The 57671-nt window shown below is 44.4% G+C and carries 52 protein-coding genes and 1 pseudogene; 34 read left to right on the top strand and 19 right to left on the bottom strand.

Annotation, left to right across the window (positions count from 1 at the left end):
- Nucleotides 1-139: 139 nt before the first annotated feature.
- A complete protein-coding gene (locus tag H539_RS0125460) occupies nt 140-1048 on the bottom strand; it encodes a nuclease-related domain-containing protein (RefSeq protein WP_026695864.1) in 909 nt (302 codons plus the stop codon).
- Between the two features lie 123 nt (nt 1049-1171).
- Here H539_RS0125460 and H539_RS0125465 point away from each other — a divergent pair, with 123 nt between their 5' ends.
- Nucleotides 1172-1600 carry an RDD family protein gene (locus H539_RS0125465; protein ID WP_155890272.1) on the top strand — a complete coding sequence of 143 codons (429 nt, stop codon included), beginning with the start codon at nt 1172-1174 and terminating at the stop codon, nt 1598-1600.
- A gap of 245 nt (nt 1601-1845) precedes the next feature.
- Here H539_RS0125465 and H539_RS0125470 read toward each other — a convergent pair whose 3' ends face one another.
- Complete coding sequence (locus tag H539_RS0125470; RefSeq protein ID WP_026695866.1) at nt 1846-3492, bottom strand: multicopper oxidase family protein; 1647 nt, start codon at nt 3490-3492, stop codon at nt 1846-1848.
- A 196-nt stretch (nt 3493-3688) separates the two neighbouring features.
- On the opposite strand from H539_RS0125470, the gene H539_RS0125475 reads away from it, so the two are divergent.
- The 4 genes from H539_RS0125475 (at nt 3689) to hxlB (ending at nt 6451) form a co-directional block, all read left to right on the top strand.
- Nucleotides 3689-4741 (top strand): LLM class flavin-dependent oxidoreductase, encoded by a 1053-nt coding sequence (locus tag H539_RS0125475; RefSeq protein ID WP_026695867.1) that lies wholly within the window; start codon nt 3689-3691, stop codon nt 4739-4741.
- 105 nt (nt 4742-4846) lie between these two features.
- Complete coding sequence (locus H539_RS0125480) at nt 4847-5197, top strand: substrate-binding domain-containing protein (protein ID WP_281171482.1); 351 nt, start codon at nt 4847-4849, stop codon at nt 5195-5197.
- A 66-nt stretch (nt 5198-5263) separates the two neighbouring features.
- Complete coding sequence (gene hxlA, locus H539_RS0125485) at nt 5264-5899, top strand: 3-hexulose-6-phosphate synthase (protein WP_026695869.1); 636 nt, start codon at nt 5264-5266, stop codon at nt 5897-5899.
- A gap of 3 nt (nt 5900-5902) precedes the next feature.
- Nucleotides 5903-6451 (top strand): 6-phospho-3-hexuloisomerase, encoded by a 549-nt coding sequence (gene hxlB, locus H539_RS0125490; protein WP_026695870.1) that lies wholly within the window; start codon nt 5903-5905, stop codon nt 6449-6451.
- A 713-nt stretch (nt 6452-7164) separates the two neighbouring features.
- Here hxlB and H539_RS0125495 read toward each other — a convergent pair.
- Complete coding sequence (locus H539_RS0125495; RefSeq protein ID WP_026695871.1) at nt 7165-8070, bottom strand: nuclease-related domain-containing protein; 906 nt, start codon at nt 8068-8070, stop codon at nt 7165-7167.
- 79 nt (nt 8071-8149) lie between these two features.
- Between H539_RS0125495 and H539_RS0125500 the strand changes: the two genes are divergently transcribed.
- From H539_RS0125500 to H539_RS0125510, 3 genes are all read left to right on the top strand, one after another.
- Nucleotides 8150-9226: a sugar diacid recognition domain-containing protein gene (locus tag H539_RS0125500; RefSeq protein WP_026695872.1), complete on the top strand. Its 1077-nt coding sequence runs from the start codon at nt 8150-8152 to the stop codon at nt 9224-9226.
- 122 nt (nt 9227-9348) lie between these two features.
- Nucleotides 9349-10617 (top strand): GntP family permease, encoded by a 1269-nt coding sequence (locus tag H539_RS0125505; protein WP_026695873.1) that lies wholly within the window; start codon nt 9349-9351, stop codon nt 10615-10617.
- Nucleotides 10618-10636: 19 nt separating this feature from the next.
- Entirely contained in the window at nt 10637-11770 is a 1134-nt protein-coding gene (locus H539_RS0125510; RefSeq protein ID WP_026695874.1) for a glycerate kinase, read from the top strand.
- 46 nt (nt 11771-11816) lie between these two features.
- Here the strand turns inward: H539_RS0125510 and ahpF are convergent, their stop codons facing one another.
- Both ahpF and ahpC read right to left on the bottom strand, forming a co-directional pair.
- Nucleotides 11817-13346, bottom strand: a complete 1530-nt coding sequence (gene ahpF, locus H539_RS0125515; protein ID WP_026695875.1) for an alkyl hydroperoxide reductase subunit F — start codon at nt 13344-13346, stop codon at nt 11817-11819.
- Nucleotides 13347-13360: 14 nt separating this feature from the next.
- Nucleotides 13361-13924 carry an alkyl hydroperoxide reductase subunit C gene (gene ahpC / locus H539_RS0125520; RefSeq protein WP_026695876.1) on the bottom strand — a complete coding sequence of 188 codons (564 nt, stop codon included), beginning with the start codon at nt 13922-13924 and terminating at the stop codon, nt 13361-13363.
- A gap of 479 nt (nt 13925-14403) precedes the next feature.
- Between ahpC and H539_RS0125525 the strand changes: the two genes are divergently transcribed.
- From H539_RS0125525 to H539_RS0125535, 3 genes are all read left to right on the top strand, one after another.
- Nucleotides 14404-15306 (top strand): LysR family transcriptional regulator, encoded by a 903-nt coding sequence (locus H539_RS0125525; protein WP_026695877.1) that lies wholly within the window; start codon nt 14404-14406, stop codon nt 15304-15306.
- A 145-nt stretch (nt 15307-15451) separates the two neighbouring features.
- A complete protein-coding gene (locus tag H539_RS0125530; protein WP_026695878.1) occupies nt 15452-15970 on the top strand; it encodes an acyl-CoA thioesterase in 519 nt (172 codons plus the stop codon).
- Nucleotides 15971-15987: 17 nt separating this feature from the next.
- Nucleotides 15988-16359, top strand: coding sequence for a hypothetical protein (locus tag H539_RS0125535; protein WP_026695879.1), 372 nt, complete (start codon nt 15988-15990; stop codon nt 16357-16359).
- Nucleotides 16360-16423: 64 nt separating this feature from the next.
- Here the strand turns inward: H539_RS0125535 and H539_RS0125540 are convergent, their stop codons facing one another.
- Complete coding sequence (locus tag H539_RS0125540) at nt 16424-17266, bottom strand: aldo/keto reductase (protein WP_026695880.1); 843 nt, start codon at nt 17264-17266, stop codon at nt 16424-16426.
- A gap of 369 nt (nt 17267-17635) precedes the next feature.
- Here H539_RS0125540 and H539_RS0125545 point away from each other — a divergent pair, with 369 nt between their 5' ends.
- On the top strand, nt 17636-18271 hold the full coding sequence (locus H539_RS0125545; protein WP_026695881.1) for a nitroreductase family protein: 636 nt from the start codon (nt 17636-17638) through the stop codon (nt 18269-18271).
- 444 nt (nt 18272-18715) lie between these two features.
- Here the strand turns inward: H539_RS0125545 and H539_RS0125555 are convergent, their stop codons facing one another.
- Entirely contained in the window at nt 18716-19633 is a 918-nt protein-coding gene (locus H539_RS0125555; protein ID WP_026695882.1) for an aldo/keto reductase, read from the bottom strand.
- Nucleotides 19634-19825: 192 nt separating this feature from the next.
- On the opposite strand from H539_RS0125555, the gene H539_RS0125560 reads away from it, so the two are divergent.
- From H539_RS0125560 to H539_RS0125575, 4 genes are all read left to right on the top strand, one after another.
- A complete protein-coding gene (locus tag H539_RS0125560) occupies nt 19826-20470 on the top strand; it encodes a LytTR family DNA-binding domain-containing protein (protein ID WP_026695883.1) in 645 nt (214 codons plus the stop codon).
- Nucleotides 20471-20601: 131 nt separating this feature from the next.
- Nucleotides 20602-22116: a succinyl-CoA:acetate CoA-transferase ScpC gene (scpC, locus tag H539_RS0125565; RefSeq protein ID WP_026695884.1), complete on the top strand. Its 1515-nt coding sequence runs from the start codon at nt 20602-20604 to the stop codon at nt 22114-22116.
- A gap of 286 nt (nt 22117-22402) precedes the next feature.
- Nucleotides 22403-22792 carry a CidA/LrgA family protein gene (locus H539_RS0125570; RefSeq protein WP_026696033.1) on the top strand — a complete coding sequence of 130 codons (390 nt, stop codon included), beginning with the start codon at nt 22403-22405 and terminating at the stop codon, nt 22790-22792.
- Nucleotides 22767-23468, top strand: coding sequence for an LrgB family protein (locus H539_RS0125575; RefSeq protein WP_026695885.1), 702 nt, complete (start codon nt 22767-22769; stop codon nt 23466-23468). Before H539_RS0125570 ends, H539_RS0125575 begins: the two co-directional genes overlap by 26 nt.
- 38 nt (nt 23469-23506) lie before the next feature.
- Here the strand turns inward: H539_RS0125575 and H539_RS29785 are convergent, their stop codons facing one another.
- Nucleotides 23507-24400, bottom strand: a complete 894-nt coding sequence (locus tag H539_RS29785) for a MerR family transcriptional regulator (RefSeq protein ID WP_051348811.1) — start codon at nt 24398-24400, stop codon at nt 23507-23509.
- A gap of 168 nt (nt 24401-24568) precedes the next feature.
- Between H539_RS29785 and H539_RS0125590 the strand changes: the two genes are divergently transcribed.
- The 3 genes from H539_RS0125590 (at nt 24569) to H539_RS0125600 (ending at nt 27790) form a co-directional block, all read left to right on the top strand.
- A complete protein-coding gene (locus H539_RS0125590) occupies nt 24569-24763 on the top strand; it encodes a DUF378 domain-containing protein (RefSeq protein ID WP_026695887.1) in 195 nt (64 codons plus the stop codon).
- 109 nt (nt 24764-24872) lie between these two features.
- The gene (locus H539_RS30425; protein WP_155890276.1) at nt 24873-26390 is read left to right on the top strand and encodes a methyl-accepting chemotaxis protein; all 1518 of its coding nucleotides are present in this window, start codon (nt 24873-24875) and stop codon (nt 26388-26390) included.
- Nucleotides 26391-26527: 137 nt separating this feature from the next.
- Nucleotides 26528-27790, top strand: a complete 1263-nt coding sequence (locus H539_RS0125600; RefSeq protein WP_026695888.1) for an MFS transporter — start codon at nt 26528-26530, stop codon at nt 27788-27790.
- A gap of 193 nt (nt 27791-27983) precedes the next feature.
- Here H539_RS0125600 and H539_RS0125605 read toward each other — a convergent pair whose 3' ends face one another.
- The 6 genes from H539_RS0125605 to H539_RS0125635 form a co-directional block, all read right to left on the bottom strand.
- A complete protein-coding gene (locus H539_RS0125605; RefSeq protein ID WP_026695889.1) occupies nt 27984-28181 on the bottom strand; it encodes a hypothetical protein in 198 nt (65 codons plus the stop codon).
- Between the two features lie 98 nt (nt 28182-28279).
- Nucleotides 28280-29656 (bottom strand): NAD-dependent malic enzyme, encoded by a 1377-nt coding sequence (locus H539_RS0125610; RefSeq protein ID WP_425414771.1) that lies wholly within the window; start codon nt 29654-29656, stop codon nt 28280-28282.
- 85 nt (nt 29657-29741) lie between these two features.
- Nucleotides 29742-31352, bottom strand: coding sequence for a DcuS/MalK family sensor histidine kinase (gene dcuS, locus H539_RS0125615; RefSeq protein WP_026695891.1), 1611 nt, complete (start codon nt 31350-31352; stop codon nt 29742-29744).
- Between the two features lie 25 nt (nt 31353-31377).
- Nucleotides 31378-32052, bottom strand: a complete 675-nt coding sequence (locus H539_RS0125620; protein WP_026695892.1) for a response regulator — start codon at nt 32050-32052, stop codon at nt 31378-31380.
- 85 nt (nt 32053-32137) lie between these two features.
- On the bottom strand, nt 32138-33412 hold the full coding sequence (gene dctA / locus H539_RS0125625; RefSeq protein WP_026695893.1) for a C4-dicarboxylate transporter DctA: 1275 nt from the start codon (nt 33410-33412) through the stop codon (nt 32138-32140).
- A 313-nt stretch (nt 33413-33725) separates the two neighbouring features.
- Nucleotides 33726-34121 carry a hypothetical protein gene (locus H539_RS0125635; RefSeq protein ID WP_026695895.1) on the bottom strand — a complete coding sequence of 132 codons (396 nt, stop codon included), beginning with the start codon at nt 34119-34121 and terminating at the stop codon, nt 33726-33728.
- A gap of 366 nt (nt 34122-34487) precedes the next feature.
- Here H539_RS0125635 and H539_RS0125645 point away from each other — a divergent pair, with 366 nt between their 5' ends.
- The 4 genes from H539_RS0125645 (at nt 34488) to H539_RS0125660 (ending at nt 37758) form a co-directional block, all read left to right on the top strand.
- Nucleotides 34488-35477 carry a DUF3231 family protein gene (locus H539_RS0125645; protein WP_026695896.1) on the top strand — a complete coding sequence of 330 codons (990 nt, stop codon included), beginning with the start codon at nt 34488-34490 and terminating at the stop codon, nt 35475-35477.
- A 333-nt stretch (nt 35478-35810) separates the two neighbouring features.
- Nucleotides 35811-36371, top strand: a complete 561-nt coding sequence (locus H539_RS0125650; RefSeq protein ID WP_026695897.1) for a bifunctional transcriptional activator/DNA repair enzyme AdaA — start codon at nt 35811-35813, stop codon at nt 36369-36371.
- Complete coding sequence (locus H539_RS0125655; RefSeq protein ID WP_026695898.1) at nt 36368-37273, top strand: DNA-3-methyladenine glycosylase family protein; 906 nt, start codon at nt 36368-36370, stop codon at nt 37271-37273. The genes H539_RS0125650 and H539_RS0125655 overlap by 4 nt, the downstream gene beginning before the upstream one ends.
- Complete coding sequence (locus H539_RS0125660; protein ID WP_026695899.1) at nt 37270-37758, top strand: methylated-DNA--[protein]-cysteine S-methyltransferase; 489 nt, start codon at nt 37270-37272, stop codon at nt 37756-37758. Before H539_RS0125655 ends, H539_RS0125660 begins: the two co-directional genes overlap by 4 nt.
- Nucleotides 37759-37787: 29 nt before the next feature.
- Here the strand turns inward: H539_RS0125660 and H539_RS33320 are convergent.
- Nucleotides 37788-38150, bottom strand: a pseudogene (locus tag H539_RS33320) (bacitracin ABC transporter permease); the annotation flags it as partial.
- Nucleotides 38151-38354: 204 nt separating this feature from the next.
- Here H539_RS33320 and htpG point away from each other — a divergent pair.
- From htpG to H539_RS29795, 4 genes are all read left to right on the top strand, one after another.
- A complete protein-coding gene (htpG, locus tag H539_RS0125670) occupies nt 38355-40229 on the top strand; it encodes a molecular chaperone HtpG (protein WP_026695901.1) in 1875 nt (624 codons plus the stop codon).
- A 189-nt stretch (nt 40230-40418) separates the two neighbouring features.
- Entirely contained in the window at nt 40419-41267 is an 849-nt protein-coding gene (ypfJ, locus tag H539_RS0125680) for a KPN_02809 family neutral zinc metallopeptidase (protein WP_026695902.1), read from the top strand.
- Nucleotides 41268-41524: 257 nt separating this feature from the next.
- Complete coding sequence (locus H539_RS0125685; RefSeq protein WP_155890278.1) at nt 41525-41761, top strand: hypothetical protein; 237 nt, start codon at nt 41525-41527, stop codon at nt 41759-41761.
- 4 nt (nt 41762-41765) lie between these two features.
- The gene (locus H539_RS29795; RefSeq protein WP_051348813.1) at nt 41766-42680 is read left to right on the top strand and encodes an aminoglycoside phosphotransferase family protein; all 915 of its coding nucleotides are present in this window, start codon (nt 41766-41768) and stop codon (nt 42678-42680) included.
- Between the two features lie 50 nt (nt 42681-42730).
- On the opposite strand, the gene H539_RS0125695 is transcribed toward H539_RS29795, so the two are convergent.
- Entirely contained in the window at nt 42731-44389 is a 1659-nt protein-coding gene (locus tag H539_RS0125695) for a M20/M25/M40 family metallo-hydrolase (protein WP_026695904.1), read from the bottom strand.
- A 136-nt stretch (nt 44390-44525) separates the two neighbouring features.
- Here H539_RS0125695 and H539_RS0125700 point away from each other — a divergent pair, with 136 nt between their 5' ends.
- From H539_RS0125700 to H539_RS0125715, 4 genes are all read left to right on the top strand, one after another.
- Nucleotides 44526-45716 carry a class I SAM-dependent rRNA methyltransferase gene (locus H539_RS0125700; RefSeq protein WP_026695905.1) on the top strand — a complete coding sequence of 397 codons (1191 nt, stop codon included), beginning with the start codon at nt 44526-44528 and terminating at the stop codon, nt 45714-45716.
- 726 nt (nt 45717-46442) lie between these two features.
- Nucleotides 46443-47489 (top strand): hypothetical protein, encoded by a 1047-nt coding sequence (locus tag H539_RS29800; RefSeq protein ID WP_051348814.1) that lies wholly within the window; start codon nt 46443-46445, stop codon nt 47487-47489.
- Between the two features lie 453 nt (nt 47490-47942).
- Nucleotides 47943-49133, top strand: coding sequence for a ParM/StbA family protein (locus H539_RS0125710; RefSeq protein ID WP_026695906.1), 1191 nt, complete (start codon nt 47943-47945; stop codon nt 49131-49133).
- A gap of 15 nt (nt 49134-49148) precedes the next feature.
- Entirely contained in the window at nt 49149-49748 is a 600-nt protein-coding gene (locus H539_RS0125715) for a hypothetical protein (protein ID WP_026695907.1), read from the top strand.
- A gap of 110 nt (nt 49749-49858) precedes the next feature.
- On the opposite strand, the gene H539_RS29805 is transcribed toward H539_RS0125715, so the two are convergent.
- Both H539_RS29805 and H539_RS0125725 read right to left on the bottom strand, forming a co-directional pair.
- Nucleotides 49859-51760, bottom strand: a complete 1902-nt coding sequence (locus tag H539_RS29805; protein WP_245602264.1) for an N-acetylmuramoyl-L-alanine amidase — start codon at nt 51758-51760, stop codon at nt 49859-49861.
- 158 nt (nt 51761-51918) lie between these two features.
- Nucleotides 51919-53097, bottom strand: coding sequence for a NupC/NupG family nucleoside CNT transporter (locus H539_RS0125725; RefSeq protein WP_026695908.1), 1179 nt, complete (start codon nt 53095-53097; stop codon nt 51919-51921).
- A 141-nt stretch (nt 53098-53238) separates the two neighbouring features.
- Here H539_RS0125725 and msrB point away from each other — a divergent pair, with 141 nt between their 5' ends.
- The 3 genes from msrB to H539_RS0125740 are packed head-to-tail and all read left to right on the top strand — an operon-like array spanning nt 53239 to nt 55432.
- The gene (msrB, locus tag H539_RS0125730; RefSeq protein ID WP_026695909.1) at nt 53239-54195 is read left to right on the top strand and encodes a peptide-methionine (R)-S-oxide reductase MsrB; all 957 of its coding nucleotides are present in this window, start codon (nt 53239-53241) and stop codon (nt 54193-54195) included.
- A gap of 35 nt (nt 54196-54230) precedes the next feature.
- Nucleotides 54231-54986, top strand: coding sequence for a threonine/serine exporter family protein (locus H539_RS0125735; RefSeq protein WP_026695910.1), 756 nt, complete (start codon nt 54231-54233; stop codon nt 54984-54986).
- A 17-nt stretch (nt 54987-55003) separates the two neighbouring features.
- Complete coding sequence (locus tag H539_RS0125740; protein ID WP_026695911.1) at nt 55004-55432, top strand: threonine/serine exporter family protein; 429 nt, start codon at nt 55004-55006, stop codon at nt 55430-55432.
- A gap of 341 nt (nt 55433-55773) precedes the next feature.
- Here the strand turns inward: H539_RS0125740 and H539_RS0125750 are convergent, their stop codons facing one another.
- Nucleotides 55774-57435 (bottom strand): glutamine--tRNA ligase/YqeY domain fusion protein, encoded by a 1662-nt coding sequence (locus tag H539_RS0125750; protein ID WP_026695912.1) that lies wholly within the window; start codon nt 57433-57435, stop codon nt 55774-55776.
- Between the last annotated feature and the right edge of the window lie 236 nt (nt 57436-57671).

Here is a 57671-nt window from a genome sequence, read left to right on the forward strand (position 1 = left end):
GAAAGGGGAAAGTAGTCCGAAGGTGGTGCAGGTTCGGACAGGTTGAGGCGTCGGAAGGGGAAAGTAGTCCGAAGCTGGACAGCATCGGACAGAAAAGAGCTACCCCAATTTACAAAAGTCTACAGAGTCAAGATTAAAGTTACTCATAATAAGTATTACTTGTATTTCCTAGCGAAGTATAGTGCCTCTTTAACACCCTGCGGATGGTCCTTTTATTTAAATCAGCCTTACACCACTCATAGATGCTATTAGTGGTAATTTTTTGTTCGGGAAATAGAAGGCTGAATTCCTGGACATTCCGCAGTATCGCTTTTTCAATCCTTTCGTGCTCTTCACATTTTTTGCAGACAAAATCAAATTTATGAATAGTAACTAAAAAAGATTTGCACCTGTTGCAATACACTCCCATTTGGAGCTGCTCGTATTGATAGTCAGGCAGAGTGGTATAAGGATTTTTTGTCTGATGCAGGGAAAGAAGTGTCTGCGCCAGCTTTTTGTGGTCCTCATTCAATTTAGATGCAGTCTTATTTAATTTTGTAAAGAATTGATTGATTTGCGTGGGCAGGATGATAGGCTGGTCGAGTGGGGTCTGATAGAGGGTGAATTCAGGATTTATGAAGATAACCGAGGGGTCAACGAGGTAATTTTGTTTATGGCTTTGAAGGAGCTGGCGGAATAGGGCTGCGCTTCTTTTTAACTGATCTATGGGATTCTTGTATTCTCTTTCGGTCGTGACAGAATACAGCTTGTCCGATTCAAGATAACAGCTGCCCTGGAAATTTTTAATATCTAAAAGATGGATGCCTCCTTGTGTAATAAATACCGAATCGATTTGAAAATAAGAATTGTTTACTTTGAGAAGCAAATCATTGATAATAAATATTTCTTCTCCTAGGATTTCTGTTAATGCATCAAACTTTAATTCTCCTTCATACCCTCGTTCAAGATTGAGATATTGGAACCTTTCCGAATTGGTTAATCCTGCTCTGGTATCTAGTATTCGCATAACCATCAATTCATACGGTTCACAACGGCTTTTAAGTAGCATGCGCCACTTCCTTTCATCAGTTCTACTATTATTTTATAAAAATCTACTAATTTATCCTATAAAAAGTTCAAGGTTTATTATAGGATTAATTTTATAATCTATAACAACCTGGGAGGAACACATTTGAGTAATCCAGCTGGATTTTGGAGACGGTTAGCAGCAAACCTTTTAGACGGGATCATTATTGGAGTCCCGCTGACATTTATTAGTTATCTGATAACAGGAGGCTGGGATGGAGATCCCGTAACCGATGTGATCAACGTATTATACGGGCTGATTATTCCTATTTTATGGTACGGCTATACAGTCGGCAAAAAAATTATGGGCATCCGTATTGCGAAAATGAATGGAGATAAAATCGGGTTCGGGACCATGTTCATGCGAGCGGTTGTCGGCTGCATTGTCTACATTGTAACTATTGGCGTTGCACTAATTGTAAGTGCCTTTATGATTGGGCTAAGAAAAGATAAAAGGTCCCTGCATGATTTAATTGCAGGTACGTATGTGACTTTTGATGCCCCATCAGAGGATAGTAAGAAAGCAGCTGTGTAGGCTGCTTTTATTTTTGTAATAAACCAGAACTTATTCTTTTTTTAGCAGTATTTCGTTCTGCCGTGATTGGCAGATGCTTTACTGCTTTTGCTAAGCCATAATGAGGCATATTTCTATAAATCGATTCGTAAGCTCCCTTTCTTATTGAATCTTTCCCAGGCTGTTAAATGCTTCGCCCTTTGGCATAAGCAAGCAAATTGTCTATTGATCGCCAATATTGAATCATCGGAGAGGGGAGCCTCTATTCATTTATTTTTATGGCAGCCAAAACATTGGGAGAAGGAATCATCGGGGCATTCTCCAGGGAATGGCTGACATGGATGAAAGTTTGGATGATCCAGGACTTTAAATGGTCTCATCATTTCATGATCTTCGTGCTCAAGAATATGGCAGTGCCAAGGATAAATTCCAGGATAGGGTCCAAATCGTGCAATGATCCGGGTGACTTCTCCGGGATTGGCGCAAACTGTATCTTTCCATCCCCTCTCGCTTGGATCAGGGGGCTTTGGCAGTCCCACTTTAAGGGCAGAGCTTTTGGGGTCGCCAGTAAAGGAGGCACGATTTAGTATTTGGAATGTTACAAGATGCAGGTGAATCGGATGGGTGTCCCTTGTAGGGTTATATAGCTCCCAGATTTCCGTCGCCCCATTGGAAGGGGTTTCGGTCAGGGGGTGATCCCACTCCAGATGATCTAATAAAAGTTTTGGCCGCCCATATGTGTCCTTTGTTTCAACTAATGTACTTTTCCGCACGGTTACAGCATGGCTGGGATGGAGCTGCTCCAAGCAGCTGAGCGTATCGGGAATCCTGCCTTGGTCAGGCGCGGATAGGTTTGATAAGACTCGGAATTGCATAATATTCCTGAGATTGGCGGAAGGATCGTGACCGTTTGGAAAGGGAGCTTTTGCATCATTGGTTAAAACAATATTCTGGCCGATATGATTGGAAAAGTCGATAATTACATCTATGCGTTCTGCAGGAGCAAGAATGAAGTGAGGAAGGCTTGTCGGTTTTTCCAAAAGGCCCCCATCCGTCCCAATTTGAATAAAAGGCTGTCCGGAACTAAGAGCTATACCATAAAACCGGCCATTGGAGCCATTTAGAATCCTGAAACGGTATTTGCGCGGCTCGACTTCTAAATAGGGCCATACTTTTCCATTAACCAAAATGGCTGTACCAAAAAATTCAGGAACCACTGATGGATTTGGCAGTGCCGGATGGATAGGCATCTCGGGCTGCGGGGCTGGCGGAGGCTGATGTCCTGGCTGGATAGGGTAGAACAGTTCGCCGTTCGGATAAAAGGCTCGATCCTGGATAAGCAGCGGAATTTCAAATTCACCGCTGGGAAGCTGCAATGCTTCCTCTTCTTCATCTCTTAAAATATAAAATCCTGCAAGGCCGGCATAAACATTCAAACGGGTGATGCCAATGGCATGGTCATGATACCACAGCGCCGCCGGCCGCTGGCAGTTTGGATAGTAGGTGTATTTCTGAACAAATCTTGGTCCTACTCTTGCAAAATCTTTTGTAAACCAAGCCTCGGGATACCCGTCACTCTCCGGGGCAACTCTGCCCTCATGAAGATGGACAACGGTTCTTACAGCCGGCTGATCAGGCCCTGCGCCATGAACGCTCTGATCCACCGGCAGGAAATGCTCTGCGGGAAGTTTATTTTTCCATTTAACTAAAATAGGCTGGTTTCTTCTGACTTCAAAAGTGGGACCTGGATACATCCCGTTATAGCCCCAGACGGTGGCAGGAGGCAAATCACGGTGCAGTTTCTGCTTTGCCTGCTTCATCGTTACCTTGTAGTACGGAATTCCTCCGCGCAGACCTTTTGCCTTTAAAACAGGGGGAACAGGTAATGCATCTGCAAATTTTTCTAAATCCAATTTACTGCCTCCCGACTACTCTTTATTCGTATTTATATGCAGATGACTTTTGAATCAGCATTATTGATCAACTCTGGAGCAAAACTTATCAGCAGCAGAAAGTCACACTTCATAAAAGGATAAAATATTCGTAATGAATAAATCTCGAATTTGAGGTATATTAAAAGAAATTGAATTAAGCAGGAGTGATTGATGGATGGAGATAGGAATCAGTACATTTGTAGAAACTACCCCGGATGTTAAGACCGGGGAGGTTATCAGCCATGCCCAGCGGATCCGTGAAGTGGTAGAGGAGATCGTGCTGGCTGACCAGGTAGGTCTGGATGTGTTCGGAGTGGGAGAGCATCACCGGAAGGATTATGCTGCCTCCTCGCCAGCCGTCATACTGGCCGCCGCTGCTTCACAGACAAAGAAGATCCGGCTGACCAGCGCGGTCACAGTCCTTTCCTCCGCAGATCCAGTACGGGTATTTCAGGATTTTGCGACACTTGACGGCATATCTGAGGGCCGTGCAGAAATTATGGCAGGACGCGGATCCTTTATTGAGTCCTTTCCTCTGTTTGGCTATGATTTGGCAGATTATAATGAGCTTTTTGAAGAAAAATTGCAGTTGCTGCTGGAACTGCAAAAATCAGAAAAGGTTTCCTGGTCAGGAAAGCATCGTCCAGCCATCGACAATCTGGGTGTGTATCCGCGTCCCGTGCAGGATCCCCTGCCTGTCTGGATTGGAAGCGGGGGCAACAGTGACTCCGTTATCCGCGCAGGATTGCTCGGCCTTCCGTTAGTCCTTGCCATCATAGGGGGACGCCCGGTTCAATTCGCCCCGCTGGTCCAGCTTTATAAGCAGGCAGCGGGTCATGCCGGACACGATGTATCCAAGCTGAAGGTTGCATCCCATTCCCATGGATTTGTGGCAGAAGATACTGAAACCGCCATAGAGAAATTCTTTCCGCCAACCCAGCAGGCCATGAACGTGCTTGGAAGGGAACGGGGCTGGGGCCATTATGACCGATCTGCCTTCGATGCGGCTCGAAGCTTTGAAGGGGCTCTCTATGCCGGAGATCCAGAAACCGTTGCGAAGAAAATCATCCATCTGCGAAAGAACGTAGGCATCACAAGGTTCCTTCTGCATGTCCCTGTCGGCACTATGCCGCACGAAGACGTCATGAAAGCCATCGAACTGCTTGGGAACGAAGTGGCACCGATTGTACGGGAAGAAGTGGCGAAATGGGAAGCAGCGGGAGAATAAGACGATCCTTTCATTGAGGATCAAGAATAAAAGATTATAAGCGGCAGACGAAATGTCCTTCATCGAATTGGTGAAGGACAAAACTAGGTTCATAGGCAGACGAAACTGCCGGCAACTGATCAGTTCATCATTGAATCCGGCATCGATGAAATGAAGCATAAATTAGAAGCGCTGTTTTCCTCACAGGACAGGCCGACAGCCCTGTTTGCCGGGAATGACCGAGTATTTCTTAAGGTTGTGGAATTTTTAAAGGAAAAAGGGCTGAAGGTGGGCAGGGATGTTGAACTGATTGTGTTCGATAATATCCCGTTTGCCCATTTATCCGAGACCCCGATTTCCTTTATTGTTCAGCCTGCCGCTGAAATGGGACAGAAGGCAGCAGAATTGCTATTTGATCAAATCAATAAGTCCGAGAGAGAACCGGAAGAATTCGTGTTTTCCAGCAGAATGGTGTAGGCTCATGCCTGACACCATTTGATTTAAAGAGTTACTAAACCGGTTTAGCAGAAAGGGAGATCCAAGATGAAATTACAGCTTGCATTGGATCGGATGACCATTGCCGAAGCCATTGAATTAACCAAAAAAGTAGAAACATCCGTCGACTGGATCGAGGTTGGAACTTCTTTGATCAAGGAGTTTGGCATGAACAGTGTTAGAGAATTAAAGAATGCTTTTCCTGATAAAGTGATTGTGGCTGACATGAAAACGATTGATAACGCCCGCTACGAATTCGAAATTGCTTTTCAGGCAGGAGCAGATGTTGTGACGGTTATGGGAGTATCACCTCTTGTCACGATTGAAGCGTGCATGGAGACGGCTGAGCGCCATAATAAGGCAGTCATGGTTGATTTATTGAATACCTCCGACGAGCAGATACAGGAATTAGTGAAATTTGAGAAAGCCGTCTTCTGCGCCCATGTGAGCAAGGATGAGCAGGAAGAATCCGGGGCTAAGAATTTGGGAGCGAAGAATGACAGCCTTCTTACAGAGCAGGGACTCCAGCTGGCTGCAGCAGGTGGAATCACACTGGAATCTTTGGAAGGTCTCAGAAAGAATCTAAATCCGGCCGTCGTGATTGTGGGTTCGGCCATAACCAAAGCCGCGGATCCATCAAAAGCGGCCCAAAAATTCAAACAAGCAATGATAACGGAGGAATAGAAAATGACACTCATCCCAACAGTTTTAAAAGAAGTAGAAATGGTCGTAAGCCAGGTGGAAGAGCAGAAGCTTCAAGAGCTGGCATCCACATTACAGCAGTCCAAGCGGATTTTCATTATCGGAGAAGGCCGTTCAGGCCTCATGGCCAAGTCCTTTGCCATGAGACTCATGCATTTAGGCGCAACCGTTTATGTTGTCGGAGAAACGATCACACCATCCATCGAAGAAGGAGACACGCTCGTTGCCGTTTCCGGATCCGGGACCACAAAGGCCGTTGTATGGACATCCGAAAAAGCAGCATCACTCGGCTGCTCAGTAATTGGAGTGACTACTAATCCAGAATCGCCGCTCGCTGCTGCATCCACACAGCTTCTGCATGTTCCGGCAGCAACCAAATACCGCCGCGAAAACGAACTAAAAACCATCCAGCCGCTCGGTTCCTTATTCGACCAGAGTGCTCATATCTTATTTGATATAATGTGCCTGCAATATGCCGAGCAGAATAAAGTGGATCATACAGAGGCCTTTGGCCGGCATAGTAATTTGGAGTAGGAGCCTGGTGGTTGGGCTCCTTTTTTTATTGGTGATATTAGGACTTAACTCATTTAGGGACAAACTTGTTGAGAGATCAAAAGATTTGGCTTTTCAAAGGGCTCTAAAGGACAAAAATGGATTGTAGCGTCAAAGATTTGTCCGTGAAAGAGGTCCTAAAGGACAAAACTCGGATGGAGCGTCAAAGATAAGTCCATGAGAAGGGTCCTATAGGACAAAACTCGGATGGAGCATCAAAGATAAGTCCATGAGAAGGGTCCTATAGGACAAAACTCGGATGGAGCATGAAAGATAAGTCCATGAGAAGGGTCCTAAAGGACAAGACTCGGATGGAGCATCAAAGATAAGTCCATGAGAAGGGTTCTAAAGGACAAAACCCGTTGGGAGCGTCAAAGATTTGTCCGTGAAAGAGGTCCTAAAGGACAAAACTCGGATGGAGCATCAAAGATTAGTCCATGAAAGAGGTTCTAAAGGACAAAACTTGGATGGAGAAGCAAGAATTAGTCCATGAGAGAGGTCCTAAAGGACAAAACTCGGTGGGAGCGTCAAAGATAGGTCCATGAGAAGGGTTCTAAAGGACAAAACTTGGATGGAGAAGCAAGAATTAGTCCATGAGAGAGGTCCTAAAGGACAAAACTCGGATGGAGCAGCACAGATTAGTCCAAGAGGTTGGTTCCCATGCACTAATCTCCATCATTAGTGTGATAGGGAACTTAATAATAGAAAGTCCACCGTCTATCGCCGGCTGATTGAAAATTTTTATCTAAAACTCTTCTTATCCTTTTTTTAGACTCCACAACCTTACACCACTCATACATCCTGCTCGTAGTCACCCTCTCCCCAGGAAACAAAAGCCTAAACTCATTGACATTCCGCATAATGGCATCCCCGGCAGCTTCTTCTCGGCCGCATTTCTTACACACACACTTTTTCCCGTCAATAAAGGTAGATAGAGAGCGGCATCCCACACAAGGAATTCCTTTTTGAAGCTGGTCGTATTGATAGTCCGGCAGCTGTTTGAATGGGGAGTCTTTAATATGCAGCGACAGGAGTTTTTCAGCGAGTGTCAGGTGCGTTGCATTTAGTTTTGAAGGAATTTGCTTTAGGTTTTTTAGGTATCTGTGAATCTGGGTGGGGAGGATGAAGGGTGTGTTGAGGGGGGCTTGGTAGAGGGTGAATTCAGGGTTTATGAATACGACGGAAGCAGCGATGGGGATGCTGGAGCCGAGTTGCTGGAGCAGTCGGCGCATGAGGGATTCGCTCCTGTTTAATTGAGTGAGCGGGTTGGTCACTTCTAGTTTTGACGTTTTGTAAAGTCTGTCAGATTCATAATAATAGTCCTTTTCAAAGTTTTTCACCTCTAAAAGATAAATCGTTTCGGATGTTAAGATGAGCGAATCAATTTGAAAAAGGCTGCTGTTCTGCTTGAGAAGTAAATCATTCAGAATCAGGCAGTCACACTCGAGATCCTCTGTGAAAATATCAAACTGAACTTCCCCTTCATAGCCTTTTTTAAGGTTGAAATAGTGCTGCTTATATTTGTCGGACAGGCTCATCCGCGGGAGCAGGGAATTCAAGATAACGATTTCGGCTGGTTCAGTTCGGGCTTTATATGGCATATTTCACTTCCTTTCTATTTATTCGGAATCATAAGTCTATTATAGTAGAGACAAACACAGACCGAAAGGAGGAATTCATATGAGGTTTTTAAATCAATCCCTGGCCCAGGAAATTGTGGAGCGGACGATGAAGATTATCGGTCATAATATTAATGTGATGAATGAGAAAGGGGTCATTATTGGCTCTGGTGATAGAAAGAGAATCGATTCGATTCATGAAGGTGCTGTCCGGGTTATCGAGGATGGTGCGGGTTTTGAGATTACGGCAGATGAGGCGGAAAAGCTTCATGGGGTAAAGGCGGGCATTAACCTGCCGATCAATTTCCATGATGAAGTGGCCGGAGTGATCGGCATTACAGGGGAACCGGAGGAAATCCGGAATTACGGGGAATTGGTCAAGATGGCAGCAGAGATGATTATCCAGCAGGCTGTTTTGCTTGAAGAAATGCAGTGGGATGAGCGGTTAAAGGAAGAATTGATCAGCCAGCTGCTTCAGGGTACGGAAGCATTGACTCCGTATTATTTTGAAAGGGTAAAGAGGCTGGGGATTGATTTAGATTTGCCCAGAACGGTTGTGATCCTGGCGGCAGAAAACCCTTCCAAGGGATATAAATGGATACGTGACAAGCTGGAAAAGGATGATTTATATGTGATGTACCCTGACTGCATGGTCCTCTTAAAAAGGGTTCATGATGCCAGAGAAATCACAGAGTGGATGCAGGGATTCGAGCTGCTTCATTGTAAAGCGGCCATCGGAGATTATCATCCAGAAGGGATTTCCCAATCCTATCAGGAAGCGGCAGCAACATTAAAAGTGGGAAAAAAGCTGGATCCCGGAAAAAGCATGTATTTTTATCAGGATTATAAATTAGCGGTCTTTCTGGCAAGAGCCCATGAACTTGGGATCTCTGAGAACCTTGCACCCTATTTTCAGAAGCTGCAGAAGCAGGATAAAAAAGGGGAGCTGGCGGAAACCTTAAGTGCCTATATCGAGGAAAACGGGGATGTGAATGGTGCCGCCGGAAGGCTCTTTATCCACCGGAATACCCTCAGGTACAGGCTGGAAAAAATTCATGAGCTGACAGGCAAGGATCCACGAAAGGTGCAGGATTTACTTGAACTTTATCTTTCCATACTGCAGGGGCAAATCAAATAAATTGTGCAAATGCACAAAAAGGCTTAGAGCGGCTGAGCCTTTTTTTGATGAATGGACCAATGAAAATAAAAGGGCAAACGCTTACAATGGAGGTACAACAGAGGAAAAAGGGGATGTCATCAATGGATGTTCAAGTGAGCGCATTAGGAGCAGTTATTGCTTTATCAGTGGCAATCATCTTAATACTGAAAAAAGTAACGCCTGCTTATGGAATGATTGCTGGTGCATTAATCGGCGGCCTTGCCGGAGGGGTAAATATCGCTGACACGGTCAATTTGATGATCGAGGGAGCCAAAGGCATTATCCCCGCTGTTTTAAGGATTGTGGCGGCTGGCGTTCTGGCAGGGGTCCTGATTGAATCGGGAGCAGCAGCAGTCATTGCCGAAACGATAGTGAAAAAATTGGGCGAAACTAGGGCGCTCCTTGCGTTAGCCATTGCGGCCATGATTTTAACCGCGGTTGGAGTTTTTATCGATGTTGCGGTCATCACAGCTGCACCTATCGCCCTTGCAATTGCCAGGAGAGCGGGCATTTCGAAAATGGCAATCCTGCTCGCGATGATCGGCGGGGGAAAGGCCGGCAACATTATGTCGCCAAATCCCAATGCAATCGCTGCTTCTGATGCGTTTAAAGTTCCATTGACGTCCGTTATGGCGGCTGGCATCATTCCTGCCATTTTCGGAGTAGCTGTCACATATTTTATGGCTAAAAAGCTTGTGAAAAAGGGTTCAGCAGTGGAAGTGCAGGATGTTCAGATACATAATGGCGGAAAGCTTCCTTCGTTCCTTCCTGCTTTGGCCGGACCGCTTGTCACCATTCTTTTATTAGCCTTAAGACCGCTGTTCAATATCAGCATTGACCCGATGATTGCCCTGCCGATTGGGGGGATTGCAGGTGCCATTGTCATGGGCAAAGCAAGAAAGATCAATGAATATGCTGTCTCTGGCCTTGGAAAGATGACCGGTGTGGCGATCATGCTGCTCGGAACAGGAACATTGGCTGGAATTATTGCTAATTCTGGGTTAAAGGATGTTTTAATTGATGGTTTAAATGCCGTTGGTCTTCCAGGCTATGTGCTGGCTCCGGTATCCGGTATCTTCATGTCGGCTGCAACAGCTTCTACAACTGCTGGTACCGCTGTTGCCAGCCAGGTATTCAGCTCAAGTATTCTGGGAATGGGGGTTTCTGCTATTGCAGGAGCGGCCATGATTCACGCAGGGGCGACCGTTCTGGACCACCTGCCGCACGGAAGCTTCTTCCATGCAACGGGGGGAAGTGTCCGTATGGAAATGAAAGAACGTTTAAAATTAATTCCGTATGAGACGCTTGTCGGATTAACGCTCGTTATCATTTCTACTTTGATTTACGGAGTATTTCATATATTTGGCTGATAAAAGGAGAATGATAGAGATGAAGATTGTGATCGCGCCGGATTCTTTTAAGGAAAGTTTGTCAGCACTGGAAGCGGCAGATTCCATAGAAAGAGGATTTAAAAAAGTGATGCCCTATGCTGAATATGTAAAGGTCCCGATGGCTGATGGCGGAGAAGGGACCGTCCAGTCTTTGGTGGATGCAACGGGCGGAGAGATCATTTATAAAACGGTCACAGGGCCGCTGGGAGAGCCGGCAGATGCTTTCTTTGGGCTTTTAGGAAATAAAAAGAGTGCTGTCATTGAGATGGCAGCTGCTTCAGGCCTTCATCTGGTTCCTTTGGAGAAAAGAAATCCTCTTTTGACCACCACTAGAGGAACGGGCGAATTGATTGCTGCAGCTCTCGATCACGGAGTGAACCATATCATCATTGGCATTGGCGGAAGCGCCACAAACGATGGCGGTGCAGGGATGGCGAAGGCCCTCGGTGCCCGCCTTCTTGATGAAGAGGGGATTGATATAGGGGAGGGAGGAGGCTCTCTTAGCCGCTTAGCCTCCATCGATCTTTCGGGATTTGACCCTCGTCTGGAGAGTATTGAGATTGAAGTAGCCTGTGATGTGGATAGCCCGCTCACAGGTGCAAAGGGAGCATCTGCTATCTTTGGCCCCCAAAAGGGGGCTGATGCCGGCATGATTGCAGAGCTGGATCGAAACCTAAGCCACTATGCCGCGATTATAAAAAGAGATCTTGGAAAAAACATCTTGGAGGTGCCGGGAAGCGGGGCTGCCGGAGGTCTTGGTGGAGGTCTGCTTGCCTTTCTGCCTGCAGAGCTGAAGCGGGGAGTCAATATTGTGATGGAAGCAGTGAGGCTGTCACAGATCGTGGAAGGGGCAGATCTTGTGATCACCGGGGAAGGAAGAATTGACGGACAGACGATCTTTGGCAAGACTCCAATCGGTGTAGCAAAAACAGCGAAACAATTCGGGGTGCCGGTTATTGGGATTGCCGGCACTGTATCCTCTGACAGCGATATCGTCCATGACCATGGCATCGATGCGGTATTCAGTATCCTTCCCGGCGTGGTTGCATTAGACGATGCTTTTAAACATGCAGGGGATTTTGTTGAGAGAACGGCTGCAAACATAGCTGCTGTCTGGAAGATGAATCTATGAAAAAAAGCCGCTTCACTATCATCGGGATAGGAAGCGGCTTTTTTCTTTAATTCCGGATGAGATAATCGAAAGCGCCGAGGGCTGCAGTCGCACCTGATCCCATGGAAATGATGATCTGCTTGTAGACACTGTCTGTACAGTCGCCTGCAGCAAATACGCCAGGGATGTTCGTTGCCCCATGCTTGTCGACCACGATTTCACCGAAGCGTGAACGTTCGATAGTGTCACCCAGCCAGTCTGTGTTTGGAACCAGTCCAATCTGGACAAAGACACCTGCCAGTTCAATATGCTTCTCTTCCCCGGTTTCACGGTCAACATAAGAGATGCCGTCTACCTTATCGGTACCAGTAATCTCTTTGGTCTGAACGTTTTTCAATACCGTTACATTCGGAAGGCTGTATAAGCGTTCCTGCAGGACAGAGTCGGCCTTCAGCTCTGGCATGAATTCAAGCACAGTTACATGCTTCACAATCCCTGCAAGGTCAATGGCGGCCTCAATACCGGAGTTGCCTCCGCCGACTACAGCTACATCCTTTCCTTCAAACAGAGGTCCGTCACAGTGTACACAGTAAGCTACACCTTTGTTCTTGAACTCTGCTTCGCCAGGGACGCCGATATTGCGCCAGCGGGCACCTGTTGAAAGGATGACCGTTTTACTCTTGAGAACAGCACCGTTTTCAAGCTCGAGCTCGATCAGGTCCTTTTTCTCCAAGCGCTTGGCACGCTGTAAATTCATAACATCGACACCATACTCTTTGACATGCTCTTCAAGGCTTGCCACGAGCTTAGGTCCTTCTGTATATTTCACGCTGATGAAGTTTTCGATGCCAAGAGTATCCATGACCTGCCCGCCGAAGCGTTCAGCCACGATTCCTGTACGGATGCCTTTACGTGCGGAATAGATGGCCGCACTTGCACCGGCAGGCCCGCCGCCGACCACAAGCACATCAAATGGATCCTTCTCATTGAACTCGGAAGCACTTGCTTCAGAGCCCATTTTGCCGAGGATTTCTTCGATTGACATGCGGCCGCTGCCGAAGGATTCCCCATTAAGGAATACAGTCGGAACCGCCAGGATGTTCTTCGCTTCTACTTCGTCCTTAAAAGCTCCGCCATCAATCATAGTATGAGTGATGTTAGGATTCAGGACGCTCATGATGTTCAGAGCCTGTACCACGTCCGGGCAGTTGTGGCAGGTCAGGCTGATATACGATTCAAAGTGGTATTCCCCTTTGATGTTCTTCACCTGGTCTATGATCTTTTGATCCACTTTAGGTGCTCTTCCGCTTACCTGAAGCAGAGCAAGAACCAGGGAAGTGAATTCATGTCCCAGTGGAACGCCGGCGAATGTTACACCAGTATCCTCTCCGATACGGTTCACGCTAAAGCTTGGAGTTCTGTCAAGCTTTACATTCTCTACTTTGATGTGGGAAGACATAGTGGCTAATTCATCCACTAAATCCAGCACCTCGCGGGACACTTTATCGTCCCCCGCGCTCACCTTTAGCAGGATATCTCCCTCCATCATCTGTAGATACTGCGCTAATTGTGCTTTTATATCTGCTTCTAATGCCATGTTTATCGTACTCCTTAGATTTTGCCGACAAGGTCAAGGCTTGGCTTAAGTGTTTCAGAGCCTTCCTGCCATTTAGCCGGGCATACTTCTCCTGGATTGTTGCGGACATATTGTGCAGCCTTGATTTTGTTTACAACAGTGCTTGCGTCACGGCCGATGCCGCCTGCATTGATTTCAACAGTCTGAATGATGCCGTCTGGATCGATGATGAAAGTACCGCGGTCAGCAAGACCTTCTTCTTCGTTTAGTACATCGAAGTTGCGGGAGATTTTTTGAGATGGGTCACCGATCATGATGTATTCGATTTTGCTGATAGTGTCTGAATTATCATGCCATGCTTTATGTGTGAAATGAGTATCTGTTGATACGGAATATACTTCAACACCTAGATCTTTAAGTGTTGCATATTCATTTTGAAGGTCTTCTAATTCTGTAGGGCATACGAATGTGAAGTCAGCTGGGTAGAAGCAGACTACACTCCATTTGCCTTTTAAGTTTTCTTCTGAAACATCAATGAATTCTCCGTTGTGGAAAGCTTTTGCTGCGAATGGTTTTACTTCTGATCCAATTAATGACATAGTCCAATTCCTCCTGAGGTGTGTTTTAAGAATTACTTTGTAATAATTCTAATTCGATATTCATTATTATATAAAGATAATTTCTTGTCAATGAGAAAGCCTCATATTCTTTCAAATTGTATTTTAGCCATTTTTATAAAGTGTATACAATTTAGAAGGAATATTGGTGTAAAACACACTGGATGATGGTTTTTGGGCTTCCTCTCAATTAGAAGATGAATTGATAAAGGGAAGGAAAATGTGGAAAAAAAGAAGAAAGTAAGAACGGGCTTTTTCTTTCTAAAGCTATAGTATATAAATAAAAAGAAAGCTTTAAGGCGCAGGTATTATATATTTAGATAATAAAAAAGGGGAACGTGTAATGGTTCAACCTCTTATCAGAAACCGGACACAGCCATAATCCGTAGTCAGGTAACTGATTCAAAAGTATGGTACACTATAGTATCTTTAAAAATCGGGATATAAGGTGTTTGATATCGTTGGAAATTAAACATTTAGAATACTTTATTGAGGTGACACGGACGGGAAGCTTCACCAGTGCGGCTGAAAATCTGTTTATCACTCAGCCTGCCCTCAGCAGGATTATCAAATCACTTGAGGAGGAAATCGGCACTCCGCTTTTTATCCGGACAAGGAAAAAGATGATTCTTACTGATGCGGGGCGTGTCTTATTAAAGCATGCGCTGATTATTGAGAAACAGCTGCAGCTTATGGACGCTGAACTCGATCGGATGCTGATTTTTAAAAAAAGGCATATCCGCATTGGTCTTCCCACCATTACCAACTCCATCTTCTTCTCACGGCTCATTGCTTCGTTTCATAGGGAGTATCCGGATGTAACCTTCCAGCTGGAGGAGGATGGCTCTAAGCGGATTGAAGAGAAAGTCGTCAATGATTTACTCGATTTTGGGGTAGTCGTTCTTCCAGAGAAAGTAGAAAATCTCCATTACTACCGATTTGTCCATGAGAAGCTTAGAGTGGTAATACCTGCGGATCATCACCTCTCTGGAAAAGACCAGGTCTCTCTGGATGAGTTGAAGGATGAAAAGTTCATTATGTTTAACCGGGACTTTGAATTAAGAAATCTGGTTCTTAATGCCTGCAAGGCAGTGGGATTTCATCCGAAAATCATTTCGGAAACCTCCCAGCTGGATTTTATCCAGGAAATGATCGCCTCCAATCTAGGCATTACGCTGCTTCCGGAAAGCACCACTCAGGAGCTGAACCGCGGTCTTCAATCCATTCCCGTCATCAGCCCGGAAATTGAGTGGAATCTAGCAATCATTTGGAAAAAGGATGCGTACCTATCCCAGGTTTCCAAAGAATTTATCCGCTTTGCCAGGATGATTCTCTCGGAAGCTGATTCCAATGAAATGGAATAGCGCTTTCATAAGGTATTGTAATGAATAGTATATTTGATTTGCATTGTAACTAAGCTGGAAAGTCATACTATAATAGAAGTTGTAAAAATTTTTAGTGCTTTAGAGGCATGCTGCTTCAAAGCATCTTAGATAAGGTGATCATCATATGGAAGCAAAGAAAGTGAAGGAAACACGTGTTGTTCACACCGACCAGGTGCTCATCAATGATTTAAATAACTATCATACATTGTTTGGCGGCGTCCTGATGAAGAAGATGGATGCTTGTGCGGTTATTTCTGCCCGCAGACATTCCCGTGTAAAAGAATGTGTAACTGCCTCCACCGATAACGTTAATTTTATAGAACCCATTCGTGTAACCGATTCCTTATGTATCGAATCGTTTGTTGCCTATACAGGGACGAAGTCTATGGAAATTTTCTGCAAGGTAATTAAAGAAGATCTAGAAACCGGAGATCGGAAAATTGCTGCTACTGCTTTCTTAACTTTTGTTCCCTTGGATGAAAATAAACGGCCGATGGAAGTGGCACCCGTTATTCCGGAAACAGAAGAAGAGAAATACCTTTACGAAACAGGGAAAGAACGCGAAAGAATCCGCAAGCTGAAAAGACAGCAGAACAAGGAACTTGTCTCCAAACTTACTTTGAATAAACCTTGGGATTTTTAATCAAAAGGAGATTTCAGATGTTATCAGCAGCAAGCTACAGTCAATTAAGGGATGTACAGATTGCTATTGAAGACTTCAACAATAAGAAGCCGTCTGCTTTTCAACAGCTTTTGAATATCATTCATCTGACCCGCCAATTGCAGTTTAAATATCAATACATGGGGTCCCTGCTTATGGATGAAGACCCGGGCAGCAGTAAACCAAATCTCCAAAATGAGTATGTACTGTCTGTTTATAAGCGGGAAATTGATCAGTTAAAAACAGATTCAATCTTCGCTGACTTAAAAAATCTTCTGCAAATGTATAAGGAAGTCAGCTATGCCAATATCAGCAGGCTGGCTATAGGGGAAAGCCCCCATGCGTTGGTCGGGCCTATTTTAATGAGATAAAAGCCATAAAGAAAGCTGATGCCAGGATGTTGTGCTCCCGGCATCAGCTTTTTTTGTTCCTCTATTAAAAATCAAAATTGTCCGGATCCGGGCCAACCCGGATATTCTGGTTCATGCTGTTGATTTTCTCCATCTCTTCCTTCGACAGTTCAAAATCAAAAATGTCCGCATTCTCAGTGATACGGTGTTCTTTGGTTGATTTTGGGATGGTAATGACTCCGTTTTGAAGGTCCCAGCGCAGAATGACTTGTGCTGTGGATTTTCCATGCTTGTCCGCGATTTCCCGCAGGTCAGCATTCTCCAATAATTGCCCCTGCATAAGCGGCGACCAAGCCTCCAGCTGAATTCCATTCTCCTCGCAGTAACTCTTCACTTTCGATTGAGTAAGGCGCGGATGATATTCAACCTGATTGATCATCGGCTTGATTTCAGCATTCCTTACAAGATCCTCAAGGTGGTGGACCTGGAAGTTGCTCACTCCGATGGCCCGGACCTTTCCTTGCTTATAAAGATGCTCAAGAGCACGCCAGGCTTCTTTATATTTGCCTTCAACAGGCCAGTGGATGAGGTAGAGATCCAGATAATCAAGGCCAAGCTTTTTCAGGCTGGTTTCATAGGCAGCAAGGGTGGATTCGTAGCCAAGATCTGAATTCCATACTTTAGAAGTGATGAAGAGATCTTCGCGGGATACGCCGGCTTCTTTCATTCCTTTTCGGATCCCTTCTCCTACTCCTTCTTCATTTGCGTATATGGCAGCTGTATCAATGCTGCGGTAACCATGCTTGATGGCAAAGGAAACAGCATTCACAAGCTCGGGACCTTCTTCTACTTTAAATACCCCAAGGCCAAACCAGGGCATTTGAACTCCATTATATAAAGCTGTTCGATCTTGCAGATTTTTACTCACAATAGGATTCCTCCAATGTTAAAATTCGTTCACCGCTTAGAGATAAAGGCGGCAGATATCATTATGAATGGAATAGAATAAAAAAAGAAGTACGTACTTTAAAGTAATATAGGAACAAAAAAGTATGATAGGCACTTTTTTGTTCCTATTGAAAAAAGAGATCATCTAGTAGATGATCTCCCATTTCTGTCCTTTTTATGAATCCACTAGAGTCACTGCTGCCTAGGCTGATTAGTTTACAAATGACTGAAGCAGTAGTAATTTAATACTCTCCATTATTATTTTTGAAAAGCATTGGAGATAAATAAAGAAACGAACGCTTACCCAAAATAAAAGCAGCTTATTTTAAGATAAAGAGGAGTTTCAGCTATGACAAATCAAAAAACAAATGACTTTAAAGAAATTGTCAGAGGACGCCGTTCTATTAAGAACTATGACCCTTCCGTTAAAATCAGCAGGGAGGAAATGGAGGAAATCCTGGAGCTTGCGGCGACTGCGCCATCTTCTGTCAACATGCAGCCATGGAGATTTCTTGTGATTGAAAGCCCGGAAGGAAAAGCAGCCCTTGCTCCGCTGGCACGTTTCAATCAGAACCAGGTGGAAACTTCAGCAGCCATGATTGCGGTTTTTGGAGATCTTCAAAATTTTGATAAGTTCGAAGACATCTATGGCAAGGCAGTCGAAGAAGGGCATATGCCTCAGGAAGTAAAAGAAAATATCCATAAATCCTTCTCCGGCTATTTCGAGACCATTTCCCGTGAAGATATGGAAGACGTTGTCCTGGTCGATGGAGGGCTTGTATCCATGCAGCTCATGCTGGCCGCACGCGCATATGGCTACGATACAAATCCGATCGGCGGATACGAAAAAGACCAAATCGCAGAAGTGTTTGGCCTGGACAAAGACCGCTTTGTACCGGTCATGCTGATTTCCATCGGAAAAGCCGCAGACACAGGCCATACATCTGTCCGTCTGCCTGTTGACCAGATTGCTCAATGGAAGTAAAGTTCCCGCTGAAATCAACTAGGAGAGAGTAATTAAAACCGGGGTTTAAGTAAAACCCCGGTTTTTTCGTACTTGGAGCAGCCTTCAGAAGCGGAGCAAAGATTTAAATTTTCGGAGCAAAAAAGAGGTGCGGCCGAGCAAAACTAAGAAGTCCTTGAGCAAAAACTGTCTAAGCCGGAGCAAAAAACAGGAAGCTTGGAGCAAAACTGAGAAGTGGAGCAAAAATTCGAAGAACCTGATATAAAAGAGCCAGGTCCGAGCAAAACCAGAGGGTCTCCGAGTGAAAACGAAGATGCCACAGCAAAAATTCCCCAGCCATTGCTGCAGATAACGCTTTAAGAGCAGGACTTTTTGTCTGGTATCGGAACAAGAAACAAACCATAAGGGAACTGACCTGATCATCAAAAAAGGCACTAGATTCATTCTAGTGCCTTTAAGGATTTATTAAGGAAGAATGTTTCCTGCCGCTCTGTAGATGCTGTACCATTCTTCGCGGGTCAGACGGATATCGCCAGCCTTCACGCAGTCCTTTAATCTCTCAATATTCATGGTACCGATCACTGGCTGCATCTGTGCAGGATGGCGCAGAAGCCAGGCGATGGCAATCGTTGTATTGCTCACATCATATTTGCCGGCAATCTCATCAATCTGTTTGTTCAACTCAGGGAATTTATCATTGTTAAGGAAAACACCCTCAAAGAAACCATATTGGAATGGAGACCATGGCTGGACTGTGATATCATTCAGCCTGCAAAAGTCCAGGATACTGCCGTCCCGGTCGATGGCTGAATCATTCTCCATGTTCACATTGATTCCGTTGGAGATCATGTTCGCATTCGTGATGCTCAGCTGAAGCTGATTGGCTACAATCGGCTGCTTTACGTATTTCTGCAGCAGCTGGATCTGCATAGGTTTCTGGTTAGAAACGCCGAAATGCTTTACTTTTCCAGAGGATTCAAGGCGGTCAAAGGCCTCTGCTACTTCTTCAGGCTCCACAAGTGCATCCGGGCGGTGCAGCAGCAGGATATCCAGATAATCTGTTTGAAGACGTTTTAGGATTCCGTCTACAGATTCCAGGATATGATCCTTGGAGAAATCGAACATTCCTTTTCGGATGCCGCATTTTGACTGCAGAATTATTTTTTCGCGGATATCATCATTCATATGGATGGCTTCAGAAAAGATTTCCTCGCAGGTTCCTCCGCCGTAAATGTCAGCGTGATCGAAGAAGTTGGCTCCTTCCTCCAGCGCGGTTTGAACAAAGCGTTCTGCTTCCTGCTTTTCCAGTGAGTCAATCCTCATACAGCCGACAGCTACGACAGGCACCTCAAGTGTGCTGTTTCCCAGTTTCATCGTTTTCATCATTTTTCCTCCATTTTCAATCCTCTAATGAATGAAAGTGTTTTCAATCATATTTATATTTTGACATATCAGGTACGGTTTGTTCAATTAATAGGAACTATCATTAAAGACTGGCAGAGTTATACTCTTCCGGAATGCAGAATCTATAATAAATGGATTCTTCATAGTATAATATGTGCGAGGTGAAATTGTATGGAGGATATTACCCTGAGATCTCTATTGGATGTGATAGGAGACTTATTTTCAGATGAAATTTCAATAGCCGTATCCAATACAAAAGAGTATATATACTATAGGCCGAGCAAACGGGTGGACTTGAAAATTAAACCGGGCGATTCTCTGAAGGAAGGTACACTTGCCCATAAAGCATTGAGCATGAAACAAAGAGTTTCGGAGTTTATCAGCCGGGATATCTTTGGTGTTCCCTACCATGGAATGGCGGTGCCTTTTTTGCACGATGGGAAAGTGGAGGGCTGTGTGACGGCCATTTATCCGGCATTAACCGATGGGAAATCTGTTGTGACAGTGAAAACCAACGATGGTTGGATCCCTCTTCCGTTTTCAGAGGTGGTCTATGTAGAGGCAAAGGAAAAAAAGACGTATATTTATTCAAAGGAAGTTTCAGGGACTCATAAATACTCCTTGCAGGAATTTGAATTTATCCTTCCAAAGGATTTTTTCATTAGGTGCCATCGCGCCTTTATTGTAAATGTTAACCATATAAAAGCCATCTATCCTGATCTTCACTCGACGTTTTTGCTATCAATGGATAATGGAGACAGAGTGCCTGTGAGCCAATCCTATTCCAGTTATTTTCGGAAGCTTCTGGGTTTTTAGTAATTCTGCTGTTTTAGTTCCTTTATTTGCTTTCTTATCCTGTAATAACGTCCCCTATGCCAAAAATCCATTTCCACTGCCGGGAATGGGTAAAATGGTTATAACTATACCAAGGGGAGAGGGATTTTGTTATGGAAAACCGCGTAAAGCGAATCAGAGATCCTCGTCTGCTGGATAAAGTGGTTTCAGCAGAGGAAGCAGCATCATGGATTGAAAGCGGGATGACATTAGGCTTAAGCGGATTCACACGTGCTGGCGATGTGAAAGCGGTCCCATTTGCACTGGTGAACCGGGTAAAGGGAGATGAGTCGTTCAAGGTCAATGTTTATACAGGAGCATCCCTGGGCTCTGATGTCGATAAATTATTTACCGAAGCTGGAATCATCGGGAAAAGACTGCCATTCCAGGCGGACGCGGCTATGCGGAAAGGAATTAATTCTGGGGAGCTTTTATTTGTGGATCAGCATTTATCTCATACTGCAGAGCTGATTCGCGGAGATGTGATGGATATTGATGTGGCTATATTGGAAGCGGTTGCAATAACAGAGGATGGAATGATCATTCCTACGACTTCCATAGGGAATTCTCTCTCCTTTGCCTTAAATGCCAAATCCATCATCATTGAAATGAACACCGCTCAGTCCGAGCAGCTGGAAGGCCTTCATGATTTATATGAACCTGGAAAACAGGGCGAACGACTTCCTATACCGCTGGTAAAACCACAGGACCGGATCGGAGCCATGGGGATTTTGGTTGATGCAGAAAAGGTGAAGGCCATTGTATTTACCCATCAGCTCGACTCGCCGTCCACCATCGTTCCTCCTGATGAAGAAACGGTCATTATAGCAGAACACTTAATTGAATTTTTACGGAATGAAGTAAGGGCAGGGAGGCTTACGGAAAGCCTGGCACCGCTGCAATCTGGAATTGGTTCGGTAGCCAATGCAGTCCTGCATGGACTCCTGGACTCAGAGTTCAGCGGGCTTGAGGTTTATTCAGAAGTTCTGCAGGATGCGGTCTTTGATTTAATGGATGCTGGAAAGGTGAATTTTGCATCCTGCTGCTCCATTACGCTGTCAGAGGAAAAAATGAGGCAGGTTTATGCGGACTTTGAAAAATACCGTGATAAGCTTTTGATGCGTCCTCAGGAAATTTCCAACCATCCTGAGATCATCCGCCGTTTGGGGCTGATCTCTATTAATACAGCGCTTGAACTTGATATTTATGGAAATGTGAATTCCACTCATGTATGCGGCACAAAAATGATGAATGGAATCGGCGGCTCCGGGGATTTTGCAAGAAATGCCAGACTGGCCATATTTGTCACAAAGTCCATTGCAAAAGGCGGGAATATTTCCAGCATCGTGCCTTTTGTTTCCCACGTCGACCATACAGAGCATGATGTGGATGTGATCGTGACAGAACAGGGATATGCAGACCTTCGCGGGCTTGCCCCTAGAGAACGGGTCGAGCTTATCATAGAAAACTGCGCACATCCTATGTACCGGCCGCAGCTGCGGGCGTATTTTGAAGAAGCCCGCCAAAGAGGCGGCCAGACTCCGCATGTATTAGAAAAAGCCTTTTCCTGGCATGTGAACTTTGCCAGCCATGGAACCATGCTTGAAAAAACTGCAGAGACTGTCTAAAAAAATCCAATACAAAAAATGACCTGGGGGATTAATCCTTCGGGTCATTTTTAATTAACGGAGTGTTCCTTCGTTTCAAGCAGCCCCTTGTTCATCGCCCCCGCTTTTCCAAAGCATTTCCTTTAAAGTCTATGGTTTTATAACCAAACGGAATGAAAATTATTCCGATTAAATACTTTACTAATATAATAAAAAGGAATACGATAGAAAAATGTATCTTTAAGTAAAAAAGGGAATTTTGAGACAAAATAACCCTTAAAGAATGATATTACAGGAGCAAGGAAATATGAAAATCATAAAAATTGTTATACAAGTTGCTTTTCTGACTTTGATATATTTAGCTGGCTCCATGATATCGAATTACCTGGACATTCCCATTCCTGGAGGGATTGTGGGCCTGGTAATTCTATTTCTGCTGCTTCAGCTGAAAATCATAAAAGTAGAGTGGATCGAGAAAGGGGCGGACTGGCTCCTGGCAGAGCTTATGCTGTTCTTTATTCCGGCAGCGGTCGGGATTGTGAATTATCAGAAGGCGATAGGATCAAAATGGGTAAGCCTTTTAATTGTCATTGTCCTCAGTTCGCTGACTGTGATGGCCGTCACGGGACTTACGGCACAATATATATCAAAACGTGGAAGGGGTGCTGTCAATGGTTCTTCTGACAAAAATCGTTAGTATCCTGTTCACATACTTAGTTTATAAAATCAGTAAACAATCGTATAGCCGGTGGAATTTATTCTTTTTGACTCCGCTGCTTATCAGTCCCATTGTGCTTATCATATTATTGATTGCGACGCATACCTCCTATGACTCGTATTACAGCGGTTCAAAATGGCTGAGCTTCTTATTGGGACCGGCCACAGTATCCTTTGCACTGCCGATGTACAGGCAGCTTAAATTATTGAAGAAGCATCTATTTGAAATTATAGCGAGCATCACGGCAGGCTCCGCTGCAGCCATCATTTCATCCTTTTTTTATGCACTCTGGCTGCAGCTGGGGCCTTCCCTTACAACCAGCCTGGTTCCTAGATCGATCACAACGCCGGTGGCGATGGATATATCGAAAACCATTGGGGGAGTCCCTACCCTGACAGCGGTTTTTGTCATTATTACCGGTATCACGGGAGCACTGGTCGGCCCCTTATGGATCCGGATGCTGAAAATAGAGAAATCAACAGCAAAAGGTCTGATGCTCGGGATGAGCGCCCATGGTGCGGGTACATCCAAAGCTTTTGAGCTGGGTGAGCTTGAAGGGACATTTGCGAGTATCGCCATGATCGTGGCTGCCCTGATTACCATCATCCTGGCATTCACCATTTTTCCGGTGCTTCAATCCGAGCTTCTAATCTAACGTAAACAAAGGCTGTTGCATGAGCAACAGCCTTTGCTTTATACCTGCTTGAGTAGTACATGATCAAACCAAGCATCCCAGTCCAATTCTTCCGCCAGGTAAATCAGCCTTGATGACTGGGCGAAAATCTCATCCACTCCGCTGCCTCCCACGACAAACGATAGGTTTGGAACTTCTTCATGGCAGCTTTGTATCCAGCCATTCAATGCTTCCTGATGCCTTCGATCCGTTAGAGATATGGCTGCAGCTGCAATCTGCTTTCGTTTAATGAGCTGGATTAATCCGGAATAGGGGGTGTCCGCCCCTAGATAAATAACCTCGATGCCTTTTCTTCTTAAAAATAAACTAAACACCATCAGCCCGATATGATGATGCTCTCCTTCAGGACAAAAAGCCAGGACCCTTGGCAATTGAGGGTTGGTCGGCAGGAGTCTGAAAAAACTGGTGAACCGCTGCATGATGAGTTCGGACGAAAAATGCTCCTGGGCTACTGTAAGTTTCCCGGATTCCCAATCAGAGCCTATCTGAAAGAGAGTGGGAATCATTAGTTTATGAATTACTTCTTCATAATGGTATAAGGAAAACGCCAAATCAATGGCTTTATTGGCATTCTCGGTTTCGAGATCCACAAGATTCCGGTATAGCCTGACACCCAGACTCTGGTATGATGTGTCTGTAAATTCATCTATAGGAACAATTGAAGCATTAGATTCTGGCGTGGCTTTTAACATTCGCACAGCCTCGCTTATTTTTAAATCCTTCGTTTCCATTTCCGACTTTAACCATCGTAAGATTTGGATATCTGCTTCGCTGTACAGGCGATGGCCGCCTTCACTTCTCTGTGGAGTGATGATATGGTATCTGTTTTCCCAGGCCCGTATGGTTACTGTGGGGATACCCACCAATTCTGATACTTTTTTAATGGTGTACATACCTCTCCTCCTTCTACAAATAATTATACATAAATTGTACATGAATTCTAGATATGATATTTTCAAAGGGGAAAATGAGATTGGAAAGAAATTCTTGCTAATTTTGTATAAGTTTTGTATAAATAAATATATAAAGTTATACAAAAAACATACAAAGGAGTCGTGGGAATGAAAACCTTGAATATCGTTGCGCTTATTTTAATCATTATTGGAGGGCTTAATTGGCTCTTAGTAGGACTATTTAAATGGGATCTTGTGGGCGGCATTACAGGAGGAATGGACAGTGTGCTGGCAAGAATTATTTATGTGGTGGTAGGTTTGGCAGCCATTTATAGCTTTACTCTCATTCAGAAGGTTAAGTAGCATACATCGTTTGGCTGTTCTTTTGACTTCTGTTCAGCAAGCTGAAAAAAAGTGCAGCTTAATAAGATATTCAACTCTCATTTTAGTGACCATCAGAAAGGTGTTTCAAATGGACTTAAATAAAAATCGCTTGATGATTTATCTCTCAACCTGTGCAGTCTTCAGCTCCATCATTGTTTATTTTCTTGATCAGGGCAGCCTTATGGTTACCGTTAAAGGGCATGAGGGAATGTTTCATGTGAAACATTTTATTCTCTTTAGTGCCCTGGCCATTCCAGTCGTTCTATTGATTCTCTCCGTCATTCTTTATAAACTTGGACACTATCAGCTTTTAATTCCGTACCTAGTTACCTTCACCCTGGCTTTTACAAGTATTAGCACGGTTATTAGCGGGCAGGGGATGGTAGAATACCATTTTTCTATCTTTATGGTTGTCGCCATGATCGCCTATTATGAAAAGGTTATGCTGATTTTTATTATGACAGGAATTTTTGCATTGGAGCATTTAGTGGGCTTTGTTATTCCATCCTTTACTCCCATTATTTTTGGGGCATCCAGTTATACATTATCCATGCTGTTGATTCATGTAGTATATCTAGTATTTACTTCTGGTGCGACAACATGGCAGATCTTAGCGAAAAAAAGATATACAGAAGTCTTGAAAAAGGAAAATGAAGAAAATCAACTCACCATTGAAAAAATGATGGATCAGCTATCCTATACAAGTCAGGATGTTTTCGACACTGTGAAAAACTTAAAGATGAACTCGGCAGAAACTCAGCAGGAGATTCATCAGATTACCTCATCCATTCAGGAGATGGCTTCGGGGGCAGACTCGCAGCTCACCATGGCTTATGACAGTGAAGCTTTGATGAAGAATATGGCTGAAGGGGTACAGCAGATTGCCAAAAGCTCCTCTGTAATAGTAGAGGCGTCTGGTCAGACCTTTGATAGAACAAGTGAAGGGAAGGAGGCCCTTCAAAGTACGGCAATTCAGATTAGCACGATTTTTGATGCTTTCAAAAGCTTATCCAGCATTATTATGAATTTAGGAAAGCGATCACAGGAGATTAATGAAATCATACAGGTTATTTCCGACATATCAAACCAAACGGATTTATTGGCCTTGAATGCCGCGATTGAAGCTGCAAGGGCAGGGGAATATGGCAGGGGCTTTTCAGTGGTGGCAGATGAAGTCAGGAAACTCGCAGTAAAATCGAATCAATCGGTAGAAAGAGTGGCTGGGATAATTAGAGAGATTCAGACTGAAACCAATCTGGCCCTGTCAGACATGAAAACAGGAGAAAAAGAAGTAGAAAAGGGAATTGTGCTTATCAGCCAGACAGAACATGTTTTTGAAAGGATTCAGGAATCTACAAACAAAGTATATGAGCAGATCAAAGAAGCAGCTGCAGTATCCGATAACCTTGCATTAGACTCTGGCCTGGTAGTTTTGTCCATGCAGAAGATGACCGAGGTGGCTAGGATATCCGCTGAAAGCAGTGAAAGTATCTCCCGGGCCTCTGAAAAACAAATGGAGTCTATAGAGGGTATTGATCGTATTTCAGCTGATCTAAGCGGATTAGCGGCTTCGCTGAACTCCTTGACCAGCGCTCTTAGAACATAATACTTGATGGAATGGACTGAACGTTTTCTGTTGGCAGCAGGCGTTCAGTTTTTTTATGACTGGAGGGCTTTAACCCCCATCAAAATGGAAATAAGGAGTATAATAACAGAATCACATGACAACAGGAGTAGAGAGAAGTGGACAAACAAAATAGCAAATACAGATGGATTGTTTTTATCTCGGTATTACTTGCGTATTTATTGATTGTCAGCCAGAGAACGGCACCGGGATTAATTTCTGATCAACTAATGAAGGACTTTAGCGTTTCAGCATCTGTTATAGGACTTCTGACAAGCATTCAGTTTTTAGCCTATTCGAGTCTTCAGGTACCGATTGGAATCCTGTCAGACCGTTTTGGCCCAAATTTTTTTCTAATTACCGGAACCTTACTTAACGGCTTAGGGACGGTTATGTACAGTCTTGCTGGAAATGAATACATCCTGCTGCTGGCAAGGCTGCTGGTAGGCATAGGAGATGCAACCATCTGGGTAAATCTAGTGTTGATACTAAGCCAATGGTTTAAAGTGAAGGAATTTGTCAGCCTGCTTGGTATGGCAGGCATGACGGGGAGCCTGGGGTTCCTGCTGGCAACGGTCCCTTTTTCAGCATGGATTGCCTTTTCAGGCTGGAGGCTGCCGTTTTTATCAGTCGGAGTCCTTTTATGCCTTTGTGCGGTTCTCTTATATTTTGTACTGGTTTATAAGCCCGGAAAATGGGAGAAAGCAAAGCCAAAGGCGCCTTCTAAAGCTGCCAGGGAAAAGACCTCCGTCATTCTAAAACGTATTTTTACCAGCCGGCAGGCATGGGCGGCTTTTTTCTGCCATTTTGGAGCTGTAGGCACGTATGTAGGTTTCATAGGTTCCTGGGCGGTCCCGTATGGAATGCATGTATATGAAATGTCTCGTTCAGGTGCGAGCCAGCTGATTATGCTCGGACTGTTCGGTGCCATAGTTGGAGCGCCGTTAACAAGCTGGATCTCAAGCAGGATGGATTCATTGAAGAAGCCTTACGTTACCGTTCATATCTTGATTTTCTTAAGCTGGACAGCCTTTTTCCTCTGGAATGGGAAGCCGCCGTTTTTCATGATGGTCATCCTATTCTTGATCATTGGTTATGGAAATGGAGCAAGCGCCCTGACGTTTGCGGTCGTCCGTAAATCATTTGACATTAAAGAGGTCGGAGTTGTTTCCGGATTTGCGAATACAGGCGGGTTTTTAAGTGCAGTCCTGCTGCCGGCCATTTTCGGCAAGGTCCTGGATCATTTTCATTCAGCTCCGAGCAGTACCGGATATCATTATGGGTTCATCATTTCATTAAGCTTTGCCCTTCTCGGGCTGATAGGGGGAATCCTTATCAAGGAGAAGCGGAAGGAACGAGAGAAGACGGGTGTGCCTGCTTGATAAAGTAGTTGTAAAATGGGGCTGCCTGAGTTCCGTTCCAGGCGCTTCACTTAGGGCAGGTTTTAATCAGCTGCCATAGGTCATGAAGCTTTCAGGGCTCAAAGACAATCACAGCTCAATTTTTGTTGGAAAGGCTGCAGGCATTGCAAAGTAGTATAGAATTGAAAAAAAAGGAGCTGGCAGCAGCTCCTTTTTATTGTAAAAAGTTATTGGGATTTTGTTTGCTGCGGTCAATGGAGTGTTCTGTATAGACCTGCTGAGAATTAGAGGCATTCTTGATTCCTTCGTTTGGATTAAAGGGGCGGTTTCTTTTCTTGGAAATATAAGATGCGATAACGGTAAAAAGAATAGCACCTGCTATCATACAAAGAATAACCAATCTCAAAAACATGACATCACTCCTTTATTCTATTTTACCATTTATTTCAAAATATTTTGTTTTTCAAGCAAAATAAAAAGGGCCCGGTATGGGACCCTCTTCATTTCATCTTAGCGCTGTTCTTTACGGGCCACGCCTGTTTTGTGGGCTGCCTCTACGACTGCATTGCGGACAAATTTAACCACTTTGTCGTTAAATACACTCGGGATGATGTAGGATTCGCTTAATTCTTCATCGGATACAACAGAAGCGATGGCTTTTGCTGCTGCGACCTTCATCTCTTCATTGATCTCGCTTGCACGGCAGTCAAGTGCGCCGCGGAAGATACCAGGGAAGCAGAGAACATTGTTAATCTGGTTCGGATAATCTGATCTTCCGGTAGCCATGACCCTTACATATCCTTCTGCTTCTTCAGGATCAATTTCAGGATGCGGATTGGCCATGGCAAACACGATCGGATCCTTCGCCATAGTCTTGATATCCTCGACTGTCAGGATTCCCGGAGCAGAGACCCCGATAAATACATCGGCCCCTTGAATGACCTCGGATAAGGATCCTTTTAGGTTTTCTGGATTGGTCATTTCGGCATAAGCATTCCAATGGTGATTATCATATGCTATATCGCGGTGGATGGCACCTTCTCTGTCGACTCCGATGATGTTCCTGACTCCAGCAGAGAGAAGGATCTTTGTGCAGGCAATGCCGGCTGCTCCAATGCCTGTGAAAACCACTTTAATGTCTTCTATTTTCTTCTCAGTAATGCGCAAAGCATTCAAGAGTCCGGCCAGCATGACAACCGCTGTTCCATGCTGATCATCATGGAATACAGGGATATCAAGCTCTTTCTTCAGGCGTTCTTCAATCTCAAAGCAGCGGGGAGCTGAAATATCTTCAAGGTTGATGCCGCCGAATGCCGGAGCAATGGCTTTAATGGTGCGGATGATTTCTTCAGTATCCTCTGTATCAAGGCAGATAGGGAAGGAGTCCACATTGGCCAGCTGCTTGAACAGCATGGATTTACCTTCCATTACCGGCATTGCGGCCTTTGGACCAATATTCCCGAGGCCGAGCACAGCCGTTCCATCTGATATGACAGCGACGGTGTTTCTTTTAATGGTTAAGGAATAGGCTTTTTCAGGATCTTCCGAAATCGCTGTACAAACATTTGCTACACCAGGGGTATAAACGCGTGCCAAATCTTCCCGGTTCTTGATCCCGGTTTTTAATGCTGTTTCAATTTTTCCGCCAAGATGCATAAGGAACGTACGGTCTGAAATTTGCATGACTTTGACGCCCTTAAGCTTGGAGATGGTTTCCCCGAGCAGCTGGCTGTGCTTCAAGCCATGGACATTGACCGTGATATCCCTGATTGTATGGGTCTTATTCGAAGAAATAACGTCGACTCCGATAATATCGCCGCCTGCGCTAGAGATGCTGCTTGCGATTTCTGCAAATGAAAAAACATCCACATCTAATTGTAAACGCATGATGATATGTGTGCTGGTGCCTGTACCAATAGCCAAAATAACCGCTCCCTTATAATTATGTATTTTTGTATGCTTTCCAAATCATTCATCTTTTTATGATGGGTCTTGCCCTGGGATAGGGGATTGTCAGGATAAAGGTTGTCCCATTGCCTGGTTCGCTTAGGACTTCAGCATGACCCTGAAGCTCATTAAGCGTGCTTTTTACGAGATGCAGCCCGATTCCGCGGTTTATCCCCTTTGTGGAGAATCCCTTTTCAAAGATCCGGTGGATGGTATCCTGATCCATCCCGGGACCATTATCTGTAATCTCAAAATAAAGATGGTGTTCGTCATATTCAATGTGGACCGAGAGCTGCCTGTTTTCTTGTCCTGCCATGGATTCCAGGGCATTATCGATCAGATTGCCGAGAATGGTGACATATTCATGGGAAGCATCAGATGCTTCCTCAGGAAAAACCCCATTCAGCGTAAACGACATGTCAGTTCCCGATTCCCGGGCATAGCTCATTTTTCCGAGGATAAACCCGGCTAGAGCGGGATCCTTGATTTTACCTGAAATATAGCCGGTCTCAGAGTCAAGGCTCGTAGAAACCTGGCTGATGTACTGTGCGAGCTTTTCATATTGGCCAAGCTGTACCAATCCCAGGATGACATGCAGCTTATTCATGAACTCATGGGTTCGTGCCCGCAAAGCTTCCGCATAAAGCTTCACCCCGGTCAGCTCCTCCGCAAGCCTGTGTATCTCTGACCTGGTGCGAAAGGTGGCAATTGCTCCGGCCGCTTCTCCGCCTACAAAGACAGGCAGCTGATTTACAAGGAGGGTAACTCCCGATAAGTGGATTTCTTCATCAATTCTTGGAATTCCCGATTCAAGCACACTTTTTAGCTGCAGCTGGGGAAAATAGTCATCCGCCAGGCAGCCGATGAGATGATCCCTGAAGCCTGCTTCCCCGAACAGCCTCATAGCCTCATTATTGATCAGGGTAATGCGGGCCTCCTGGTCGATGGCAAGAATACCTTCTTTAGTGGATTGCAGCATGGCGCTTCGCTCTTCAAGCAGTTTGCCGATTTCAATTGGCTCGAGACCAAAGGTGCTTTTCTTAATCTTCCTTGCCAGGAAAACGGCTCCCGCTACTCCGGCTCCAATGCCGATCAGGACCGAAACATAAATCGCTTTCTTGCTGGATCGGATGTCCTGATTTACTTTCTCCAGGGATATCCCCACAGCAACGGCCCCGATCTGCCTGCCTTCTTTGGAATAGACCGGAGTGAAGGCACGCAGAGAATATCCAAGTGTCCCCTTTGCTGTAGATACATGCTCCCTGCCATGAAGAACAGGGCCCTCATCGCCTCCGACAAAGCGGCGGCCGATATTCTCCGCATCTGGGTGGGATAATCGGATTCCCTTCATATCCATTACAACAATGAATTCCACATTGGACAATCTGGCCATTTCATTGGTGTAGGAGGGAAGGGTGTTTGAATCACCCGGTCTTTGAAGCGCTTCCACAACAGGAGGGGAATGGGCTGTCACTCTTGCAATATCCATGGCTTTTTCTTGTAAGTTGTGTTTTGCAGTGCTGCCCACTTTTTCACTGATAAGCAGGTCTGTAGCGATAAGGGAAATGGCCACCACACTGCAGACTAATAATATAATCCTTGTTTGAAGCCGTAATCGAAACCTTTTCCGGTGCACAGGATTCTCCTCTTTCGGCAGGGAATTACAGCCTGTACTTATTCATTGGACGGCCGACAGAGCCATATTGCACTTCCATTATAACATCGCCCTTTTTTTCAAGATACTCCAAGTACCTCCGGACAGTAACCCGTGCAAGTCCTGTCCCTGCGGCCGCTTCTTCTGAAGACAGCGGCTCGCTCTGCTGTTCGAGGAACTGCAGGACCTGCTTTAATGTGTGGTCATTAAGCCCTTTAGGCAGGAGGTCATTCTGCTGTGGTGATTCTCTATGAACCTTTGTGATGGCATCAATCTCTGTCTGCTCCAAAAGCTTATTCTCATTCAGCTTGTTAAAGGTAAAGCGGAAATGCTCCATCGCAGCCTGGAACCGTTCATAGGTAAAAGGTTTAATGATATAGTCGGATACTCCGCTGCGGAGAATCTCCTGGATATGCCCGGGCTCCCGGTTCGCCGTCAAAAGAATAACATCCAGAGGGTAATCCTGGCTTCTGATTTTCTTTAATAGGGAAAGCCCATTTGTATCTGGAAGAAAATAATCCAAAAGAACAAGATTAGGAGATTGTTCTTTAATCAACGCCAGCCCTTCATTCCCGCTGTAGGCCTTTCCTGCCAATTTGAATCCATGGAGCTTTGAGAGGAACCCTGCGTTAATTTCCATGACCATTGGATCATCCTCAATAATCAGTACAGTGATGGGCACATCATTTCCTCCTAATCATCTCTTTCTGACATTATAGCATTTGTTATTTTATATCCAAAAGAAAGAGCCACGGAATACGCGGCTGTTAAGAGTTTTGTTCGATGATCGGCGAAGGCCTGCGGACGGATGCTTTTAGGCTTAGGTTATCATCAAACTCATTTTCCATCTTGGAAACTACGACGGTGGCAACACCGTTTCCAATAAGGTTCGTCAGCGCACGGGCAGTGGACATAAATCGGTCAACCCCCAATAGAAGGGCAATTCCTTCCACTGGAACACTAGGGAAGGCAGCAAGCGTTGCCGCAAGTGTCACAAATCCTGAGCCTGTGACTCCAGCAGCTCCTTTTGATGTCAGCATCAACACACCCAGAAGCGTTACTTCCTGACCAACACTCAAGTCGACTCCAAAAGCCTGGGCAATGAAGAGTGCTGCCATGGAAAGGTAAATGGAGGTTCCGTCAAGATTGAATGAATATCCGGTCGGAATAACCAGACCGACCACAGATTTGGAGCAGCCGTATTGTTCGAGTTTCTCTACCATCCTTGGAAGAGCCGATTCGGAAGAGGAAGTGCCAAGTACCAGGAGGATTTCCTCTTTGATATAAGCAATGAATTGAAAAATATTAAACTTGTAAAATTTCGCAATCCCGCCAAGTATAACGGCAATGAATACAGCCATGGCCAACACCGTTAGACCGAATAACTTTCCGAGTGATACAAGAGATCCAATCCCAAATTCACCAATGGTATAAGCGATGGCTCCAAAAGCCGCCACCGGCGAGTAATACATGATGATATTTACGATTCTAAAGAAAATCTCACTCAATTTTTCAAAGAAACCGATAACCGACTTTCCTCTATCTCCAAGGCCGGATAGGGCGATACCGAATAGAACGGCTAAAAAGAGAATAGGGAGCAGCTCTCCGCCGGCTAAAGCACCAAGGAAGTTATCCGGGATGATGCCCATGATAAAGTCCATGAATCCATGATGTCCTTCGGCAGCCTGTTTGGTAAATTGAGTTACATCACCCTTTGCACTGTGAGCATTCACTCCTGCTCCAGGCTTGAACACAGTGGCGAAAAGGATGCCAATCGCAAGAGCAAATGTAGAAACGATTTCAAAATAAAGAACAGCTTTTCCGCCGATCCTGCCGACCTTCTTCAAGTCGCCCATGCCCGCAATCCCAACCGTGATGGTGAGGAAGATGATCGGAGCTATGACCATTTTGATCATTTTAACAAAAATATCAGAAAGGATCTTAAGCTGGGAGCCGGCGGACGGAAATGAAGCACCAAAAATAATCCCGATAATTATCGCAATGACAACCCATGTCGTCAGGCTCTTAAAATTAATTTTCATAAGTATTCCTCCTTTTAATAATTGTAAGCACTTTCAATCTGAGATTAAGGGCAAGTATACAAGCCTCAGAATAGTCTGACAATATTTCGGTTATATCGTTCTTTTTGGTTATTTTGGTCTTGAGAAAAACAGGAAAGAAAGCAGCAAAAAAGGATACCGCTGTTCCGGTATCCTTGTGGATAAAATCATCCTTACCATAAAACAAAAGGAGCCGTGCATCCCTTCGGCTTCTTAATTTTCGCTGTTCCAACCTAAATGGACAATTTAGAGAACTGGTGCTGCTTCCTTCTGTTTTGGAAAGCGCCAGGCGTAGTCAAATTCCAGAACGATTTCTCCTTGAATGGAAATAAAGCCGACCAGGCCATATTCGAGAGTCAGGAATTGGTTTTTTTTCAATGGCCGTCCCGGTTATTTCTTTATTCATAACCGTGTCTTTGATAAGTAAGGATTCTTCTTCTATGCGTACCTCATAAGAATCGACTCCGTCACTGTATCTTCCATCAAATTCTGTCCTATCTGCAGGAATGGCTGAATAGGTCTGAACAAACTCAGGACAAGCCTTGCTGTTAACGACAATGCACTTTTCTGCTTCCTCTGCAGCAGGGGTTGGAAATCCTATAGTAAAAGTGGTATTTCCTTTTTCATCTTTTGCTGTATAAGTATCTCCATGAAGAGGCTGTAAATCAAACTGGCTGTCTCGATGGATCATGGATAGAATCCCTCCATCCCTCACAAGATGGATGAATCCATAATAGCTGTGTAAATAGGTACCTTCATAAGATGTTAAATCCCTTAACGGCAACTGCCGCACCGGGTATACCGCTTGTTTCCATTGCGTTTTGAACAATACGATGAACCGTTTCGATTGATGCTGACATAAAATAGACCCCTTTATACATACTTAACTTTTATATATTCCATGAATCAGCGATATTTTCCTGCCATCTAATGGGGGTGGGAGAGGAAAATATACGGCACATGAATGATTTTGAAAATAAAGCTCAAGCTAAATAAAAAAGCGGAAGCAGTACATTTATTTACTGCTATGCGAAACTTTTAGCTGGAGGAAGGAACTATGCCCGAATCACCTCAAATTACCTCATCTGAGATCGGCACACTGTGGATGACTTATCAGCAGAAAACCATGATTCTAAGGATGATGGAATACTTTATCAGTAAAGCGGATGACGAGGAAGCCAAGAAAATTATGACGGATCTTTCCTCCGCCATCCATCCATATGTTCAAAAGATCGAGGACATCTTTAAACAGGAAGGGGTGCCTTTGCCGGTAGGATTTGTTTCGGATGATGTACATACCAATGCACCAAAGCTGTATGACAATGGCTTTGATATTATGTTTGTACGGATGATTAAAGCAATCAGCATGGCCATGCATACCTTGAACTTAACCATGTCTTACAGGAAAGACATCATGCAATTTTTTATAGATCTTACGTCGATTACGCAAAAGTACTATATAATTTGTACAAGTTACCTCCTTCGCAAGGGGCTTATTCCAAGGTCTCCCTATGTTTCGGTGGAGAAATCCGTGGAGTTTGCACAGGATTCGAATTACCTGGGAGGTTTTAATCCTTTGAGCGGCAAGAGGTCCTTGAGCACAGTTGAAGTGGCCCACCTCTATCATGCGGTAGAATCAAATGTGGCTGGGATGCAGCTGATTTATGGATTTGCACAATGCTCAAAGCATGAAGATGTCCAAAAGTATTTCATAAAAGGCGGGGAGCTTGCTAAAAGCCTTATTAAAGAAATGAGCGAGGTCTTCCTGAAAAATGATATTCAGGTACCTTCTACGGCAGGAGGCAACCTGACAAATTCAAAAATCGCTCCATTTTCAGAAAAAATCATGCTTTATTGTGTCAGCCTCTTCTGCAGCTTCTCCCTTGGAGGCAACTCGGTCGGAACATCCTTCAGCCTTCGGAATGACCTTCCAGCTAAACTAGGGATCTTTATGAAGGACATATTTGAATATGCCCACGAGGGTGCAAAAATCATGATCAAGCATGGCTTGCTGGAGGAGCCTCCACAGACGGTGAAAAGGGATTAAGGATATGTGCTTTATACCAAAAATGAATGGGCCTCTCCAGAAAATCGAGTAAACCGATTTGTGTGACATAAGTGTCTTATCCTATATGAGCTGTTTACCCGGAATTTTCCCTTCTACATTACTAGACTGGGTTGGTATAACAGCTCCTCCAATCAATAAAAACAAGGTGGAGAATATTTATTGTTATTCTTCATCTTTTTCTTTTCGGGACTCATTGGACAGTCCCTTTTTTGTTTGGGCAGACCATAACCGCAAGATTATGGACGCCATGAAGAAACACTTCTTGTTAAAATAGAGTCAGATTACTGAACTTTGACAAGAAAGGAGAACGTTATGTCAGAGATAAATCTTTCATTTGAAGAGAAGTGGCAAAAGATTCTTGCTTGCGATGAGATGTACGACGGGCTTTTTTATACAGCAGTAAAAACAACCAGGATCTACTGCCGTCCAAGCTGCAAATCCAGGAAACCAAAGAAAGTCAATGTAGAGTTTTATAATGAGATAAAGGAAGCAGAGGCAGCGGGCTACCGGCCTTGTAAAAGGTGCCAGCCGGAGCTCGAGCTATCTCCCCAGGATGAAATGGTCCGGAAGGCCATTTCTTATATGGCAGGGCATTACCAGAAGAGGATCACATTACAGGATATCGCGGAGCATACAGGAATGAGCACCTATTATTTTGAGCGGCTGTTCAAACAGAAAACGCTGGAAACTCCTCGTTCCTATCTAGAAAGGTTCAGGATCGATAAGGCAAAAGGACTTTTGAGAAGCACGGAAAAAAGCAATCTTGAAATCTGTTATGAAGCAGGCTTTCAAAGTCCATCCAATTTTTATAAAGTGTTCCGCCGTTTTAATGATTGTTCTCCAACCCAATTCCGGAGCGTAAAAACGGAATGATTGGCGGGCGCGATTTTGGGGCATACGTGGAAATTGATCCGCCAAACGAGTTTAATGCAGAGGAATGCCTGGTCTTTCTCCGGCGTTCAGATCTGGAATCCACTCATCACGTAATAGGCAGCGAAATTTATAAAGGGATAAAGCTTTCGGGCGAGAAGCTTGCGCTTAAAATTCGATTAGAAGACAACCGGATCAGAATCGGCTTTTTGCCTGATCCTCCTTCTGCTGAATGGAGAAGAAAGGCCGCTCTCTTCGTCCGGGAATGGCTTGACTTGGACCGGGATTTATCTGTCTTTTATGAAGCAGCCTCAAAGGATTCATTACTGGAGCGGATCGTTCCAAGGTATTATGGTCTAAGACTCATCGGGATCCCAGACTTGTTCGAGGCATTAACATGGGCTGTGATCGGCCAGCAGATCAATCTCAAATTTGCATATACACTGAAAAAACGCTTTGTAGAGTTCTTTGGTGAATCTATAGAAACAGAAGAAGGAAGTTTCCGGCTGTTTCCGGAGCCCGGAAGGATTGAAGCTTTACAGCCAGAGGAGTTAAGGCCGCTGCAGTTTACCTGGCGGAAGGCTGAATACGTGATAGGAATCGCCAAAGCTGTCGTGGAGAGAAAAATAAGCAAGCACGGCTTACAGGCACTTCCTCAAGAGAAGGCAAGAGCACAATTGCTGGAGCTTAAGGGAGTAGGAGCCTGGACAGCCGATTACACAGCGATGAAATGCCTGAGGGATACAACGGCATTTCCAGCAGCAGATGCCGGTCTGCATCAGGCCTTAAAAAGGGAGCTTGAGATGGACCGCAAACCAAAACCGGAGGAATTGCAGCAGCTGCAGCAGGAATGGGCTCCGTTTCAGGCTTATGCAGTATTTTATTTATGGAGGTCACTGTTATGAATGATGTATTTAAGGCATATTACCATTCTCCAATAGGAATTCTTGAAATTATAGGAACGAGCTCGGCCATCCATTCCATTTTATTTACGGAACGTGAAGTGGCAGAGCAAGGCCTGAACGAAGGCCAGCCTGACGTAATGAAGGAGTGCCATGTTCAGCTTCATGAATATTTTATGGGAATCCGCCATGAATTTTCATTTCCCTATGTGCTGGAAGGCACTCCCTTCCAGCAGTCTGTCTGGAAAGCACTAAACCGCGTGAAGTTTGCTCAAACCTCCACATATAAGGAGTTGGCAGCAGCCATTGATAACGGTAAAGCAATCAGGGCGGTGGGGACGGCCAATGGACGAAATAGGCTCAGCATCGTGATTCCCTGCCACCGGATTATCGGATCCAACGGCCAGTTAACAGGATATGCCGGAGGACTTTGGCGGAAAAAGTGGCTGCTTCAGCATGAGCAGGCAAATAAATTAGAAAGAGAGTAGTCTTAGCAGGTATGCGATTAAGCCAATTCCCCGAAGAAGAGCCATCCGGATTTGACTGCGAAATAACTGTGGAGCAGCCCGATCAATAAGGGGATGCCAAATGTATAGGCTTCTTTTATCCAGATGCCTCCCAGAAGGCCGCTCCATGTAAAGCCAAGCTTGCGGAGAATGGTGTAGCTTGGTTTTTCCTCCTCGCTTTCATCCATCTGCTTGAAGTAGAGGATGCACCCTGATGTGACCAGGAAGGTCAGACCCAGAAATCCCATAACCATAGTGAGCCCCATAACATGTTTTTGACGGCTTACCTCATCCAGCCGCGAAGCGCTGTATGAGTCAAAATGTATGGTTTGGAAGACTGTATTGGCTTTCTTCAGTTTTTCTTCATCCCTTAATGGTGATTCCTATATAAGTGGAGCTCCTATTTTTATCGCATGTGAGGGAAAGAAAGGTTGTGGACAGACTTTGCCTTTTCAGAGGCCGTTTGGTAAATATTATATTGACAGGGAATTCCCAGTATGATATTTAATTATTGATTAGCACTCTTTTGGAGCGAGTGCTAAAACGTAGACTCAATACATATGAGAGGAGAAATAGACATGGAAAAGACTCAATTTAAAGCTGAATCCAAACGTTTATTGGAAATGATGATTAATTCTATTTACTCCCAGCGAGAGATTTTTTTGCGTGAGCTGATCTCAAACAGCAGTGACGCCATCGATAAGCTGTATTATAAAGCTCTAACCGATGAATCCCTGAATTTTGATAAAGACAGCTACTACATAAAGGTGGAAGCAGACAAAGAAAACAGGATCCTTAAAATTACGGATACTGGGATCGGCATGACAAAGGAAGAGCTCGAGAGTAACCTGGGAACCATCGCGAAAAGCGGATCTCTTGCCTTTAAAAAGGAAAACGAAACAAGCGATGGCCATGAAATCATCGGCCAGTTCGGTGTTGGTTTCTATTCTGCCTTTATGGTCGCTGATTCGGTAATGGTGATTTCAAAAGCCCTTGGAAGCGATACAGCTTATAAGTGGGAATCCACAGGTGCTGAGGGGTATACGATTGTTCCTGCTGAAAAGGACGCAGCCGGTACAGAAATCTTCCTGCACATCAAGGAGAACACAGAAGAAGATCAATATGATGAATATTTGGAGGAGTACCGTCTCCAATCCATTATTAAGAAATATTCGGATTTCATCCGCTATCCTATCAAAATGGCTGTCACAGAAAGAAAGCTGAAGGAAGGCGCCGAAAACGAATATGAGGAACATGTGGAGGAAAAAGTCATTAACAGCATGGTCCCGATCTGGAGAAAGAATAAGAGCGAGTTGACCGATGAGGATTACAATCAATTCTATTCAGAGAAGCACTATGGCTTTGATCAGCCTCTAAAGCATATCCATATCTCAGTTGACGGTGCGATCCGCTACAACGCGATCTTGTTTATTCCTGAAAATATTCCTTTTGATTATTACAGTGCGGAATATGAGAAAGGACTCGAGCTGTATTCCAATGGTGTTTTAATCATGAATAAATGTGCGGATCTACTTCCTGACTATTTCAGCTTTGTTAAAGGGATGGTCGATTCCGATGATTTATCCTTGAATATTTCGCGGGAAATGCTGCAGCATGACCGCCAGTTAAAGCTGATCGCCAAAAACATCAGCAAAAAGATTAAGAGCGAGCTTCAAAGCTTATTGAAAAATGATAGAGAGAGCTATGAGAAGTTCTATAAAGCCTTCGGCAGACAGCTGAAATACGGCGTATACAGTGACTATGGAGCAAATAAAGAATCGCTTCAGGACTTATTGCTGTTTTATTCTTCAAAAGAAGAAAAGTTGGTTTCACTCGACGAATATACAGCCAGAATGCCTGAAGATCAGAAATATATTTACTACGCTTCTGGTGAATCGTATGAACGAATCGGCAAGCTGCCGCAGACCGAGATGGTTTCCGAAAAAGGATATGAAATCTTATACTTCACCGAAGACATTGATGAGTTTGCCATCAATATGCTGATGACCTATAAGGACAAGGAATTTAAATCCGTATCAAGCGGTGACCTGGGCTTTGAGGAAGAGGCGCAGAACACAGCCGAAGAAGAAAAAGAAAACAAAGAGCTGTTTGATTACATGAAAAATGCCTTATCCGGACGGGTAAAGGATGTCAGAGTGTCCAAACGCCTAAAATCACACCCTGTATGTCTTTCAACGGACGGACAGGTGACGATTGAGATGGAAAAGATCTTAAAGGCCATGCCGAACAGCCAGGGAGTCCAGGCGGAAAAAATCCTGGAAATCAACACGAACCATGAAGTGTTTCAATCACTGAAGAATGCGTTTGAAACCGACAAAGAAAAAGTCAGCTTGTACACAAATCTCTTATTCAATCAGGCGCTGTTAATTGAAGGCCTGCCAATCAGCGACCCGGTTGAATTTACAAATGATATCTGTAAGGTAATGATCTGACCGCAGGCTATTGCCGCATAAACAGCATGGAGCTTGTTCCATGCTGTTTTATTTTTTGAAAATCCTTGCTTTAAAGAAGGATAGAAATGTATCCCAAGTTATAAACATATCTTTTAAACTTGCTAATCCCGGGTATAACACTATCAGCGAAGAAGTAATTAAGTAACTATTATACAGGGAGGAACAAGTATGCAATGGAAGGGAAGAAGAGCAAGTTCCAATGTGGAGGATAGAAGAGGGATGGGGGGCAAAACACTGGTTGGAGGCGGCATTGGAGGAATTATCATTGTCCTTATTGTTACCTTGCTTGGAGGCGATCCAGGCGATCTGCTGAACAGCCTGAATTCCGGAACCTCGGACCAGCAGTCCTCCGCCCCGTATGAAGAAACGGCAAAGGAAAAGGAAATGAAGCAGTTTGTCTCGGTCGTTCTTGCCGATACCGAGGATGTTTGGTCTGATGTATTTAAAGAAAAAGGGATGACCTATGAAAATCCCAAGCTTGTATTATATACAAACAGCGTCCAGTCAGCCTGCGGAACAGCGGGTTCCGCTGTCGGCCCATTTTACTGTCCGGGAGATCACAAGCTCTATATCGATCTAAGTTTCTATGATGAACTTCAGCAAAAATTCCAGGCACCCGGGGATTTTGCCATGGCCTATGTCATTGCACATGAAGTCGGTCACCATGTGCAGACACTGCTGGGAACAATGGACAAGGTGGCTCCGCTCAGGCAGAAGCTAAGCGAGGAAGAATATAATAAATATCAAGTAAGGCTTGAGCTGCAGGCCGACTATCTAGCAGGCGTCTGGGCCAATCATGTGCAGGGGGAGAACCTTCTGGAAAAAGGAGACCTTGAGGAAGCCCTGAACGCAGCAACAGCAGTAGGGGACGATACTCTGCAAAAGAAAGCACAGGGGTACGCAGTTCCGGAAACCTTTACCCACGGAACTTCAGAACAGAGGAAGCGCTGGTTTTATAAAGGATTTGAAAACGGTACGATCGAGGGTGGAGACACGTTCAACGCGAAAAATCTTTAATCGAATGACAGGAAACCGTCCGTTCAGCTGGAACGGACGGCTTTTTGTGTGAGAAGGTATCTAATGGTCGCTTTACAGTTTTTTGAGGCAGTGGGGCTTCAACGGGGTCATAGCAGGTATGAAAGACAGAATAGCAGCCTGGCCAAAAAGAATTGTCCTTCATCAAGGGTATGAAAGACAAAAACAGGAGCCAGTCCGAGGAGAAGTGTCCTTCATCAGGGGTATGAAAGACAAAACAGGGGCCAGTCCGAGGAGAAGTGTCCTTCACCAGCGGTATGAAAGCCAAAACAGGGGCCAGTCCGAGAAGAAGTGTCCTTCATCAGCAGTATGAAAGCCAAAATAGGATCCAGACCAAGGAGAACTGTCCTTCATCACCGATATGGCAGACAAAAAAGCTGCCCAATCAAGAAGATTCGTCCATCACCGATTTTTCTGCCCAGGACCACTCCAGCTTAATGTATGATAAAGAAAAATGGGGATTTTCTGGGGGATGAAATCATGCTTATACCTGATGAATTTAAGAGGAAAATTACGGCCTGCTTTGGCTGTGAAGGGGAATCGTGGCTGGAAAAACTGCCAGGGCGGGTGGAAACACAGCTGGGGGATTGGGAGCTGACTCTGGCAGGGACGGTGCACAACCTCTCTTACAATTATGTAGTCAAAACCAGGGATAAGAAAGGGACAGAAGTGATTGTAAAAATGGGGCTTCCGGGTTTTGATTTTGATAATGAAGCCAGGACTCTTAGAGAATATAACGGAAAGGGATGCGCGAAGCTATTAAAAATGGATTCCGGACGAGGAGCCATGCTTTTGGAGCAGCTTAAACCAGGGCATATGCTGTGTGAAGAAAAAGACGAGGACACAGCTGTCAAAATCTATGCCAAGGTATGGAAGGAGCTGCGCCGTCCTGTACCATCAGGCGGAATTTTCCCAGTTATTTCGGACTGGGAAAAGGGACTGGAGCACTTTAAAAATAGTTCGGCAGGCCAGAAGGGGCTGATTCCGCTTGAATCGATTGAGCTGGCCGCCGCCTGCTTTCGGGAGGTGAATGAGACCTCCGCCGGCCCGGGATTGCTTCATGGCGATCTTCATCACGAAAATATCCTGTTTTCTGAAGACAGAGGGTGGACGGCGATTGATCCAAAAGGATTGTCAGGCGATCCTTACTTTGATGTAACCTCTTTTCTCATAAATCATCTCCACAATAAGGAGAATCCTAAAGAATTATTAAAAAGGAGAGTGGATCTCCTCTGCGGAGAATTGGACCTCGACCGCAATAGATTTCTAAAGGCAGCCATAGCCATGTCGACCTTGTATGCCTGCTGGGGCATAGAGGACAGTGACGGGGAATGGGAGAAGACGTATCAATGTGCTTTATGGTTTCATGAATTTTCAGAAGCACTGAACAGGTAAAAAAAAGTCATACCGCTTCCTGCTGCCAGGAGGGGTATGACTTTTTTTAATTAATATTCTGTGGTCAGCACATGCTGGATCACTCGATTGGTTATATTCGGGACCATTTCAAGGGAATACTGCATTTCCATCCGTTCCAGCCTTTTATGGGCATCCTCGCCATACGGACCGATATTGATGACAGGCACATTTAATTTTCGGATATCCTCATAATTTACAAAATGCTTGGTGCCCCATCCAGGATTATTTTTGGATACTGCATGGACTCCTTCTTCATCATCGCTCAGTGCTGTAAAGCTCATGTCTGAGATATAAGGAAAAAAGCTGCGGGTCACAATCGGATGAGGATAATGCGGCTGAAGATCATTCACGGCTTTTTCCAGCCCTTCTATCAGCGCTTTTTCCTCCGGTTTTCCCCCGGAAAGTTCAATTCTTGGTGAATAAAGGGACGAATAAAAAAGGATGATGGCCGGACTCTTATCCTCCATCCATTTCCAGGCTTCCTCCACCACCCGTGCGGCAAACATCCGCGTATCCAGAGAGGAATCCAGCTTGAGAGTATGTTTAAAATCACTCATATGTGAAGTGAAGGATTCACCCCAGTTAGAAATGAGGCCCTGCTCCATTTCTTCGTAGGTAAGGACTCTGGGCTTCCAGTTATGGCCTGCATAAGGCTCCTTGCTTATTGCGCAATACTGCCGGTGCCTTTCATCATAGGATGACAAGGCATTTTGAAACGCGGTGTGAGCCTGCACCTTCAATTTATCCAGTACATCCTTCGGTGACCAGGAGTGAATAAAGAAGTTGTAGTAAACATAGGCTGAAAGCGCCGTCTGGACCGTATAGGTAGGCTTGAGATCGGTCTGCTTCAGAGATACTGGGGGCACAGTGGTCTCGCCGTATGCCTCATTGCAGAGCTCCGGGTTATAGTTGATCTGCCGGGTCAGCTCAGCGGCAATAAAATTGGGGTCAAGACCTTCAAAGCATGAGCCGACGTGAGTCTCAGAACCTGTTATAAAAAAGGAGGGAAGAAGCTTGCCTACAGTACCCTTATATATATAGCGGTTTTCATCTCCTTCAAATCTTGGGGAAACAAAATCAGCATTGATTGCCGCCACATAGTCGAAGGAATGCTCTTCTTTCCAGGCGTTAAGAATCTTAATTGCAGAAAGCATCCCATTTGAGCCGTCTTCCTCGTCACATTCGGATAAAAAAACAAGATTGCCTTCCAATTCCTCTGGATGCTCGGAATAATATTTTAAGAGGTAAAGATGGCTCGCTACCCCGCTTTTCATATCAAGGACTCCACGGCCAAACATCCAGCCGCCTGACTCCAGTACTTTCGCTGTGCCTTCTGGAAGCTCTTCATTTTTCAGTGCCTCCATCAGCTCATCAGGAGAGCAGGCCACATCCTGTAAGGCATTAAAATCATCCGTGCCCACGGTATCCATATGGCCCATTAATATCACAGTGCGCCGGCTGTTTCCCTTTTTGCCTTTCACATAGGCAAGCACATTATATCTTTCACGGTCTTCTTCATCCGTAGGCGATAAAATCAGCTGAGAAGGGTTGTCAGAAAAATACGGAAAGGTTGATATCAAGGTATAAAGAGAGTGAGCCATGACCTTCTCACCGTCTGTATTTACAATACTTTCAATATTTACAAGCTGTTTCGTAAAAGTAAGGACTTCATCCCTGCAGTGCAGCATCAATTGTTGCTCCTTTATGGTAAATTCAAATACTAGTTCACATTTTATCAGAATTTTCTAGTGTAATGGAATAGTGGTTCATTTGTCCTTATTATGTGTAGAATAGAAGGATAAGAAAAATAGATAGGATGAAACCATGGAAACGATTCAATTAAAGATAAAATCAAAGTTTGTGTCGAAATATAAAAGCGGATATCCGCTGATTCAAAAGGAAGCACTGTTAAATGTCCAGGCGCTGAAGGAGGAAGGGACACTTCTATCTCTTTCGGATGAAAAAAATCAGTTTATTGGAAAAGGGTATTATGGCAGGCAGAATAAGGGCCTGGGATGGATTCTTACGAGAAATGAAAAGGAACGGATTGACCAGGAGTTCTTCAATAAAAAAATGTGGGAAGCTGTGAAAAAAAGAGATTCCTTTTATCAAAGCACGGAGACAAATGCCTTCCGTATTTTTAATGGAGAGGGAGATGGAATTGGCGGACTGGTTATTGAGTATTTTAACGGATATTACTTAATCCAGTGGTATAGCAAAGGCATCTATCAGTTTCGGGATTACATCCTGGCTGCCTTAAAAACAACGGTTGATTACAAGGGGATCTACCAGAAAAAAAGATTTGATACCCAGGGGAAATATTTGGATGATGATGATTTTGTAACTGGAGAACGGGGGGAATTCCCTCTTATTGTTAAAGAAAACGGGGTCAGCTTTGCCGTGTATTTAAATGAAAGTGCCATGGTGGGGGTGTTTCTCGATCAGAGGGAGGTCAGAAAAGCCATCCGTGATACCTATGCGAAGGGACTCAAGGTTCTGAATACCTTTTCTTATACAGGAGCATTCTCCGTCTTTGCCGCTCTAGGAGGAGCTGAAAAAACCACATCGGTCGATCTTGCTAACAGAAGCCTCTCCAAAACGATAGAGCAATTCAGCATTAACCATATTGACTATGAAGCCCAGGACATCATTGTGGAAGACGTATTTAACTATTTTAAGTACGCCGGAAGAAAGAATCTGAAATTTGATATGGTAATCCTTGATCCGCCGAGCTTTGCAAGATCCAAGAAGTTTGTTTTCAGTGCCGAAAAAGATTATAAAAACCTTCTGAAAGAAGCCATCGCCATCACTGAAAAAGGCGGTATTATCGTTGCTTCAACAAATGCCAGCTCTTTTGGCATGGAAAAATTCAAAGGCTTTATAGAAGACGCATTCAAAGAGACTGGCGGCGGCTACAAAATACTGGAACAGCATTCCTTGCCTGAAGATTTTCGAACCATAAAAGAATTTCCTGAGGGAGATTATTTGAAGGTAGCATTTATTAGGAAGCTATAACAAGAGATGATTCATAGATTGTAAACAAGAAATGTGGCTGCCTCAGCTCGATTCAAGAAGTTTGGGCTTTCCACGGGGCGGCCGGGGGTCCCCCGGGGGTCTCACCTGTCCCGCTAATCCCGCTTAGTGGTAGCCAGAATGAGGAGCATGGTGCATGTACTAATATAAGTACCTTGCAGACACTGAAAAGTGTTTTAAAAGCAATGAAGAATCAAATTGGCAAATAGAGGGAGAACTTCCCCTAATTTTAAAAATAGGGCTAAAATTAGCTTAAATAGAGGGAGAGATTCCCTTTATTGACCCGAAAAGTAGGAAAACCAAGTACTTTTCCTTTGCATAACGGTAAAATCTCCCTTTATATACCCCGGGAACGAGCTCTATTCTGTATATAACGGTAAAATTTCCTCTTATTTTACGAGCGCTGGTTACTCCTAGGTTGATAAAAAGGATCCGATCTTATCGGTTGGGGGGCAGAATTTAAATCCCTAAAAACTGGACATTTTCTTTCCTGGTATTTCAATAAATAAGATCCTAAAAGCATCCAAATAAAAAGGGAAGATTATCTTTCCTTTTTATTTGACTAAAAACTGTAATCTGCTGCAATCGCTCCCTCTCTAACACGGTAAAAATAAGGATAATAGGTATTCACCTAGTCAGCTTTTCTTACATATTCTGATCTGGAAGGTGAATGGATACCGATATTATGGAATGAGGGTGTGAGAAAGTATGACGGGTAAGGTGATTCGTTATTTTGTCTGCGGGCATACGGCAAGGGGTTTTAGGAATCTTAGTGATCAGGCTTTGGCTGGTATGGAGCACTTATTTGTATTGGACTCTGCATCGCCATCCTCTGATTCTGCTCTTATAAAGGCAGTGGGGGAGGAGCTTGTCAGGAACGGGCTGGATATTGAATTCCTTCATAATCCCTTGGACGCACATGAAGTGGATGGTGTTTTGATTCCTTCCCGGAAGGCAGGGCTGGTTAGGGAGCCGATAGCCGGCGGGGCTTCTGCTCTGGATTGCCGCACAACTAGGATCAACCTCGAAGAGCAGGCAGCATCCTCTCTCGTTACAGATTCTGTGGAAGAACAAAGAGGTCTTGCTTATGAAGCATTTGCTGAGGCACTTGCCATTCATGATGAATGGGAAAAATATTATATTCACAATATGGATTTCACAAAGGCAGACGAATTGACCGATACCCTGATTATTGAATGGTTAGGAAATCGAAGTTCCGGAAAAAATTCAGTGATTAAGCACCGCTTCCTGGGAGCTGCAACTCCTTCAGGCTCAGTTGATTTTGTTCCTCTGCTTACAGATGATATTAATCAGCGGTATTTTATTAAAGGCCGTCCTGGATCCGGTAAATCAACCATGCTCAAAAAGTTGGCAAAGCAGGCTGAACTCCAGGGGTTCGATGTGGAAGTCTATCACTGCGGTTTCGACCCAGAAAGTCTTGATATGGTCATCCTAAGAGAATTGGGCATTGCTGTCTTCGACAGTACTGCACCACATGAATATTTCCCTTCACGGACAAACGACCAAATCATCGATATGTATTCGTCTGTCATCACTCCAGGGACTGATGAACGGTATCAAAATGAACTTGAGGATATTGCCTTATGTTATAAACAAAAAGTCTCAGAGGCTACCTCTTTCCTTTCTGAAGCCAAGAAATACTATGATCACTTCCTTGCAGAAACTAACTCATCTTGTGCACATGAATTGGATGTAATGATTGAAAAAATAGCCGAAAAAATAATGAATACGTAACACTAAAAAAAAGGGATCTCTTCATAGATTCCTTTTTTTATAGAAAAAAATACTAGCCTTTTGATTAGATAAAGATAAAAAAACGCCTAATATTTTTTGTATACACATTCCGTATACTTGTTTACAAAAATGTATACAATTGTTTACGAAAAGCGTATACATGTATACAAAAGCGTACACATGTTGATATATAAGGATGTATACACTTTTGTATGACAAGTATACAAATTTGTTTACAAGTTTACAAAAATGTAAACAAATAAAAGATTCCTTCCAAAGTCCGTTGTAAAAATACTAGATATGTTTTAGGATAAATGAGTAGAGTACTATCTCTATCTCTTTAATACCGGCAGGTTTCGTGAAAATACTGAAAAAGACCCGGTTGAAAAAAAGGGGCAGCTTCAAGGTGTATTTCAGAAAACTGCCTAATAATAGCAGGAAGGATCGGATGAAATGAAAAAAAACAGAATCGCAGCCGTAGATGTAGGAAATGATTCTTTAAAGGCAATCTTCGGGGAGCTTGATTATGAACTAAATATTCCAAATGCCATTGCTAGAGATATTGAAGACCGTCCAATTATCGGGATTGAAGAGCTGAACAGCAAAGACCCTTTAGAAGGGATACATATTAGAGTCCACTCTCCAGCCCTAAGTGAAAACAATGCCATTTACCGTGTGGGTACGCTGGCGGCCAAAAGTGATAATACTTCTGAACTTGATCCAGGAAGCAGCAAATCTGAGGAAGATCAGACATTAGTGCTATTATTTGCTTCCCTCGCATTGGATGCAGTGAGAGAGGATAATCCCCAGAATTTCAGCCGTTCTAATAATGTGGTGGATGCCAGCTATATTCTTGGAACAGGACTTCCATTAAGGGAAGTAAAAGAAGGAAAGGATGCAGGCTACCGTTCCCGCCTTCTTGGTTCTGTGCACCAGGTAGAATTCCTTGTGACTCCTAAATACCAAGGTATCAAGGTGAATTTGAAGTTTGAAGAAGTAAAGGTATACCCTGAAGGGTTCGCAGCGTTCATAAACCTTGTGATGGATAATAATCTGAATATCATCAATAAGGACTTGATCAATAAGCGTATCCTTATCCAGGATATCGGTGGCTTATCAACGGATATTGCTGTTATCAAAAACCGCAGTGTGGATGATGATAAGGCTCAGGGATTTAACCTTGGGGTATCTGGGGCACTTGAGCAGATCCGGGAGGAAATTCGTTCAAAGCATGGCGTTGAGCTCGACAGCAGACGTGATGTAGTAGAAATCCTTACTAAAAAGAATGACCGGAATCACATCATGGTAAAAGGAAGCCGTACAAGCGTCCATGATATTGTAGACCGGATCCTTGTGGAGCTTGCCAAGAAGCAGTACCGCCTTCTCCGTAATATGTGGGCAAAAAACTCACAGACTGAAATCTGCTACTTTGTAGGCGGCGGGTCCAATATTCTTAAGGACTATCTGAAAACATTGAATAATAATCTGGATGGCTATAATATCGACTTCTTTGAAGATGAGAAAGAGAGCATCTGGATGATGGCAAATGCCTATTATAAGCTGATTTCTGACAACCTTCGCAGAACGCAGAAGGAAGAACAGAAAGATAGAAAAGAAGAGGTAAAAAAGCCTGTAAAAGCTTGAAGATAGGGTGAAATTATGAGTACGAATTCTTCAAGCGGGATAAAGAGGGGGCAGGCCCTGTCCTTTCGGATCCCGTCCGATGCTCCTGATCATGTCATAAAACAGCTGCAGCGGCTGAAAGAGTCAGAGAAAAGGAACTTTTCAAGCAAGATTGCGGAATATGTAATGGATGGTGTCAGCCAGACCATGCAAAGGGATCGGGAGGCAATCAGCATCCCCATTCCAAAGCAGTTAAGCAAGGCGCAGAGGGATTGGCTGAAGCATGAGCATTCAGAAGCGATGCTGGGGAGTATATTGTATCAGCTGATCTCTGACCCGATTCGTTCTAGTGCTCTGCTGGCTGCCCTTAACAGCAGTTCGCTTGATATAGACGAAGCACTATACCTTCAGGAGGAAACTCCTCCTTTAAGGCAGAACCCTCCTTCTCTGCCGCAGGCAGAAGAAACGGCAGCGCCTGAATCTGAGGAGGAGCCGTTCACTCCATCTTTCGATGATGCCGATCTGGACGATTTTGACTGGTCAGCGGCAAAGAAAGAAATCCCGGAAGAAGAATCCTCTGAAGAGGAAACTCTGGAGGATCTGCTCGGTGATTTCTTGTCTCAAATGAATAAATAACGTTAAGAAAAGAAACCCTGTCCAAAAGGATAGGGTTTCTTTTTAACGAACAAACATAATATTAATATATTTTTTAAAAATCATAAGATGAATAATTATACATCATGGTGTCAAGGTGCAGCTGCATCCACATCAGAAGCTTTTACAAAAGCAAGGCGGTGATTGAAATGAATAGGATAATACTCGTCATTTCCATAGACCATTTTATGAACACCGTATGGAGTTAATGTGAACACCTTAGCGTTGTAATAATCCGCTTTGACCTTTTTCTCGGCAGGATAGAACTGTCCTTCCGGGATGGAATATTGAAGCGGAGTAATCGCTTTAGGTGTAATGTCAGAAGGATAGGCTGCAGCTTCTGGATAGGCACTTCCATAGACCGGAATGGACCCTTTTCCTTTTTTGGGTGTTATGATGGACTCTGCCTTTCCGCGGACAGCCATCCTGCCATTTTGATTATAGAACCAGGCTTTCTGGCCGCCATACCAGATTGCATCCCAGTCTCCTTTGCTTTCTGCCAGTGCAAAGGTTTGGCCGGCCTTCGCCTTATCTCCCCAATTCAGGGCTTCGTAATCCCCGGCTTTTGGCAATGCCTTATCCTTAATGATAGGAGAGTCTTCACTTGGCCCTGTATGCAGGTAAACAAAATTTGAAGGATGCTTCTTAAGGTTTCCATCTTCAACATCTACGTATTGTTCATTGTTTTTGAAGTGAGGCTTAATCGTCACAAGTTTTTTGGATCCATGGGAATCGGTGATAGGAGCACCGAGAAGCTCCATATAATGCTCCCAGTCCCAGAAGGTGGCAGGATCAGAATGCATGGCACTTTGATTGGCCGGTGTGAGCCCTGGTACCTCCTCATGACCAATAATATGTGCTCGATCAAGCGGGATCTGATAAATTCTTGCCAGGTATCTTACGAGACTGGCTGAGTTCCTGTACATCTGCTCTGTAAACCAGGAGCCGCCTTGAAGGGCAAAACCTTCATGCTCAATGCCGATGGAGTGCATATTAAAGTACCAGTTTCCTGCATGCCAGGCAACGTCTTTGTTTTTAATCATTTGTGTGACGAACCCGTCGGATGAACGGACGACATAATGAGCAGAAGCTGTATAAGAACGTGAAAAGAGCTTCAGAGTATCATCATAGCCCACCTCTGTATCATGGATGACGATATACCGGATATCGGGACCGAACTTTGGGCGGTCGGCTACATCGTAATTGGTATAATTGCCCGGGTTCGAACTGAGCTGCTGATAAAAGGCGGGGATGAATTGGCTCGGGACATTTTTAGGAACCTCGGTGTCTGACTTTTTCTGTTTCTTAAGATGGATCTTTTTAACCGTGTTTTTATTAGGAATACTGGCCGTTGGTGCCAGGACTACATCCTGTCCCTCTGCAGTCTGCCGTTCCTCCCCTTTTTGAATAGAAGCATAAACCTGATCGGCAAAATCCGTCGCTATCTCTTCAATATCTGATCCGCTGTACCTTGCAGCAGCACCATACCAATCTGCTTCATCTGCAGAAAGCCGGCCTGTTGTTTCCTTTGCATATGAGGCGAGCAGGGCAGCGGCTCCGCGGATATTTTGAGCGGGGTCTGTCTTAAGTACCTCTGGGCTGAGCTTCAGTATAGAAGCAGCTTCGTCAAGCGTATGAGAGCTTGCATAAGATATAGGTTCAGGATTCTCGTTATCTCCCTTGGAGGAGGCTTCAGGTGTAAATTGGGTTAAATGCATAATCCCATATCCCCCAGAAGTGCTTGGCAGTCCCTTGTGCTGATCCCACCGGGTCAGGTTATAAGAAACCGCCAGCAGGATATTTTCGGGTACGCTGAATTCCAGAGCTGCTTTTTTGAAAGATTCCTGTATGGTATGGTTGTCCCCGGCTGTTGTTTCCGCTGCCGCATAAGCAATGCCGCCGACTGATTGGCTGTTAGGTGACAGAAAAAAGCATGAGCCTGCCAAAACACAAAAAAGGGCAAGTTTCGCTGCCCGCATTCCTTTTCTTTTCAAAGAAAACCCTCCCTAAAAAAGTCATATAGAAGGGAATTCTTTTTAAAAGAAGCCGATACCTTTTAAAAAACTGAAATTCCTAAAAACAGGAAACTAGTACTAATCGTAAATAGGAAAAAGGACTCCCTCCTGGAGTAGAGGCAAGTCCGCTTATCATTCTATAGGACGAAGCTGACGATGATACCTGAGAGAATACTTACTAAAGTAGCGCCGTAGAGCAATCTCAGTCCAAATCGGGCCACGGTATTGCCCTGCTGTTCGTTCAATCCTTTGACAGCACCTGCTATGATCCCTATAGAAGAAAAATTAGCAAAAGAGACAAGGAATACAGAGATGATGCCGAGCGTTCTCGGTGAAAAATTCGCTTCCTTTGCCAGCTGCTGCATGGCCACGAATTCATTCGTAACCAGCTTGGTTGCCATGATGCCTCCTGCGCCGATCGTTTCACTCAGCGGAATGCTCATCAAGAAGGCTACCGGCGAAAATACATAGCCCAGGACCTGCTGAAAGGTCAGGTGGAAAATCAGATCAAAAACATTGTTGATTAAGGCAATAAGGGCAACGAACCCTATCAGCATGGCTCCAACCACAATAGCGACCTTAAAGCCATCCATAATATATTCGCCAAGCATTTCAAAAAAGGATTGCTTTTCCCCTTCTTCAATCTGGAGAAGATCTTCAGTGTCATCCACTCGATAAGGATTGATGATGGAAGAGATCATAAACCCTCCAAATAAGTTAAGAACCAGGGCAGCGACCACAAATCTGGGCTCGAGCATTGTCATATAAGCACCTACGATACTCATGGAGACGGTTGACATCGCGGATGCACACAGGGTATACAGCCGTTGCGGAGCGAGCCTTCCGAGCTGCTTTTTGACCGTTATAAAAACTTCTGATTGCCCGACAATGGCAGAAGCTACTCCGTTATATGATTCCAATTTTCCCATGCCATTGACTTTGCTTAAGATAAACCCGACCCAGCGCATAATAAACGGCAGGATTTTGGTATATTGAAGAATGCCTATTAAAACAGAGATAAAGACGATCGGCAGCAGGACATTGAGGAAGAAGGTGTAGGCCCCTTCATTCATCAAACCTCCGAAAACAAAATTGATTCCCTCAGCCGCATATTCAAGCAGCTTTTCAAATAAACGGGCAATTCCCCTGATTATGATTAAGCCAAACTTGGTATTTAAGAGAATATACGCTAAGATAAGCTGAATGATCAGCATGTAGAACAGGTTTTTATATCGGATATCTTTTCGGTTACGGCTGGCAAGAAGGGCGAGCAGAAACACAACTATGAGTCCTATTAGTGAAATGATATATCTCATCTTGATCCCGCTTTCTATGTAATCTATGATGCATAGGTGGGTATACATCAGTATGGTCTTAATATGTACAATTACAGGATTTAATATAGCTTTGAAATATCTTCAACCATTCAAGAAATCAAATGAAACGGAGTGGAGCCTATGAGTACCGAGCCGAGGGAAACGGCCATATTCGCAGGAGGCTGCTTTTGGTGTATGATTGCTCCATTTGAAGAACAGCAGGGGATTTACAGCCTTTTATCAGGGTACACAGGGGGAAGTGCGGAGCATCCGTCCTATAAGCAGGTCAAATCAGGGGAAACGGGACATTCAGAAGCTGTCAAAATAGAATTCAATCCAGAAATCATGCCTTATGAAGAACTCCTGGACATTTTTTGGCAGCAGATAGACCCTACTGATCCAGGAGGACAGTTTACGGATAGAGGAAGTGCCTATAAATCAGCCATCTTCTATCAGGATGAGCGTCAAAAAAGGCTCGCTGAACAATCCAAAAAAGACCTGGAGGAAAGCGGCAGATTCCAGAGACCCATCGTCACAGAGGTCCTTCCGGCGGCTGCTTTTTACCCAGCAGAAGAATATCATCAGGATTTTCACAAAAAGAATCCATTCCGTTATGCGTTGTATAAACAAGGATCTAAGCGCCAGGAATTTCAGCGGAAGTACTGGCCGAAGGATCGGACAAAATTAAAGGGAAAGCTCACAGACATGCAGTATTTCGTTACCCAGGAGGACGGCACGGAGCCTCCTTTCAAGAATGAGTATTGGGATCATTTCGAGCCGGGCATTTATGTGGACGTGGTAACAGGGGAGCCCCTGTTCAGTTCCAAGGATAAGTATGATAGCGGATGCGGCTGGCCGAGCTTTACAAAACCGGTGATGTCTGCGAGTGTGAAAGAATCGATGGACGTCAGTCATCATAAGACCCGCGTCGAGGTCAGGAGCAGGGAAGGAGATTCCCATCTGGGGCATGTGTTTGAAGACGGCCCGGGTCCAAAAGGGCTTCGCTACTGTATTAATTCCGCCGCCCTCCGTTTTATTCCAAAGTCGAGACTTCAGCAGGAGGGATACGGGGATTTCCTTCTATTATTTCCTGGATAATAAATCAGGCGGAAAATTTTTATGGAGGACACAGAATGGAAAATAAAAAAAATGAACCGTATGAAATTGTGGAGCTGTGCCTCCTAGCAGGTAAAATCATGCTGCAGAATGGGGCAGAAACGTATAGAGTTGAGGATACCATGGACCGTATCGCCGCTTTTTATGATGTAGGCCAGGCTCACAGTTATGTAACTCCTACAGGCATTATTTTTTCCCTGGATGGGGTCGAGCCTACTAAGTTAATCCGCATCCTTAAGCGGAATACAGATCTTGCGAAGGTAACGGCTGCCAACAGTATTTCCCGCCAGATCACAAGCGGTGCCCTTACAGCAAGGGAGGCCATTAAGCAGCTGAAGGAACTGGAAAAGAAAGATCTTTCGTATCCTCTGTATCAGCAGTTATTGGCTGCAGCCATTTCAAGCGCATGCTTTGTGATTATGTTCCAGGGGAATTGGAATGACCTGCTGCCGGCCTTTATATCAGGGGGAGCGGGTTTTATCTGCTTTTATTTTATTCATGAACTTATAGAGGTTAAGTTTTTTGCAGAATTTTTAGCAGCATTTGTAATCGGCCTTTTGGCCTTTTCCCTGACGGAGCTCGGGATCGGCCATCAGGCTGACAAAATTATCATTGGTTCGGTAATGCCTCTTGTTCCTGGGCTTTTGATTACCAATGCGGTAAGGGATCTGATGTCGGGGCATCTTGTTTCTGGTCTTTCCAAGGGAGCGGATGCCTTCTTGACCGCCTCGGCAATAGGCACGGGAATTGCGGTTGTTTTTGCGATCTATTAACAGAAAGGGGCAGATGTATGATAGGGCAGCTGATTACGAGCTTTTTTGCAACGGCAGGAATCGGTCTTATTTTTAACATTCCAAGAAGATCACTCATCTCCAGCGGCATCGTAGGGATGGCTGGCTGGTTTGTCTATGTTGTTTTATATGAGAATGACTTCGATGCTGTGCTGGCCACCCTGGTTTCCGCCTTTTTCATTGCGATTATCAGCCAGTACTTTGCAAAACGGTACAAGGTGCCGGTGATCATTTTCAGTGTGGGCGGCATGATTCCCCTTGTTCCCGGCGGCATCGCCTATTATGCGATGAGAAGATTTGTAGAAAACAACTACAATGAAGCCCTGCAGCTGGCCGCCAAAGCCTTCATGCTTTCAGGGGCAATTGCGGTCGGAATCATTCTCTCCGAGGTATTGAACCAAACCATCAAGAAGCTTGGCGGGCGCTGATCTGGATATTTATCCACCCTCAGATATTATTCTTATAAAATATATTAATTAAGAAATGTTATACGTTTGTTGAATGAAGTTTCTTCTATGCATCAGTCTCGGGGCCTAACGCGATTGGAATTTTTAGACGCCTGATAACTAAGAAAAGCTGTTTTCGCAGGACTTGTTACTTTGGAACAAGGTGGTTGATTTCCGCTCCAATCAACCTGATTTAACAATGAGATCCCCTGCAGAACTCTTTAAAAAAATAACAAAAAGAACCAAAAGAAAAGGACGTATGATCAAAATCATACGTCCACCCTTATTTAATACACTGCTATATATCTACATAGCGGATTTTCTTAAAGCTTAAATGAGCTTTTAAGTGAAACAATCAGATTGAAAACTAGATGGCTTTCCGTTGTATCCTTAGGATCCACATTGAAATAGCCATGACGGAAGAACTGGAATTTATCCTGCGGTTTTACATCCTTCATATTTGGTTCTACGAAGCCTTGCAGGACCTGCAGGGAATCAGGATTTACGTAGTCAAGGAATGTTTTTGCATCCTCTTCATTCGCATCCTCGCTGTCCGCATCTAAAATCAGCGGCTGATAAAGCCTGAATTCAGCAGGGATGGCCTGCGAGGCTTCCACCCAGTGGATGGTTCCTTTTACTTTTCTTCCAGTAAATCCGGTTCCGCTCTTAGTTTCCGGATCGTAAGTGGCCCTGATTTCAATCACTTCGCCATTTTCATCCTTCACGACCTCTTCACATTTGATGAAATAAGCATGCTTTAGACGCACTTCATTTCCAGGGAATAGACGGAAATATTTCTTTGGAGGATTTTCCATGAAATCATCGCGCTCGATATAGATTTCACGGGAAAACGGAATTTCCCTGGTGCCCATTTCGGGATTCTCAGGGTTAATTTCTGCCTCCAGCATTTCTGCCTGACCATCCGGGTAGTTGGTGATTACGACCTTTAATGGGTTAATGATGCCCATAGTCCGGGGAGTTTTCAGCTTCAGGTCTTCTCTCACAAAATGCTCAAGCATTCCTGTATCGACAGTTCCTGCACTTTTGGATACCCCGATTTCGTGGCAGAATGCCCGGATGGCTTCAGGAGTGTATCCTCTTCTTCTCAGCCCTGAAATGGTAGGCATCCTTGGGTCATCCCAGCCATCCACATACTCTTCATCCACCAATTGTTTAAGCTTTCTTTTACTCATCACGGTGTTGGTCAGATTCAGGCGGCCGAATTCATACTGGCGCGGAGTGCTTTCCATTTCACATTTCTCAACGATCCAGTCATAAAGGGGGCGCTGATCCTCGAATTCAACCGTACAGATGGAATGAGTGACGCCTTCAATGGCATCTTCCAGGGGATGAGCAAAAGCATACATAGGATAGATGCACCATTTATCACCGGTATTATGATGAGTGGCATGAGCGATTCGGTAAATGACAGGGTCGCGCAGATTGATGTTTGGAGATGACATGTCTATTTTAGCGCGGAGCACCTTCTCTCCATTACCGAATTCACCATTTTTCATCCGTTCGAATAGATCCAGATTTTCTTCGATGGAGCGGCCGCGGTGCGGGCTGTCCTTACCCGGCTCTGTCAGAGTTCCGCGGTATTCCCGGATTTCATCCGCTGAAAGGTCGTCCACATAGGCAAGTCCTTTTTGAATCAAAAGGACAGCACGGTCGTACATTTGATTAAAATAATCGGAAGCAAAAAAGAGTCCGTCCCATTCATAGCCCAGCCATTTTACATCCTCTTTAATGGCGTTTACGTATTCAATATCCTCCTTCAGGGGATTTGTATCATCGAACCGCAAATTGGTTTTGCCATTAAATTCATCGGCAACTCCGAAGTTTAGGATAATAGATTTCGCATGCCCAATATGAAGATATCCATTCGGCTCCGGAGGGAACCGGGTGATCACATGGTCGCGTCTGCCTGTTTCGAGGTCTTCTTTGATGATATCTCTAATAAAATTAGAATTTGTATTCTCCACGGTCAATGCCCACTTTCTTTTAAAAAATTAGCTGCGAAGGCTGAAAATTAATATTAATAATTTTACTTGAATATATAGGATAAATACAGGGTTTTTATTATTTACGGCGGTTTTCTCATAGTTTTGAGTCCAGAATCTGAGAGGCGGCTATTCCCTATGGAGAATTGTCCGCTATACATGTACAGTCAAAACCTTTACAATAAATAACATATTTCACAAGAGGAGCTGAAGATATA

The sequence above is a fragment of the Peribacillus kribbensis DSM 17871 genome (genome assembly GCF_000430765.1).
Lineage (GTDB): Bacteria > Bacillota > Bacilli > Bacillales > DSM-1321 > Paraperibacillus > Paraperibacillus kribbensis.

Excerpts from the sequence above, each read along its gene's own strand:
- H539_RS0125460 (WP_026695864.1), bottom strand. The coding sequence starts at position 1,048 with ATGCTACTTAAAAGCCGTTGTGAACCGTATGAATTGATGGTTATGCGA.
- H539_RS0125475 (WP_026695867.1), top strand. The coding sequence starts at position 3,689 with ATGGAGATAGGAATCAGTACATTTGTAGAAACTACCCCGGATGTTAAG.
- hxlA (WP_026695869.1), top strand. The coding sequence starts at position 5,264 with ATGAAATTACAGCTTGCATTGGATCGGATGACCATTGCCGAAGCCATT.
- hxlB (WP_026695870.1), top strand. The coding sequence starts at position 5,903 with ATGACACTCATCCCAACAGTTTTAAAAGAAGTAGAAATGGTCGTAAGC.
- H539_RS0125495 (WP_026695871.1), bottom strand. The coding sequence starts at position 8,070 with ATGCCATATAAAGCCCGAACTGAACCAGCCGAAATCGTTATCTTGAAT.
- H539_RS0125500 (WP_026695872.1), top strand. The coding sequence starts at position 8,150 with ATGAGGTTTTTAAATCAATCCCTGGCCCAGGAAATTGTGGAGCGGACG.
- H539_RS0125505 (WP_026695873.1), top strand. The coding sequence starts at position 9,349 with ATGGATGTTCAAGTGAGCGCATTAGGAGCAGTTATTGCTTTATCAGTG.
- H539_RS0125510 (WP_026695874.1), top strand. The coding sequence starts at position 10,637 with ATGAAGATTGTGATCGCGCCGGATTCTTTTAAGGAAAGTTTGTCAGCA.
- ahpF (WP_026695875.1), bottom strand. The coding sequence starts at position 13,346 with ATGGCATTAGAAGCAGATATAAAAGCACAATTAGCGCAGTATCTACAG.
- ahpC (WP_026695876.1), bottom strand. The coding sequence starts at position 13,924 with ATGTCATTAATTGGATCAGAAGTAAAACCATTCGCAGCAAAAGCTTTC.
- H539_RS0125530 (WP_026695878.1), top strand. The coding sequence starts at position 15,452 with ATGGAAGCAAAGAAAGTGAAGGAAACACGTGTTGTTCACACCGACCAG.
- H539_RS0125535 (WP_026695879.1), top strand. The coding sequence starts at position 15,988 with ATGTTATCAGCAGCAAGCTACAGTCAATTAAGGGATGTACAGATTGCT.
- H539_RS0125545 (WP_026695881.1), top strand. The coding sequence starts at position 17,636 with ATGACAAATCAAAAAACAAATGACTTTAAAGAAATTGTCAGAGGACGC.
- H539_RS0125555 (WP_026695882.1), bottom strand. The coding sequence starts at position 19,633 with ATGAAAACGATGAAACTGGGAAACAGCACACTTGAGGTGCCTGTCGTA.
- H539_RS0125560 (WP_026695883.1), top strand. The coding sequence starts at position 19,826 with ATGGAGGATATTACCCTGAGATCTCTATTGGATGTGATAGGAGACTTA.
- scpC (WP_026695884.1), top strand. The coding sequence starts at position 20,602 with ATGGAAAACCGCGTAAAGCGAATCAGAGATCCTCGTCTGCTGGATAAA.
- H539_RS0125570 (WP_026696033.1), top strand. The coding sequence starts at position 22,403 with ATGAAAATCATAAAAATTGTTATACAAGTTGCTTTTCTGACTTTGATA.
- H539_RS0125575 (WP_026695885.1), top strand. The coding sequence starts at position 22,767 with ATGGTTCTTCTGACAAAAATCGTTAGTATCCTGTTCACATACTTAGTT.
- H539_RS29785 (WP_051348811.1), bottom strand. The coding sequence starts at position 24,400 with ATGTACACCATTAAAAAAGTATCAGAATTGGTGGGTATCCCCACAGTA.
- H539_RS0125590 (WP_026695887.1), top strand. The coding sequence starts at position 24,569 with ATGAAAACCTTGAATATCGTTGCGCTTATTTTAATCATTATTGGAGGG.
- H539_RS30425 (WP_155890276.1), top strand. The coding sequence starts at position 24,873 with ATGGACTTAAATAAAAATCGCTTGATGATTTATCTCTCAACCTGTGCA.
- H539_RS0125605 (WP_026695889.1), bottom strand. The coding sequence starts at position 28,181 with ATGTTTTTGAGATTGGTTATTCTTTGTATGATAGCAGGTGCTATTCTT.
- H539_RS0125610 (WP_425414771.1), bottom strand. The coding sequence starts at position 29,656 with ATGCGTTTACAATTAGATGTGGATGTTTTTTCATTTGCAGAAATCGCA.
- dctA (WP_026695893.1), bottom strand. The coding sequence starts at position 33,412 with ATGAAAATTAATTTTAAGAGCCTGACGACATGGGTTGTCATTGCGATA.
- H539_RS0125635 (WP_026695895.1), bottom strand. The coding sequence starts at position 34,121 with ATGATCCATCGAGACAGCCAGTTTGATTTACAGCCTCTTCATGGAGAT.
- H539_RS0125645 (WP_026695896.1), top strand. The coding sequence starts at position 34,488 with ATGCCCGAATCACCTCAAATTACCTCATCTGAGATCGGCACACTGTGG.
- H539_RS0125650 (WP_026695897.1), top strand. The coding sequence starts at position 35,811 with ATGTCAGAGATAAATCTTTCATTTGAAGAGAAGTGGCAAAAGATTCTT.
- H539_RS0125655 (WP_026695898.1), top strand. The coding sequence starts at position 36,368 with ATGATTGGCGGGCGCGATTTTGGGGCATACGTGGAAATTGATCCGCCA.
- H539_RS0125660 (WP_026695899.1), top strand. The coding sequence starts at position 37,270 with ATGAATGATGTATTTAAGGCATATTACCATTCTCCAATAGGAATTCTT.
- htpG (WP_026695901.1), top strand. The coding sequence starts at position 38,355 with ATGGAAAAGACTCAATTTAAAGCTGAATCCAAACGTTTATTGGAAATG.
- ypfJ (WP_026695902.1), top strand. The coding sequence starts at position 40,419 with ATGCAATGGAAGGGAAGAAGAGCAAGTTCCAATGTGGAGGATAGAAGA.
- H539_RS29795 (WP_051348813.1), top strand. The coding sequence starts at position 41,766 with ATGCTTATACCTGATGAATTTAAGAGGAAAATTACGGCCTGCTTTGGC.
- H539_RS0125695 (WP_026695904.1), bottom strand. The coding sequence starts at position 44,389 with ATGCTGCACTGCAGGGATGAAGTCCTTACTTTTACGAAACAGCTTGTA.
- H539_RS0125700 (WP_026695905.1), top strand. The coding sequence starts at position 44,526 with ATGGAAACGATTCAATTAAAGATAAAATCAAAGTTTGTGTCGAAATAT.
- H539_RS29800 (WP_051348814.1), top strand. The coding sequence starts at position 46,443 with ATGACGGGTAAGGTGATTCGTTATTTTGTCTGCGGGCATACGGCAAGG.
- H539_RS0125710 (WP_026695906.1), top strand. The coding sequence starts at position 47,943 with ATGAAAAAAAACAGAATCGCAGCCGTAGATGTAGGAAATGATTCTTTA.
- H539_RS0125715 (WP_026695907.1), top strand. The coding sequence starts at position 49,149 with ATGAGTACGAATTCTTCAAGCGGGATAAAGAGGGGGCAGGCCCTGTCC.
- H539_RS0125725 (WP_026695908.1), bottom strand. The coding sequence starts at position 53,097 with ATGAGATATATCATTTCACTAATAGGACTCATAGTTGTGTTTCTGCTC.
- msrB (WP_026695909.1), top strand. The coding sequence starts at position 53,239 with ATGAGTACCGAGCCGAGGGAAACGGCCATATTCGCAGGAGGCTGCTTT.
- H539_RS0125735 (WP_026695910.1), top strand. The coding sequence starts at position 54,231 with ATGGAAAATAAAAAAAATGAACCGTATGAAATTGTGGAGCTGTGCCTC.
- H539_RS0125740 (WP_026695911.1), top strand. The coding sequence starts at position 55,004 with ATGATAGGGCAGCTGATTACGAGCTTTTTTGCAACGGCAGGAATCGGT.